52 protein-coding genes (2 of these 52 cut by a window edge) are annotated in these 57252 nt (G+C 60.2%); 25 read left to right on the top strand and 27 right to left on the bottom strand.

The features are described from left to right. From V9L13_RS18015 to rpsU, 4 genes are all read right to left on the bottom strand, one after another. Positions 1-1859, bottom strand: the start of a protein-coding gene (locus V9L13_RS18015) for an EAL domain-containing protein (protein WP_338800150.1). 1888 nt of this gene lie to the left of the window's left edge; 1859 of the gene's 3747 nt are visible here — the first part of the coding sequence; the start codon lies at positions 1857-1859; its stop codon lies beyond the left edge, outside the window. 125 nt (positions 1860-1984) lie between these two features. Next, positions 1985-3832, bottom strand: coding sequence for an RNA polymerase sigma factor RpoD (gene rpoD / locus V9L13_RS18010; protein ID WP_003228865.1), 1848 nt, complete (start codon positions 3830-3832; stop codon positions 1985-1987). 67 nt (positions 3833-3899) lie between these two features. Next, positions 3900-5864 (bottom strand): DNA primase, encoded by a 1965-nt coding sequence (gene dnaG, locus V9L13_RS18005; RefSeq protein ID WP_338800149.1) that lies wholly within the window; start codon positions 5862-5864, stop codon positions 3900-3902. A gap of 483 nt (positions 5865-6347) precedes the next feature. Further along, entirely contained in the window at positions 6348-6563 is a 216-nt protein-coding gene (rpsU, locus tag V9L13_RS18000; RefSeq protein ID WP_002551877.1) for a 30S ribosomal protein S21, read from the bottom strand. A 199-nt stretch (positions 6564-6762) separates the two neighbouring features. Between rpsU and tsaD the strand changes: the two genes are divergently transcribed. Continuing rightward, positions 6763-7788, top strand: coding sequence for a tRNA (adenosine(37)-N6)-threonylcarbamoyltransferase complex transferase subunit TsaD (gene tsaD, locus V9L13_RS17995; RefSeq protein ID WP_338800148.1), 1026 nt, complete (start codon positions 6763-6765; stop codon positions 7786-7788). Positions 7789-7823: 35 nt separating this feature from the next. Here tsaD and plsY read toward each other — a convergent pair whose 3' ends face one another. Further along, entirely contained in the window at positions 7824-8393 is a 570-nt protein-coding gene (gene plsY, locus V9L13_RS17990; RefSeq protein WP_338800147.1) for a glycerol-3-phosphate 1-O-acyltransferase PlsY, read from the bottom strand. A gap of 74 nt (positions 8394-8467) precedes the next feature. Here plsY and folB point away from each other — a divergent pair, with 74 nt between their 5' ends. Both folB and folK read left to right on the top strand, forming a co-directional pair. Beyond that, positions 8468-8824 (top strand): dihydroneopterin aldolase, encoded by a 357-nt coding sequence (folB, locus tag V9L13_RS17985; protein WP_103521083.1) that lies wholly within the window; start codon positions 8468-8470, stop codon positions 8822-8824. Beyond that, complete coding sequence (gene folK / locus V9L13_RS17980; protein ID WP_338800146.1) at positions 8815-9333, top strand: 2-amino-4-hydroxy-6-hydroxymethyldihydropteridine diphosphokinase; 519 nt, start codon at positions 8815-8817, stop codon at positions 9331-9333. Before folB ends, folK begins: the two co-directional genes overlap by 10 nt. An 84-nt stretch (positions 9334-9417) precedes the next feature. On the opposite strand, the gene V9L13_RS17975 is transcribed toward folK, so the two are convergent. The 11 genes from V9L13_RS17975 to V9L13_RS17925 all read right to left on the bottom strand — a co-directional run bounded on the left by V9L13_RS17975 (position 9418) and on the right by V9L13_RS17925 (position 23517). Further along, positions 9418-10647, bottom strand: a complete 1230-nt coding sequence (locus tag V9L13_RS17975) for a multifunctional CCA addition/repair protein (protein WP_338800145.1) — start codon at positions 10645-10647, stop codon at positions 9418-9420. A gap of 64 nt (positions 10648-10711) precedes the next feature. After that, the gene (locus V9L13_RS17970; protein WP_338800144.1) at positions 10712-12274 is read right to left on the bottom strand and encodes a SpoVR family protein; all 1563 of its coding nucleotides are present in this window, start codon (positions 12272-12274) and stop codon (positions 10712-10714) included. After that, positions 12271-13542, bottom strand: coding sequence for a YeaH/YhbH family protein (locus tag V9L13_RS17965; protein WP_003228849.1), 1272 nt, complete (start codon positions 13540-13542; stop codon positions 12271-12273). The genes V9L13_RS17970 and V9L13_RS17965 overlap by 4 nt, the downstream gene beginning before the upstream one ends. A 121-nt stretch (positions 13543-13663) precedes the next feature. Beyond that, complete coding sequence (locus V9L13_RS17960) at positions 13664-15586, bottom strand: PrkA family serine protein kinase (RefSeq protein WP_003228848.1); 1923 nt, start codon at positions 15584-15586, stop codon at positions 13664-13666. Between the two features lie 295 nt (positions 15587-15881). Then, positions 15882-16211, bottom strand: a complete 330-nt coding sequence (glpE, locus tag V9L13_RS17955) for a thiosulfate sulfurtransferase GlpE (RefSeq protein ID WP_338800143.1) — start codon at positions 16209-16211, stop codon at positions 15882-15884. Between the two features lie 33 nt (positions 16212-16244). Then, on the bottom strand, positions 16245-17126 hold the full coding sequence (locus V9L13_RS17950; protein WP_338800142.1) for a symmetrical bis(5'-nucleosyl)-tetraphosphatase: 882 nt from the start codon (positions 17124-17126) through the stop codon (positions 16245-16247). After that, positions 17126-17506, bottom strand: coding sequence for a Co2+/Mg2+ efflux protein ApaG (apaG, locus tag V9L13_RS17945; protein ID WP_003228843.1), 381 nt, complete (start codon positions 17504-17506; stop codon positions 17126-17128). Before apaG ends, V9L13_RS17950 begins: the two co-directional genes overlap by 1 nt. A 114-nt stretch (positions 17507-17620) precedes the next feature. After that, positions 17621-18439, bottom strand: coding sequence for a 16S rRNA (adenine(1518)-N(6)/adenine(1519)-N(6))-dimethyltransferase RsmA (rsmA, locus tag V9L13_RS17940; protein ID WP_338800141.1), 819 nt, complete (start codon positions 18437-18439; stop codon positions 17621-17623). After that, the gene (pdxA, locus tag V9L13_RS17935) at positions 18436-19425 is read right to left on the bottom strand and encodes a 4-hydroxythreonine-4-phosphate dehydrogenase PdxA (RefSeq protein ID WP_338800140.1); all 990 of its coding nucleotides are present in this window, start codon (positions 19423-19425) and stop codon (positions 18436-18438) included. The genes rsmA and pdxA overlap by 4 nt, the downstream gene beginning before the upstream one ends. Then, on the bottom strand, positions 19422-20738 hold the full coding sequence (gene surA / locus V9L13_RS17930) for a peptidylprolyl isomerase SurA (RefSeq protein WP_003228836.1): 1317 nt from the start codon (positions 20736-20738) through the stop codon (positions 19422-19424). The genes pdxA and surA overlap by 4 nt, the downstream gene beginning before the upstream one ends. After that, positions 20719-23517, bottom strand: coding sequence for an LPS-assembly protein LptD (locus V9L13_RS17925; RefSeq protein ID WP_338800139.1), 2799 nt, complete (start codon positions 23515-23517; stop codon positions 20719-20721). The genes surA and V9L13_RS17925 overlap by 20 nt, the downstream gene beginning before the upstream one ends. Positions 23518-23647: 130 nt before the next feature. Between V9L13_RS17925 and V9L13_RS17920 the strand changes: the two genes are divergently transcribed. From V9L13_RS17920 to V9L13_RS17910, 3 genes are read left to right on the top strand one after another with little or no spacing between them, the layout of a single operon-like run. Beyond that, positions 23648-24667, top strand: a complete 1020-nt coding sequence (locus V9L13_RS17920; RefSeq protein WP_338800138.1) for a phosphotransferase — start codon at positions 23648-23650, stop codon at positions 24665-24667. Continuing rightward, positions 24664-25335, top strand: a complete 672-nt coding sequence (murU, locus tag V9L13_RS17915) for an N-acetylmuramate alpha-1-phosphate uridylyltransferase MurU (RefSeq protein ID WP_338800137.1) — start codon at positions 24664-24666, stop codon at positions 25333-25335. The genes V9L13_RS17920 and murU overlap by 4 nt, the downstream gene beginning before the upstream one ends. A gap of 1 nt (position 25336) precedes the next feature. Continuing rightward, positions 25337-26104, top strand: coding sequence for a TerB family tellurite resistance protein (locus tag V9L13_RS17910; protein ID WP_338800136.1), 768 nt, complete (start codon positions 25337-25339; stop codon positions 26102-26104). A 129-nt stretch (positions 26105-26233) separates the two neighbouring features. On the opposite strand, the gene V9L13_RS17905 is transcribed toward V9L13_RS17910, so the two are convergent. Then, positions 26234-27223, bottom strand: coding sequence for an alpha/beta hydrolase family protein (locus V9L13_RS17905; protein ID WP_338800135.1), 990 nt, complete (start codon positions 27221-27223; stop codon positions 26234-26236). A 74-nt stretch (positions 27224-27297) separates the two neighbouring features. On the opposite strand from V9L13_RS17905, the gene V9L13_RS17900 reads away from it, so the two are divergent. The 10 genes from V9L13_RS17900 (at position 27298) to trpE (ending at position 39832) form a co-directional block, all read left to right on the top strand. Next, positions 27298-29694 (top strand): transporter substrate-binding domain-containing protein, encoded by a 2397-nt coding sequence (locus V9L13_RS17900; protein ID WP_338800134.1) that lies wholly within the window; start codon positions 27298-27300, stop codon positions 29692-29694. 84 nt (positions 29695-29778) lie between these two features. Beyond that, positions 29779-30408 (top strand): response regulator transcription factor, encoded by a 630-nt coding sequence (locus tag V9L13_RS17895; protein ID WP_003228820.1) that lies wholly within the window; start codon positions 29779-29781, stop codon positions 30406-30408. Between the two features lie 349 nt (positions 30409-30757). Continuing rightward, entirely contained in the window at positions 30758-31882 is a 1125-nt protein-coding gene (locus V9L13_RS17890; protein ID WP_108591995.1) for an ABC transporter ATP-binding protein, read from the top strand. A gap of 49 nt (positions 31883-31931) precedes the next feature. Next, positions 31932-32975, top strand: coding sequence for an ABC transporter substrate-binding protein (locus tag V9L13_RS17885; RefSeq protein ID WP_103485889.1), 1044 nt, complete (start codon positions 31932-31934; stop codon positions 32973-32975). 224 nt (positions 32976-33199) lie between these two features. After that, a complete protein-coding gene (locus tag V9L13_RS17880; protein ID WP_338800133.1) occupies positions 33200-34447 on the top strand; it encodes an ABC transporter permease in 1248 nt (415 codons plus the stop codon). A 12-nt stretch (positions 34448-34459) separates the two neighbouring features. Further along, entirely contained in the window at positions 34460-35284 is an 825-nt protein-coding gene (locus V9L13_RS17875; protein WP_041070101.1) for an ABC transporter permease, read from the top strand. A 277-nt stretch (positions 35285-35561) separates the two neighbouring features. Further along, positions 35562-36710 carry an iron-containing alcohol dehydrogenase gene (locus tag V9L13_RS17870; RefSeq protein ID WP_338800132.1) on the top strand — a complete coding sequence of 383 codons (1149 nt, stop codon included), beginning with the start codon at positions 35562-35564 and terminating at the stop codon, positions 36708-36710. 80 nt (positions 36711-36790) lie between these two features. After that, positions 36791-37465 carry a ribulose-phosphate 3-epimerase gene (gene rpe / locus V9L13_RS17865; protein ID WP_003228808.1) on the top strand — a complete coding sequence of 225 codons (675 nt, stop codon included), beginning with the start codon at positions 36791-36793 and terminating at the stop codon, positions 37463-37465. Next, positions 37462-38280 (top strand): phosphoglycolate phosphatase, encoded by an 819-nt coding sequence (locus V9L13_RS17860; protein ID WP_103484973.1) that lies wholly within the window; start codon positions 37462-37464, stop codon positions 38278-38280. Before rpe ends, V9L13_RS17860 begins: the two co-directional genes overlap by 4 nt. Positions 38281-38350: 70 nt before the next feature. Continuing rightward, positions 38351-39832 carry an anthranilate synthase component I gene (gene trpE, locus V9L13_RS17855; RefSeq protein ID WP_003228804.1) on the top strand — a complete coding sequence of 494 codons (1482 nt, stop codon included), beginning with the start codon at positions 38351-38353 and terminating at the stop codon, positions 39830-39832. A gap of 172 nt (positions 39833-40004) precedes the next feature. On the opposite strand, the gene estP is transcribed toward trpE, so the two are convergent. Beyond that, positions 40005-41915 (bottom strand): esterase EstP, encoded by a 1911-nt coding sequence (gene estP / locus V9L13_RS17850; protein WP_338800131.1) that lies wholly within the window; start codon positions 41913-41915, stop codon positions 40005-40007. 408 nt (positions 41916-42323) lie between these two features. Here estP and V9L13_RS17845 point away from each other — a divergent pair, with 408 nt between their 5' ends. From V9L13_RS17845 to V9L13_RS17830, 4 genes are all read left to right on the top strand, one after another. Further along, positions 42324-42917, top strand: a complete 594-nt coding sequence (locus tag V9L13_RS17845) for an aminodeoxychorismate/anthranilate synthase component II (RefSeq protein WP_003228801.1) — start codon at positions 42324-42326, stop codon at positions 42915-42917. 8 nt (positions 42918-42925) lie between these two features. Further along, the gene (trpD, locus tag V9L13_RS17840) at positions 42926-43975 is read left to right on the top strand and encodes an anthranilate phosphoribosyltransferase (protein WP_003228800.1); all 1050 of its coding nucleotides are present in this window, start codon (positions 42926-42928) and stop codon (positions 43973-43975) included. Beyond that, positions 43972-44808 (top strand): indole-3-glycerol phosphate synthase TrpC, encoded by an 837-nt coding sequence (gene trpC / locus V9L13_RS17835; protein ID WP_103520814.1) that lies wholly within the window; start codon positions 43972-43974, stop codon positions 44806-44808. Before trpD ends, trpC begins: the two co-directional genes overlap by 4 nt. Before the next feature lie 98 nt (positions 44809-44906). Continuing rightward, on the top strand, positions 44907-45608 hold the full coding sequence (locus tag V9L13_RS17830) for a lipoate--protein ligase family protein (protein ID WP_338800130.1): 702 nt from the start codon (positions 44907-44909) through the stop codon (positions 45606-45608). 9 nt (positions 45609-45617) lie between these two features. On the opposite strand, the gene crp is transcribed toward V9L13_RS17830, so the two are convergent. Beyond that, complete coding sequence (crp, locus tag V9L13_RS17825) at positions 45618-46262, bottom strand: cAMP-activated global transcriptional regulator CRP (RefSeq protein WP_003228797.1); 645 nt, start codon at positions 46260-46262, stop codon at positions 45618-45620. 238 nt (positions 46263-46500) lie between these two features. Here crp and V9L13_RS17820 point away from each other — a divergent pair, with 238 nt between their 5' ends. Together V9L13_RS17820 and speD are read left to right on the top strand one after the other, a co-directional pair. Then, positions 46501-46923: an OsmC family protein gene (locus V9L13_RS17820; protein ID WP_003228794.1), complete on the top strand. Its 423-nt coding sequence runs from the start codon at positions 46501-46503 to the stop codon at positions 46921-46923. Between the two features lie 237 nt (positions 46924-47160). Beyond that, positions 47161-47955: an adenosylmethionine decarboxylase gene (speD, locus tag V9L13_RS17815; RefSeq protein ID WP_003228791.1), complete on the top strand. Its 795-nt coding sequence runs from the start codon at positions 47161-47163 to the stop codon at positions 47953-47955. 118 nt (positions 47956-48073) lie between these two features. On the opposite strand, the gene coq7 is transcribed toward speD, so the two are convergent. From coq7 to hemJ, 6 genes are all read right to left on the bottom strand, one after another. Then, the gene (coq7, locus tag V9L13_RS17810; protein WP_045122655.1) at positions 48074-48721 is read right to left on the bottom strand and encodes a 2-polyprenyl-3-methyl-6-methoxy-1,4-benzoquinone monooxygenase; all 648 of its coding nucleotides are present in this window, start codon (positions 48719-48721) and stop codon (positions 48074-48076) included. Between the two features lie 205 nt (positions 48722-48926). Further along, positions 48927-49265 (bottom strand): histidine triad nucleotide-binding protein, encoded by a 339-nt coding sequence (locus tag V9L13_RS17805; protein WP_127647765.1) that lies wholly within the window; start codon positions 49263-49265, stop codon positions 48927-48929. A gap of 80 nt (positions 49266-49345) precedes the next feature. Further along, positions 49346-50134, bottom strand: coding sequence for an SDR family oxidoreductase (locus V9L13_RS17800; protein WP_045122654.1), 789 nt, complete (start codon positions 50132-50134; stop codon positions 49346-49348). 61 nt (positions 50135-50195) lie between these two features. Then, positions 50196-51143 carry a DUF805 domain-containing protein gene (locus V9L13_RS17795; RefSeq protein WP_338800129.1) on the bottom strand — a complete coding sequence of 316 codons (948 nt, stop codon included), beginning with the start codon at positions 51141-51143 and terminating at the stop codon, positions 50196-50198. Positions 51144-51222: 79 nt separating this feature from the next. Further along, positions 51223-52191, bottom strand: coding sequence for a nitronate monooxygenase family protein (locus V9L13_RS17790; RefSeq protein WP_338800128.1), 969 nt, complete (start codon positions 52189-52191; stop codon positions 51223-51225). A gap of 35 nt (positions 52192-52226) precedes the next feature. Beyond that, a complete protein-coding gene (gene hemJ, locus V9L13_RS17785) occupies positions 52227-52655 on the bottom strand; it encodes a protoporphyrinogen oxidase HemJ (RefSeq protein WP_338800127.1) in 429 nt (142 codons plus the stop codon). 135 nt (positions 52656-52790) lie between these two features. On the opposite strand from hemJ, the gene argC reads away from it, so the two are divergent. Together argC and erpA are read left to right on the top strand one after the other, a co-directional pair. Continuing rightward, positions 52791-53825, top strand: coding sequence for an N-acetyl-gamma-glutamyl-phosphate reductase (argC, locus tag V9L13_RS17780; protein ID WP_338800126.1), 1035 nt, complete (start codon positions 52791-52793; stop codon positions 53823-53825). Between the two features lie 168 nt (positions 53826-53993). After that, the gene (gene erpA / locus V9L13_RS17775) at positions 53994-54344 is read left to right on the top strand and encodes an iron-sulfur cluster insertion protein ErpA (RefSeq protein WP_003228776.1); all 351 of its coding nucleotides are present in this window, start codon (positions 53994-53996) and stop codon (positions 54342-54344) included. Positions 54345-54419: 75 nt separating this feature from the next. Here the strand turns inward: erpA and V9L13_RS17770 are convergent, their stop codons facing one another. Both V9L13_RS17770 and V9L13_RS17765 read right to left on the bottom strand, forming a co-directional pair. Then, positions 54420-55511, bottom strand: coding sequence for an anhydro-N-acetylmuramic acid kinase (locus V9L13_RS17770; RefSeq protein WP_338800125.1), 1092 nt, complete (start codon positions 55509-55511; stop codon positions 54420-54422). 3 nt (positions 55512-55514) lie between these two features. Then, the gene (locus tag V9L13_RS17765; RefSeq protein ID WP_003228772.1) at positions 55515-56939 is read right to left on the bottom strand and encodes a peptidoglycan DD-metalloendopeptidase family protein; all 1425 of its coding nucleotides are present in this window, start codon (positions 56937-56939) and stop codon (positions 55515-55517) included. Between the two features lie 212 nt (positions 56940-57151). Between V9L13_RS17765 and tyrS the strand changes: the two genes are divergently transcribed. Further along, a protein-coding gene (gene tyrS, locus V9L13_RS17760) for a tyrosine--tRNA ligase (RefSeq protein WP_338800124.1) crosses the window boundary here: on the top strand, positions 57152-57252 show its 5' end (the start). 1099 nt of this gene lie beyond the right edge of the window; the window shows 101 of its 1200 coding nt (coding positions 1-101); its start codon is at positions 57152-57154; its stop codon lies off the right edge, out of view.

The following is a 57252-nucleotide window of genomic DNA, read 5'->3' as shown; positions in this document are numbered from 1 at the left end:
CGTTCGTTGAGGTTGACCCAGATCCCCAGGTCCAGCGCCGAGCGATCCACCGACATCGCGCTGTTGAAGCCGGTGATGCGGCTGAAGCCCTCGTTGACCTCCAGTAACAGGCCATCGCTTTGCCGCGACAACAGTAATCCATCCGGCGAGGCGTGGAAGGCCTTGGCGAACTTCTCTTCGGAAGTTTGCAGTTGCTGTTGGGTTTCCTTGAGCTGGGTGATGTCGCGCACTACGACCACCAGCGCCGGAGTGGTGTCGAGATCGAACGGCTCGGCGGAAATCAGGCCGGTGAACACATGGCCATTGTTGCGGCGAAAAGGCATCTCCAGGTTGCGGATGCTGCCGGCCTGCAAGCGCTGCAACAGTCCCGGGCCGACCCCGGGAATGCCCCAGATGTTGAGTTCAGTGGCGGTCTGGCCGACGACTTCTTCCGCTTTCAGGCCTATCTGTTCTTCAAAGGCCTCGTTGACTTCCAGCAGGCAGCCATCGGACAGCCGCGCGATCACCAGAATGTCCGGGCATTGCTGGAACACCGAGGCGAACTTCTGTTCCGACAGGCGCAGCGCTTCTTCGGTCCGTTTGGTTTCGCTGATGTCGATCATCAAGCCACGCATCACCGGCTCATGGCCATGTTCAATCAGACTGACAATGTCGCGCACCCACAGACAGCGCCCGTCTGCGGTGATCACCCGATAGTCGAGGGTGTGATCGCGTCCTTCACGTACCGCGTCATCACAGAAGGCCTGGGCGCGGGTCAGGTCGGCGGGGTGAATGATGTTGCGCCAGAAGCCCGGAATCAGCCAGTGCGCCTGTGGATAACCGAGCAGATCCTCGGCATGGGGCGACACATAGCTGTAGGTGAAGTCGCTTATGCGCGCTTCCCAGGCGATGGCCGACAGGCTTTCCACCAGCCCGCGGTAGTGGTATTCGCTGCTGCGCAATTCCTGTTCGAGGTCGACACGTCGGGCAATTTCCGAACTCAAGCGGCGATTGATGCGAATGACCACCGCCAGAATGATCACCAGCAGCGACAGACCGGGTAGACCATAAATCAGCAGGTCCGACCAGAATGTCCGATGGTCGAGGACGTTGCCGACCCAATGTTCCTGAATGCTGCTGATCTCGTCCGGGGTCATGTCGGCGAGGACTTTGTCCAGAATCTCCACCAGCATTTTGTTGTCACGCGGTACAGCCATCGCCAACTGGTAGCGGTACGGTGTTTCGCCGCTGACGTACAAGCCTTCGAGCTTGAGTTGGCGCAGGCTCCAGACACTGGAAGCGAGATCGCCGACAACCGCGTCGACCTGGCCGGTGGCCAATGCCTGCAAGGTCGAGCTGACATTGGGCATGGCCACCAGATTCAGATCCGGGTGATGTGTACGCAGCAGTTCATGGGGGGCGTAGTTTTCCACGACCGCAATCTTCAAACCGTACAAATCCTCTATCTTGCGGGGCTGGGCGCCGCCGACGTGGGCGAGGATGACAATGGGGAAGTCGAGGTAGGGGCGAGTGAATGACAGATAGTTTTGCCGCTCCGGGGTGGACATGATGCCCGGCAGCAGATCGATCTTGCCGTGTTTGACCTGCTCCAGTACTTCGGTCCAGCTCGAGGGTTCGACGGGGGTGAGATTGATCGCCAGTCGCTGGCGGATCACGCCGATATAGTCGGCGGCCAGGCCCTGATAGCGGTTTTCATCATCGCGGAACTCGAAAGGCGGCCACGAAGCATCGACACCCAGGCGCAAGTCCGGGTGAGCCGCCAGCCAGCTACGTTCTTCATCGGTCAGAGTCAGCGCGTCAGCCGTTGCGGTCCAGATCATCAGTGACAGCAAGAAAAGCAAGGGCGCCAGTCTGGGCATAACCGTCTCGTTATGGCACGGGATTCATTGTTTTCGAGTGTAGACGGGGTATGCAGGGGAGGGGGGTGAGAGGGATTTAATCTGCCCATAAACAAAACCCCCGGCCTGGGCCGGGGGTTCTGGTATCACTCGTCGAGGAAGGAGCGCAGATGCTCGCTTCGCGTCGGGTGGCGCAGCTTGCGCAGCGCCTTGGCTTCGATCTGACGGATCCGCTCACGCGTTACGTCAAACTGTTTGCCCACTTCTTCGAGTGTGTGGTCGGTGTTCATGTCGATACCGAAGCGCATGCGCAGTACCTTGGCTTCACGGGCAGTGAGGCCGGACAGCACTTCGCGGGTCGCTTCTTTCAGGCTTTCAACGGTTGCAACATCGATTGGCGACTGCATGGTCGAGTCTTCGATGAAGTCACCCAGATGAGAGTCTTCGTCATCACCGATCGGGGTTTCCATGGAGATCGGCTCTTTAGCGATCTTCAATACCTTGCGGATCTTGTCCTCAGGCATTTCCATGCGTTCGCCCAGCTCTTCCGGGGTCGGTTCGCGACCCATTTCCTGCAGCATCTGGCGGGAAATGCGGTTGAGCTTGTTGATCGTCTCGATCATGTGCACCGGAATACGGATGGTGCGGGCCTGGTCGGCGATCGAGCGAGTGATCGCTTGACGGATCCACCAGGTGGCATAAGTCGAGAACTTGTAACCACGACGGTATTCGAACTTGTCCACCGCTTTCATCAGACCGATGTTGCCTTCCTGGATCAGATCGAGGAATTGCAGGCCGCGGTTGGTGTACTTCTTGGCGATCGAGATCACCAGACGCAAGTTGGCTTCAACCATCTCTTTCTTCGCGCGGCGGGCCTTGGCCTCACCGATCGACATGCGACGGTTGATGTCCTTGATTTCAGCGATGGTCAGACCGGTCTCGGTTTCCAGCGCGGTCAGCTTCTGCTGGCAACGAATGATATCCGGCTGTACGCGACCAATGGCTTCGGCGTATTTGCTCTTGCCTTTGGCCAGGGCATCGGACCAGCTTTCGTCGACTTCATTGCCCGGGAACTGACGCAGGAAATCGGCGCGTGGCATACGTGCATCACGTACGCACAGTTGCATGATCGCGCGCTCTTGCTGACGCAGACGATCCAGGGCACTGCGAACACGCTCGACCAGGGCTTCGAATTGCTTCGGCACCAGTTTGATCGGCATGAACAGCTCGGCCAGAACCAGCAACTCGGCAACCGCTGCCTTGTTGTGACGACCGTGCTTTTTCAGGGCCTTGCGGGTGATTTCCATCTGATCGGCCACAGCGCCGAAACGCTGGGCAGCGATGACCGGATCCGGACCGCTTTCGGCTTCTTCTTCGTCATCCGAAGCTTCGGCGTCATCGTCGTCGGTATCGTCGTCAGCCTTGGCGGCTTTCGCGTCGATCGGCGGTGGCACTTCGGCAGCCGGCGGCGCAATGCCGTCGTCCGGGTCGATGTAACCGCTCAGAACGTCGGACAGGCGACCACCTTCGGTGGTGACGCGAGTGTACTCGGAGAGAATGTGGTCAACCGTGCCAGGGAAGTGCGCAATAGCGCTCATCACTTCACGGATGCCTTCTTCGATACGTTTGGCGATTTCGATTTCGCCTTCACGAGTCAGAAGCTCGACCGTACCCATCTCACGCATATACATGCGCACAGGGTCAGTGGTGCGACCGATATCGGTCTCCACCGCTGCCAACGCGGCGGCTGCTTCTTCCGCAGCGGCCTCGTCGGTATCGGCGTCGGCCAACATAAGGGCGTCCGCATCCGGAGCACTCTCGTGTACGGGGATCCCCATGTCGTTAATCATGCGGATGATGTCTTCCACCTGCTCCGGATCTGAAATATCCTCGGGCAGATGGTCGTTGACCTCGGCGTAAGTCAGATACTTCTGCTCACGACCCAGTTTGATCAACTCAATAATACGAGACTGCTGTTGCGCTTTTCCGGACATAACACCCTATCCACTGAAGGTCTTGGCGGGCAAAAAACAAGCCGAGGATTATACCTGAGCTATGACCTCACGCGCCAGTTGAGGTCGGGTTTGATGCGGAAACATTGCGACTTAGAAGGTCGCGCAGTTGATTTTTCTCTTCGACGCTCAGTTCGCTTTGACGCGCTTTCCTGAGCAACTGTTCCAGATTTCGCTCGCGTTGGCGGGCTGACAAGCTAGTAATGGTGTCGAAAAACTGTTGTTCAAGGTTTTCTCCGTCAATCAGCCACTCCTTTTCCGCCAGTGCCTTGAGCAACCGACCTTGTTCAGTGCCGTGCCATCGCGCGATCAACTGAAATGAGTTTAGCTTGGGATTCTTCTGTACGGCCTCGAGCAGCGCCACAAGTAACTGTGCGTTGGTCTGATTTTCGTCCGCAATGTGTCCGGCGTCTTCAACGCGCTTGGCCAGTTGCGGGTGGTGCAGCAATGTACGAAGGGCGGTCAGGGTTGGCGACTCGACGCCAATCGGCGTGCGTGGGCGCTGTTGGTCGCGATCACCGCCGCGCTTGCCGTTCTTGTCCCAGGGTTTCTTGTCCCATTTCTTGCCGCCGGCGCCGGGTTTCTTTGGCGTCCACTCCTGCTGCGGCACGTACATATCCTGTGCCTGCGGCTGATGGTAGTCGCTGTAGTCCGGCATTGCGTCGTAATCGATGCCCGGATCGTAGGCGGGCGGCGCTTCCTGTGGTGCGCTTTGGGCCAGCTGACTGACGGTTTCGCTGCTCAGACCGGTGATTTCGGTCAGGCGCTGACGCATCAGGATGCGCAGGTTGGCGCCCGGCACTTTGTCGATCAACGGTGCGGCGAGGGTGGCCATGTGAGCCTTGCCTTCGAGCGAGCGCGGATCGGCTTCCTCGGTCAGTTGCTGGAAGAAATAGTCTGCCAGCGGCTGCGCATGCTGATTGATGCGAGCCTTGAAAGCGTCAGTGCCTTCGGCGCGAACCAGGGTGTCCGGGTCTTCGCCTTCCGGGAGAAACAGGAAGCGCGCGCGGCGTCCATCCTGCAGGCACGGCAGTGTTGCTTCCAGGGCGCGCCATGCGGCGTTGCGGCCGGCCTGGTCGCCGTCGAAACAGAACAGAACGTTCGGCACGACGCGAAACAGGCGCTTGAGGTGTTCTTCGCTGGTCGCTGTGCCCAGGGTCGCGACGGCATTGCGCAAGCCTTGCTGGGCAAGGGCGATGACGTCCATGTAGCCTTCGACGACGATGATTTCATCGAGATTGCGGTTGTTCTTGCGTGCTTCATAGAGGCCGTAGAGTTCCTGGCCTTTATGGAACACCGGGGTTTCCGGCGAGTTCAGGTATTTCGGCTTGTCGTCACCCAGTACCCTGCCACCGAAAGCGATGATCCGGCCACGGGTATCACGGATCGGGAACATGACGCGATCGCGAAAGCGGTCATAGCGTTTGCCGGTTTCAGCGTTCTCGATCAGCAGGCCGGCGTCGATCATGGCTTTCTGCTGCAACGTGTCGCTGCTCAAATGCTTGAACAGATTGTCCCAGCCAGGCGGTGCGAAACCCAGGCCGAAGTCCCGGGCGATCTCGCCAGTCAGGCCACGGCCCTTGAGGTAATCCACGGCGGCTTTGCGTGCGGGATGGCTCTTGAGCGCCTGCCGGTAAAAATCGGCGGCGGCGGTGAGCAGCGGATACAGTGGCGAATCGGTTGGTTGCCGCGGTTTGTGCGGGCGACCGCTTTCCTCGCGGGGGATTTCCATGCCGGCGGCTTTGGCCAGGTCCTCGACGGCCTGGGGGAAATCCAGGTTGTCGTGGTCCATGAGAAAGCCGAGGGCGTTGCCGCCGGCGCCGCAGCCGAAGCAGTAATAGAACTGCTTGTCGGGGCTGACGCTGAACGACGGGGTTTTCTCTTTATGAAACGGGCAGCAGGCGGTGTAGTTCTTGCCGGCCTTTTTCAGTTGCACGCGCGAGCTGACCACGTCGACGATGTCGGTGCGGTTCAGGAGGTCGTCAATAAAGCTCTGGGGAATCAGCCCGGCCATGGCGTTCTCGTCTGTGCTTGTAATGAGTCCGATGCGAAGGGCGGCCGGACGCAGGTCTTGAGTGAAGCGCACAAAATGGGCGGCTCGACCGGTGTCGTTTGCGTGATCGCTGTCGGGAAGTGTATCTGCCGAAAATCCACTGACGTTAGTGCCTATCAGTCTTCGACTATTTGAAAGTGTTGCGCTGAATCCGCTGACGGCCGATAAATGGCCTCGGATAGCTCAATAAAACGGGCACGCATGCAGGTGCCTTGGGCTGATCGTCGTGAGAGGAATCAGTGGGTGTGCTCGTCAGTAGCCTTGAAAGGCTCGTCAGAAAAGACGTGCACCGCTGGCAAAAGAGCCAGGCCTGACGCGGTGAAGCAGTTTTGTCTCGATCGCATGTGCGGCTTCGACGGTGAAGCATCAAGCGTTTTACGCAAATGCCATTAGCCCGGCTGAGGGCCGGGCTTAGGCAAGAAGCTTGCTACGATCGTCTGTGTATTAGTACAGACGAACGGCGCGGCGCTGTTCGCGCTGAACTTTCTTGGCGTGACGCTTAACAGCGGCTGCTGCTTTGCGCTTACGCTCAGAAGTTGGCTTCTCGTAAAATTCGCGGCTACGAACTTCAGCCAGTACACCGGCTTTTTCGCAGGAGCGCTTGAAACGACGCAGAGCTACGTCGAAGGGTTCGTTCTCTTTAACTTTGACGGCTGGCATCCAGAGCTACCTTCATTCATTACCGGGGTCAACATCCTCGCGGCAAAAGAGCACTTGAAGACGTCGGTTTTTAAGGGTTGCGGATGTTAACCCCTCATCGCTCGGAATGCAAAGCCTCTGATCGAAAACCGCTAGTCGGGGCATCGCATGGCGACTATTATGCGCGCCTTCGAATTCAGCCTAAACAAGGCGCAAACCCATGCTAGTACTGGGATTAGAAACGTCCTGCGACGAAACCGGCGTCGCTTTATACGACAGCGAACGCGGCCTGCTGGCCGACGCGCTGTTCAGTCAGATCGACCTGCACCGCATTTATGGCGGTGTGGTGCCGGAGCTGGCCTCGCGTGACCACGTCAAGCGCATGCTGCCCTTGATTCGTCAGGTGTTGGCCGAGGCTGACTGCGTGCCGACCGAGATCGACGCGATCGCTTACACCGCGGGCCCGGGCCTGGTCGGAGCGCTGCTGGTCGGTGCCTCTTGCGCGCAGGCGCTGGCGTTTGCCTGGGGTATTCCGGCACTCGGAGTGCACCACATGGAAGGCCACTTGCTGGCGCCAATGCTGGAGCCAAAACCGCCGGAATTCCCGTTCGTCGCTTTGTTGGTTTCCGGTGGTCATACGCAGCTGGTTCAGGTCGATGGCATTGGCCAATACAGCCTGCTCGGCGAGACGCTCGACGATGCTGCCGGCGAAGCGTTCGACAAAACCGCGAAAATGATGGGCCTCAATTATCCGGGCGGGCCGGAAATCGCCAAGCTGGCCGAGAAGGGCGTTGCAGGACGTTTCACTTTCCCGCGTCCAATGTGCGATCGCCCGGGCCTGGATTTCAGCTTCAGCGGCTTGAAAACCTTTGCCCTCAACACCTGGCAGCAATGCGTCAGCGCCGGGGACGACAGCGAGCAAGCCCGTTGCGACATCGCGCTGGCGTTCCAGCAGGCCGTGGTGGAGACTTTGACCATCAAGTGCAAGCGCGCGCTGAAACACGCGGGCATGAAGCGTTTGGTGATCGCTGGCGGCGTCAGCGCCAACAAAGCGTTGCGCGCATCGCTGGAAAAGATGCTCGGCGACATGCAGGGCGAGGTGTTCTATGCCCGTCCCGAGTTCTGCACCGACAATGGCGCGATGATCGCGTTTGCCGGTTGCCAGCGTTTGCAGGTCGGTCAGCAGGAAAGTCTGGCGATCAGCGTGCAGGCGCGCTGGCCGATGGAGCAGTTGTCGGCGCTGTGAAGGGCGGTGTGATTGGCGGTGTGGCTGAGCGGTATTTAAAAATGCCGTTCGCGCCCGGCAAACAGGTCGCGTAGATTGCCGCGGTGGCGCCAGACGATCAGCAGCGTCAACGCGCTCATCGGCAGTAGCGCCTCCGGTTCTTGCCACGCAAGCAAGGGCAGGGTCAGGGGCGTGGCAATCAGCGCCGCCAGCGAGCTGGTGCGGGTCAGGTAGAACGTCAGCAGCCAGGCGCACACCGCAAGCAGTGCGGCGGGCGGATACAGGCCCAGCAACATGCCGGCAGCCGTGGCGACGCCTTTGCCGCCGCGAAAACGGAAGTACAGCGGGAACAGGTGACCGATCACGGCGCACACGCCGATCCAGGCCTGATCCTGCAGCGAAAGGCCCATGGCCGCTGCGATCAGCACCGGTACCAGGCCTTTGCACAGATCACCCAGCAGGGTCAGGATCGCCAGTTTGCGACCGGCCAGGCGCAGCATGTTGGTGGCGCCGGCATTACCCGAGCCACTCATTCGCGGATCCGGATTTCCGGTCAGGCGGCTGAGCAAAATGGCGAAGGACAGAGAGCCGAGCAGGTAGGCGAGGATCGCCACTAACCAAAACATGCTAACTATTCCGGGCGAGGACGCCCTGATTCTAACGGCGCATTGCGCCCTTGTCGTGCAGCGGAGAAAAGTGCTTGGACAGAGTGTTTATCGAGGGCCTGGAAGTTGACACCGTGATCGGTGCCTACGACTGGGAGCGCGGCATCCGACAGTGCTTGCGTCTTGATCTGAGCTTCGCCTGGGACAATCGCCCGGCAGCGGCCGGTGACGACCTGACCCTGGCGCTCGATTACGCCAGCGTTTCCACGCGCATCCAGGCCTTTGCCGAGCAGGCGCAGTATCAACTGGTCGAGACCTTTGCCGAGCGTCTGGTCGAAGTGCTGATGGCTGAATTCAAGATCACCTGGGTTCGTCTGAAGCTGACCAAGCCTGGTGCCGTGCCGGCAGCCAAGGGTGGTGTGGGTGTGGAGATCGAGCGCGGATGTCGCTGACTCAGGTGTACCTCGGGCTCGGTAGCAATATCGAGCGCGAAACCCATTTGCGCGCCGGACTCGACGCATTGGCGACGTTTCTGGTGGATATGCGCTGTTCGGCGGTGTTCGAGAGTCAGCCGGTGGGGATCAAGAGCGGGCCGTTCTACAACTTCGTGGTCTCGGCGCTGACCGATCTGCCGTTGATGGAGCTGGATCGGCGCCTGAAATTCATCGAAGCCGATAACGGTCGCTATGCGCCGGATCGCAAGGGGCTGCCGCTGGATATCGACGTGCTGTTATACGGCGATCTGACCGGTAACTTCGACGGCTTGATTCTGCCGCGTGCCGAAATCCTGAAAAACGCCTTTGTGCTGTGGCCGCTGTCGCTGATTGCGCCGGATCGGGTACATCCTGGTGTGGGAAAAAGCTTCGCGACGTTGTGGGCCGAGGCGCAGATCGATCAGGTGTTGGCGCCGGTGGCCTTTGAGTGGCGTGGGCAGCAGCTGACGTCTTCGGATTTGCGTTGAATTAACTGCCGCTTTCGCGAGCAAGCCCGCTCCCACATTTGCAATGCATTCCCCTTGTGGGAGCGGGCTTGCTCGCGAAGCTTTTCAGGCTGACGCCTCGTCTTTGTAGGCTTTTAGCGCCTTCAGTCGTTCTCGCTTCAGCGCTTCGCCCAGTTCCGGGCCTTTGAATCCCTTCTCCAGCAACGGCTGCACCGCGACTTCCCGTGCAGCCTTGGCAGCGCCGCGCAGATAATCCGCCTGTGGGTAACTGCGTTGCTCCAGGCCCTTGCGTCCACGGGCATCCATCTCGCAGGCGACGATGAATTCCTCAAAACGCTGCGGGCGGCGATACACGTCAAAGCTCTGCAGCAGCTCCAGCAAGGTCGACGCCTTCAGCTCCAGGGCGCGGTGGCCATGGGTGTGGTACTCGCCGACTAGCAACGCCAGTTCCTGGCAGTCCTTCGGTGCCTTGAAGCGTTCGTTGACCGCTTTGATCAGCTTCAACCCGGTGTGTTCATGGGCGATATGTCGTGGCCACTCTTTTTCCGGCGTCAGGCCTTTGCCGAGGTCATGCAGCAGACAAGCCCAGCGTACCGTTAGCGGTTGTTCGTGCAGCGCTGATTGCTCCAGAACGCTGAGAGTGTGCAGGCCGGTGTCGATTTCCGGATGATGAGCCTCCGGTTGCGGTACGCCGAACAGCGCGTCGACTTCCGGCATCAATACTTTCAAGGCGCCACAGTCGCGCAGCACCTGGATGAATACCTGCGGCTGATCTTCCATCAGTGCGCGGGAGATTTCTTTCCAGCTGCGTTCGGCGGTCAGCGCCTGCAGTTCACCGGACTCACTGAGCTGGCGCATCAGTTCCAGTGTTTCTGGTGCGACAGCGAAGCCAAGACTGGCATATCGGGCAGCAAAGCGCGCAACGCGCAGCACACGGAGCGGATCTTCGGCGAATGCGGGGGAAACGTGGCGCAGGATGCGCGCTTCGAGATCGCGCTGGCCATGATACGGATCGGTCAGGTTTTGCTGGTCGTCTTCGGCGATCGCGTTGATCGTCAGATCACGGCGGATCAGGTCTTCTTCGAGGGTGACTTCGGGGCTGGCGTGAAAGGTGAAGCCGCCATAACCGCGACCGCTTTTGCGTTCGGTGCGGGCGAGGGCGTATTCCTCGCCGGTCTTGGGGTGAAGGAATACCGGAAAATCCGCTCCAACCGGGCGATAACCCTTGGCGAGCATCTCGTCTGCCGTGGCGCCAACCACCACCCAATCAATATCGGTTACCGGTAAGCCGAGCAAGCGATCGCGCACCGCGCCGCCAACCTTGAAAATCTGCATAAAAAACCTCCGTTAGCCCGACAGGATAACCCCTGCGCCGGACTTTCGGAGGTCAGAGCCGCATCTAAAGATGAATCACGGCCAAGTCGAGCCGACCGTAATCGCCTTCGCTGTGTTCACTTCGCGGCGGTACATGGTGGGTTTTCATGATCTGGTCACCCTGCAGGGTTTCCAGATGAATGTCGAAGCCCCACAACCGGTGCAGATGTTTCAGTACCTCGTCGGTGGAGTCGCCCAAGGGTTTGCGGTCATGTTGCTGGTGACGCAGGGTCAGCGAGCGGTCGCCGCGCCGGTCGATGCTGTAGATCTGCACGTTGGGCTCGCGGTTGCCGAGGTTGTACTGCGCGGCCAGGGTTTCACGGATGATCCGGTAGCCGGTTTCGTCATGGATCGCCGGTACCAGCAAATCGTCCTTCTGATCGTCATCGAGGATGCTGAACAGCTTCAGATCGCGGATCACCTTCGGTGACAGGTATTGCAGGATGAAACTCTCGTCCTTGAAGCTGCTCATGGCGAACTTGATCGTCGACAGCCAGTCAGAGCCGGCGATGTCCGGGAACCAGCGCCGGTCTTCCTCGGTGGGGTTTTCGCACATGCGGCGGATGTCGCGATACATCGCGAAACCCAGTGCGTAGGGGTTGATCCCGTTGTAGTAAGGACTGTCGAAGCCGGGCTGGAACACCACGCTGGTGTGCGAGGTGAGGAATTCCATCATGAAGCCGTCGGTCACCAGGCCCTCGTCGTACAGGTCGTTCATCAGCGTGTAGTGCCAGAACGTGGCCCAGCCTTCGTTCATCACCTGAGTCTGGCGCTGTGGATAAAAATACTGGGCGATCTTGCGTACGATCCGCACGATCTCCCGTTGCCACGGCTCAAGCAGAGGCGCGTGTTTCTCGATGAAGTACAGGATGTTTTCCTGCGGTTCGGCCGGGAAGCGCGCGTTGTCCTTGTCGCTGTATTTGTCCGCGCCTTTGGGGATGGTGCGCCACAGATCGTTGATCTGCTTCTGCATGTGCTCTTCGCGATCTTTCTGCCGCCGGCGTTCTTCCTCGGCGGAGATCGGATACGGGCGCTTGTAGCGGTCGACTCCGTAGTTCATCAGCGCATGGCAGGAGTCGAGCAGGTCCTCCACCGCGTCGATACCGTGGCGCTCTTCGCATTGCATGATGTACTGCTTGGCGAACACCAGGTAATCGATGATCGAGCTGGCGTCAGTCCAGGTGCGGAACAGGTAGTTGCCCTTGAAGAAACTGTTGTGCCCGTAGCACGCGTGAGCGACCACCAGCGCCTGCATGCAGATGGTGTTTTCCTCCATCAGGTAGGCGATGCACGGGTCCGAGTTGATCACGATTTCGTAGGCCAGCCCCATCTGGCCGCGGCTGTAGGATTTCTCGGTGCTGAGGAAGTGTTTGCCGTAGGACCAGTGGTGATAGCCCAGTGGCATGCCGACCGAGGCATAGGCATCCATCATCTGCTCGGCGGTGATCACTTCGATCTGGTTGGGATAGGTATCCAGCGCGTAGCCGGCCGCAATCCGGGCGATTTCGCGGTCGTAGGCCTGGATCAGCTCGAACGTCCATTCGGAGCCGGTGGAGATGGGTTGGCGTTTCTGCTCTTTGGCGGTCATGTCACTAACCTGCGCTGGAAGAGTTCACGGAAGACCGGATAGATATCCCCGGCCGAGACCAGCTGCTGCTGGGCAAACGTGTCGGAAAAGGCTTCGGCAATGCGTTCGTATTCGTACCAGAGGGCCTGGTGCTCGCGCGGGGTGATCTCCACATAAGTGTAGTACTGCACAAACGGCATGATCTGGTTGATCAGGATGTCGCGGCAGATCGGCGAGTCATCGTTCCAGTTGTCGCCGTCGGAAGCCTGCGCGGCATAGATGTTCCATTCGTTGCTCGGGTAACGCTCGGCCATGATCTCCTGCATCAGCTTCAGCGCGCTGGAGACGATGGTGCCGCCGGTTTCCCGTGAATAGAAGAACTCTTCCTCGTCCACTTCCCGGGCGCTGGTGTGGTGGCGGATGAACACGACGTCGATCTTGTCGTAATTGCGCTTGAGGAACAGGTACAGCAGGATGAAAAAGCGTTTGGCGATGTCTTTGGTCGCCTGGGTCATCGAGCCGGAAACGTCCATCAGGCAGAACATCACCGCTTTCGAGCTGGGGTTGGGTTGCTTGATCAGCAGGTTGTACTTGAGGTCGAAGGTGTCGAGAAACGGCACGCGATGAATGCGCGCGCTGAGTTTTTCGATTTCCGCTTCGAGTTCCTGAATATCGCCGAAGTTATCCGGCTCTTCACGCTTTAATCGCGCCAGTTCCTCTTTGGCCTCGCGCAGTTTGGCACGGCTGCTGCCGGACAGCGCAATGCGCCTGGCGTGAGCCGAGCGCAGGGTGCGGATGATGTTGATCCGCGACGGGTTACCCTCGTTGCTGATCCCTGCGCGCACAGTCTTGAACGTGTCGGTACCACTGAGGTTGCGTTTCACCAGATTCGGCAGTTCGAGGTCCTCGAACATGAATTCGAGGAATTCTTCCTGGGTGATCTGGAAGACGAACTCGTCCATGCCCTCGCCGGAATTGCCGGCCTTGCCCGGACCGCGTCCGCCGCCACCCCCCGGTGGACGGGCGATATGTTCGCCGGCAGTGAATTCCTTGTTGCCGGGATGAACCACGGTCTGCTTGCCGCCGCGACCGTGATGAAGCACCGGTTCGTCGATGTCGCGACCGGGAATGCTGATCTGTTCGCCGTGTTCCATATCGGTGATGGAACGCCGGCTGACCGCCTCTTCGACAGCCTTCTTGATGTGATCACGGTAACGCCGCAGGAAGCGCTGGCGATTCACCGTGCTCTTGTTCTTGCCATTGAGGCGTCGGTCGATCACATAACTCATAGGAAGCCCTCCGGGCAGCTTCAAGTTGTGAGCTTCAAGCTGCAAGTAAAAGCAGGTTCCCGGGCATCTGTGGGTTACGCGCTTTGTTCTTGCAGCTGATAGCTAGAAGCTTGCAACTGCTTCACTGCGACTTCCGGACCCGCAGGTACCACTCGGACAGCAGTCGTACCTGTTTGTCGGTGTAGCCGCGTTCGACCATTCGAGTAACGAAGTCGTTGTGTTTCTGTTGATCCTCTTTGCTGGCCTTGGCATTGAAGCTGATGACTGGCAGCAGGTCTTCGGTGTTCGAGAACATTTTTTTCTCGATGACCACCCGCAGTTTTTCGTAGCTGAGCCAGGTCGGATTCTTGCCGTTGTTGTTGGCTCGGGCGCGCAATACGAAGTTGACGATTTCGTTGCGGAAATCCTTCGGATTGCTGATGCCGGCCGGCTTCTCGATTTTCTCCAGTTCTTCGTTCAGGGCGACACGGTTGAGAATCTCGCCGGTTTCCGGGTCGCGGTATTCCTGATCCTGAATCCAGAAGTCTGCATACAGCACGTAGCGGTCGAAGATGTTTTGCCCGTATTCGCTGTAAGACTCCAGGTACGCGGTCTGGATCTCCTTGCCGATGAATTCGATATAACGCGGCGCCAGGTATTCCTTGAGGTAGCGCAGGTAGCGTTCGCGAGTCTCGGCCTGGAACTGTTCCTGTTCGATCTGCTGTTCCAGCACATACAGCAGGTGCACCGGGTTGGCGGCGATTTCATGCGGATCGAAGTTGAACACCTTGGACAGGATCTTGAACGCGAAGCGGGTCGACAGGCCGTTCATGCCCTCGTCGACGCCGGCCGAGTCGCGGTATTCCTGAATCGATTTGGCCTTCGGATCGGTGTCCTTGAGGTTTTCCCCGTCGTAGACGCGCATCTTCGAATAGATGTTGGAGTTTTCCGGCTCCTTGAGGCGAGATAACACGGTGAACTGCGCCAGCATCTTCAGAGTGTCCGGTGCGCAGTGGGCCTTCGCCAGCGAACTGTTGAACAGCAACTTGTCGTAGATCTTGACCTCGTCGCTGACGCGCAGGCAGTACGGCACTTTGACGATGTAGATCCGGTCGATGAAGGCTTCGTTGTTCTTGTTGTTGCGGAAAGTGTGCCACTCCGATTCGTTGGAGTGCGCGAGCAGGATCCCGGTGAACGGAATCGCGCCGAGGCCTTCGGTACTGTTGTAGTTGCCTTCCTGGGTGGCGGTCAGCAATGGGTGCAGCACCTTGATCGGTGCCTTGAACATTTCGACGAATTCCATCAGGCCCTGGTTGGCCCGGCACAGCGCACCGGAGTAGCTGTAGGCGTCGGCGTCGTTCTGTGGGTATTCCTCGAGTTTGCGAATGTCGACCTTACCGACCAGCGCCGAGATGTCCTGGTTGTTCTCGTCGCCCGGTTCGGTTTTGGCCACGGCGATCTGATTGAGGATCGACGGGTACAACTTGACCACGCGGAACTGGCTGATGTCGCCACCGAATTCGGCCAGGCGTTTGGTCGCCCAGGGCGACATGATGGTGTTCAGGTAGCGCCGTGGAATGCCGAAATCTTCCTCGAGGATCGCGCCATCTTCGGTGGCGTTGAACAGACCCAGGGGCGATTCGAATACCGGCGAACCCTTGATCGCGTAGAAGGGCACCTTTTCCATCAGCTGTTTCAGCTTCTCGGCCAGGGACGATTTACCGCCACCAACGGGGCCGAGCAGGTAGAGGATCTGTTTCTTCTCTTCCAGGCCTTGGGCGGCATGGCGGAAATACGAGACGATCTGGTCGATGCATTCTTCCATCCCGTGGAAGTCTTCAAAGGCCGGATAGCGACGGATCACCTTGTTGGAGAAGATGCGCGACAGCCTCGAATTGGTCGATGTGTCGAGCAGTTCCGGTTCGCCGATGGCCATCAATAGACGCTCGGCGGCGGAAACGTAGGCGCTCCGGTCTTTCTTGCACAGTTCCAGGTACTCTTGCAGCGAGAGTTCTTCCTGGCGTGTGGACTCGAAGCGTTGTTGGAAGTGGCTAAAGATACTCATGACGTCACCTCGCTCGATACGTGGAGCCGACGCCGGATCACTCAGTCGATGCTGGCAAGCAGCCGCTGTGGCCACTTGTTTACCCCCCAGAACACTTTCGCGGTCGACAACCTTGAAAGTCACTCCCGATGACCCGTGCGCCGGTGTACCGGCTCTCCCCTGTTTTGGATGGCCTGGGCTTAAGGATAGTTGGGAATTCGGGAGGTAAAGGGGAGATACGTAATTAGTTGTGGCAGACCGTTCGTCTGCCCTGCGCAGGCCCACGGCAGCCGGGGCCTGCGCGTGACAAAAAAAATTATTCGGGCGTGCCTTGCGCGGTTTCTGCAGGATAAGTCGTACGCCACAACTCGAAACCGCCGTCCATGCTGTAGACGTCGGAGAAGCCCTGGCTGATCAGGTAGGCGGCCGCACCCTGGCTGGAATTGCCGTGATAGCAAACGACGACAGTCGGTGCATCAAGATCGGCGCCTTGGATAAAAGCGTGCAAGGAATGGTTGTCCAAATGCTTCGAGCCACTGATATGCAGTGCGGCAAAGGTGGCGGGATCACGGACATCAACCACGACTGCGCCTCGTTCACGCAGGGCCTGGGCCTGTTCCGGGGGGATTCGTTTGAATTCGCTCATGGCGGGTTCCTGTAGCTCGGCAGAATACGCAGTCTAACGCGGGGCGCTGACTGGCGGAGTTTCGGGGATAAGTGGGGTGACGGTTGGTACAAGCCCGCCGTGCTCATCGCATTTGCACGACACGCGCTCGCCGCTGTCGACGTTCATCAGCGTCAGGCTGCCGCCCCAGACACAACCGGTGTCGAGCGCCGAGATGCCTGGTTCGTGAACATCGCCTTCCAGCGCAGCCCAGTGACCGAAGATGATCCGCAGACCGCGGGTCTTGCGCTCCTTGTGCTGGAACCAGGGCTTGTAGCCCGGCGGGGCGGTGTCGAGGCCTTCCTTGCTCTTGAGGTCGAGCTTGCCCTCGGCGGTGCAGAAGCGCATGCGGGTGAAATAGTTGGTGATGACGCGCAGGCGGGTCACGCCCGTGAGCTCGCTGTCCCATTTCGCCGGCTCATTGCCGTACATGCCGTCCAGGTAAAGCGGAAACAGGTTGTCGTCACGCAATGCCGCTTCGGCCTCGGCCGCGTACTTCAGGGCCTTGCGCAAGGACCACTGCGGAGGAATGCCCGCATGCACCATGGCAATTTCGCGTTGCTCGTCGTAGTGCATGAGCTTTTGCTGGCGCAGCCACTCGAGCAGATCGGCCGCGTCGGGGGCTTCAATGATCTCGCGCAGGGTATCGGATTTCTTCAGGCGCTCAATGTTGTTGGCCGCAGCGAGCAGGTGCAGGTCATGGTTACCCAGTACGCAAACCAGCGAGTCACGCATGCCGTAGAGAAAACGCAGGGTCTCCAGCGATTGCGGGCCGCGGTTGACCAGGTCGCCGACCAGCCACAGCCGATCGAGCTCCGGGTCGAAAGCCACTTGCTTGAGCAGACATTTGAGCGGTTCGAGGCAGCCTTGCAGGTCGCCGACGGCGTACGTCGTCATCAGTGCAAGGCTCCGGGTACGGCGAGGCGGAAGGGCTTGATGATCGCGTCGAAATGCTTGCCGTCGTCGGCGACCATTTCATAAGAGCCCTGCATGGTGCCGACCTTGGTGGTCATCACTGTGCCGCTGCTGTAAGTGTGGCTCTTGCCTGTGTCGATCAGAGGTTGCTGACCGACGACACCGGCGCCGCGCACTTCTTCGACATGCCCGTCACCATCGGTGATCACCCAATGCCGCGACAACAGCTTGGCCGGGAGCGCGCCATTGTTTTGCACGGTGATGGTGTAGGCGAAGGCGAAGCGGTTGTGCTCGGGTTGCGATTGGTCTGCCAGATAGTGGGTGACGACACTGACATCGACCTGATAGCGAGAATCGGACATGCAAAAGGGCCTTAAGCAAAGCGGAACGCGAGGCGTAGCTGATGGGGAATCAGTCTAGGCAAGTATCGGGCAGTAAACCAGAGTGGCGTCCTGCCCGATAGCGTTCATCGCCGGTCAGTCGGCGGCGGGGGCTTGCGGGGCTTGTTCGCTGAGCTTGTCGGCCAGGCGCACGAATGCGGCCAGGTCCAGTTGCTCGGGGCGCAGGCTGCCATCGACGCCGGCGGCTTCGATCTCGGCAGCGGTCATCAATTGCTTGAGGGTGTTGCGCAGGGTTTTGCGGCGCTGGTTGAACGCTTCGCGTACCACGCGCTCGAGCAGGCGATGATCCTTGGCCGGGTGCGGCAATACGGTGTGCGGCACCAGACGGACGATGGCCGAGTCGACCTTCGGCGGCGGGTTGAACGCGCCCGGGCCGACGTTGAACAGGTGTTCCACGCGGCAATGGTACTGAACCATGATCGACAGACGACCCCAGTCGCCACCACCGGGGCCCGCGGCCAGGCGCTCGACCACTTCCTTCTGCAGCATGAAGTGCATGTCGCGAATGATGCCGGCGTTATTCAGCAGGTGGAAAATCAGCGGCGTGGAGATGTTATACGGCAGGTTGCCGACCACGCGCAGGCTGTTCGGCGCGGCGTTCAGTGTATTGAAGTCGAACTTCAGCGCATCGCCCTGATGCAGATTGAAGTTGCTCTTGCCGGCGAACTGCTGGTTGAGGATCGGGATCAGGTCCTTGTCCAGTTCCACCACGTCGAGCTGCGCGCCGGAGTTGAGCAGGCCAGCCGTCAGTGCGCCCTGGCCCGGGCCGATTTCCAGCATGCGGTCGCCGGATTTGGCGCTGATGGAGCGCAGGATGCGGTCGATGACGCCGGCATCGTGCAGGAAGTTCTGGCCAAAGCGTTTGCGCGCCTTGTGTTGGTATTGCTCGGTCATAAACGGGTCTCGGCCATCTGGTAGGCGGTTTCCAGGGCGACCTGCAGGCTGCCGGTGTCGATCTTGCCGCTGCCGGCCAGATCCAGGGCGGTGCCATGATCGACCGAGGTGCGGATGATCGGCAGGCCAAGGGTAATGTTGACCGCGGCGCCGAAGCCTTTGTACTTCAGCACGGGCAGGCCCTGGTCGTGGTACATCGCCAGCACTGCATCGCAGTGCTCCAGATATTTGGGGGTAAACAGAGTGTCGGCAGGCAGCGGGCCACGAAGGTCCATGCCCTCGCCGCGCAGGCGCTCTAATGTAGGTTCGATGATGTCGATTTCTTCATGGCCCAGGTGTCCGCCTTCACCGGCGTGCGGGTTGAGTCCGCAGATCAGGATGCGTGGCTGGGCGATGCCGAATTTGTCTTGCAGGTCGGCGTGCAGAATCCGTGTGACCCGCTCCAGCCGATCAGGGGTGATTGCATCGGCAATCTCGCGCAGCGGCAGGTGAGTGGTGACCAGCGCCACGCGCAAACCGCGGGTGGCGAGCATCATCACCACCTGTGCGGTATGGGTCAGGTCGGCGAGGAATTCCGTATGCCCGGAGAACGGGATGCCTGATTCGTTGATCACGCCTTTGTGTACCGGAGCGGTGATCATCCCGGCGAAATCGCCGTTCAGACAGCCGTTGCCGGCGCGGGTCAGGGTTTCCAGAACGAATGCAGCGTTAGCCTTGTCCAGTTGCCCGGCAACCACGGGGGCGCTGAGCGGGGTATTCCAGACGTACAGGCTGCCGGCGGGTGCCGGTACATCCGGCCAGTGATCTGGCGCCACCTCCAGCAAAGTGACGGCCAGCCCCAGCTGCGCGGCCCGCTCGAGGAGCAGGTCGCGGCTGGTGATGGCAATCAGGGGGTGTGGCTGGGCTTGCGAGGCGAGCAGCAGGCACAGGTCGGGACCGATGCCGGCTGGTTCGCCGGGTGTCAGCGCGAAACGCTTGGGTTTCACTGCGCTGCCTGGTCTGCACCAGGGAGTTTGATTTCTACGTAGGCTTCTTCACGAATCTGACGCAGCCAGTTTTGCAGCTCTTCATCGTATTTTTTGTTACGCAGAACGGTCATTGCCTGTTGCTCGCGGGCCTGCTCGGTGCTGTCGGTGGCGCGGCGGCCAAGGACTTCCAGAACGTGCCAGCCGTACTGAGTCTGGAACGGCTTGGACAGCTGACCTTGTGGGGTCTTGGCCATCACTTCGCGGAATTCCGGTACCAGTGCGTTCGGGTCGATCCAGTTCAAGTCGCCGCCGTTGAGCGCCGAACCCGGGTCTTCGGAGTAGTTCTTCGCCAGTTCAGCGAAGTCTTCACCCGCCAGGATGCGCTCGTACAGCGACTGCACCAGCGCTTTGGTCTTGGCTTCGTCGCGGATCGGGCTTGGCTTGACCAGAATGTGGCGCACATGCACCTCATCACGCATCTGGGTTTCACCGCCACGCTTGCCGAGCACTTTCAGGATGATGAAGCCACCTGGTGTGCGTGCCGGTTGGGTGATATCACCCACCGCCATGTTGCTCAGCTCGCGATCGAACGGAGGTGGCAGTTGAGCGGCTTTACGCCAGCCCATGTCGCCGCCTTCCAGAGCGTTGTCGCTGCCGGACTTGGCAACGGCCAGTTGACCGAAGTCAGCGCCCTGCTTGAGTTGCTGGTAAACGTCCATGGCCTGACGGTAAGCGCTCTGAATCGCTTCAGAGTTGGCACTTTCCGGCGTTGGAATCAGGATGTTCGCCAGGTGCAGCTCCTCGGACAGTTGCATCTTGCCCAGATCGGAGGCGAGGAAGTTCTTCACTTCCTGCTCGGAGACCTGGATGCGTTCTGCCACGCGGCGCTGACGCACACGGCTGATGATCATCTCGCGCTTGATCTGGTCACGGGCGTCGTCGTAGGACAAGCCGTCGTGAGCCAGAGCAGCGCGGAATTGATCCACGGTCATGTTGTTGCGCTGAGCGATAGTGCCGACCGCCTGGTTCAGCTCTTCATCGGTAATGCGGATGCCGGAGCGTTCGCCGATCTGCAATTGCAGGTTTTCGACGATCAGACGCTCGAGCACCTGCTGATCCAGAACGCCGGGAGGCGGCATGCCGCCGCCACGCTTGGCGATGGTCTGCTGAACTTCGTGGACACGCTGGTCCAGTTGGCTCTGCATAACCACGTCGTTATCAACGATCGCGACCACTTTATCGATGGACTGAACTGCGGCATTGGCCGCAGTACCCAGGAACAGCGCGCCCAGCAGCAGCGGGCGCAGACAATCAGAAAGCTTGGTCTTCACGTTGACGATAACCTTGGATGCCTTTGTCGAGGAAGGTTTCAGTCTTGGCGCCGGTAAGGCCGCCGAGTCCCTTCAGAACAATTTGGAGGAAGACGCCGTGGTCGCCTTTTTCGTTTTGCGGAGCTTCCTGACTGAATTCGTCGTAGGAAACCCAGTAACGGTTGATCAGGCGAAGTTTCCAGCAGCAGTTGTCGTACTCGAAACCACCGAAGGCTTCCAGCGTACGGTTGCGGTTGTAGTCGTACTGCCAGCGGCTGATCGCGCTCCACTGTGGAACGATCGGCCAGATGACCGAGAAGTCATGCTGCTGGATCTTGTAGTAGTCCTTCACGTAGCCAGGCTGGCCCGGGGTGCCGTAGTCGCCACCGCCCACCGTCCATTTGCCGGTGGTCTGGTCGTAGCGAACCTGGTCGTTACGATAGCGATAGCCGACGTTGACGACCTTGTTCGGGTTGTCCTCAGGCTGGTAATGGAACATCGCACTGCCGGAACGTGGGCTGCGGCTGTCCGGGTCCCAGTTGTAGTCGGCAGTGGTGCGCCAGTCGCGGTTCCAGCGGTATTCGTATTCCAGTGCGTATGGCGATACGTCGGACTGGGCATCTTTGCGATCCTTGAACGCGATGCCTGGCAGTTGTACTTCACGATCCTTGAAGTAGTAAGCCTGGCCGACGCTGATGCGCTGACGCTCGAAACCGTTGTCTTCGATCCAGCGGCTGGTCACACCCAACGACAGCTTGTTCTCGTCGCCGACGCGGTCGGAGCCGGAGAAGCGGTTGTCGCGGAACAACGACGCGTAGTTGAAGGTGTATTCACTGGTGTCGAATACTGGAATGTCTTCCTGATCAACCTTGGGTACATAGAGGTAGAACAGACGCGGTTCCAGGGTCTGGCGATAGTTCGTGCCGAAGTACGACGTGTTGCGGTCGAAGTACAGGCCGCTGTCGACGCTGGCGATTGGTACGCCACGGTTCTGGTTGCTGTCGAACTTGCCATTGAGCTTCTGGTTTTCCGGCGACATTGCAGCAATCTGCGATTTGCCAGTGCCGTCCAGATCCAGTTGGTACTGGGTGTACTGGTACTTGAGCGACGGCTTCAGGAAACCGTAGGTCCAGTTCATCGGCAGGCTGACGCCAGGCTTCAGGTTCAGACGGTCGCCGTTGGCACGCGCCAGGCCCTGTACGTTGGTGTCCAGGCGCGGCGTAACGGTGCCATCTTCATCCGTGAAGTTGCCGTTTTGCAGGTCACGATCGAACCGGACAATTTCGGTCTCATAATCGAAATTCAGACCTTCCGGGTGATACGGCAGCTGACCATTGAAGGTGATCTGCGGCAGACGGCCGTAAGGCGTGATGTTCGAAACGGTTGCCAACTGGTACTGCTGCGCATTCAGGCGAGCGGTGTAGCTGTCGCCGCGGTAGGTCACCGAACCCTGCTGGTTCACATAGTCAGCGCTCTTCACACCGATCTGGTCGGTGGTCAGATCCTGGAAGTAGTACGGATCGCTGATCTTGGTGTAGTCAACCTGGGTATACACACGGGAGTCGAGACCACCCTTGTGTTGCCAGTTGTACATGTAGCGATTTTTTTCGTAATCAGACTGTTTGCTGCGATCGGTATCTTCATCGTTCAGATACGCCGCGCCGAACTGACCTTCGCTGGACTTGGTCAGGTAGCGGAACTCGCCTTCCATCAACAGGCCACGCTTGCTCATGTAGCGCGGATACAACGTGGCATCGTAGTTCGGTGCCAGGTTGAAGTAGTACGGGGTGACCAGCATGAAGCCGGTGTCGCTGCCGGTGCCGATGGTCGGCGGCAGGAAGCCCGACTGACGACGGTCATCGATCGGGAAGTAGATGTACGGCGTGTACAGGATCGGAATGTCCTTGACCCGCAGTGTCACGTTGGTCGCGGTACCGAAGCCGGTGGCAGGGTTCAGGGTGATGTTGTTGCCCTTGAGCTGCCAGGCGTTGCTGTTCGGTTCGCACGTGGTGTACGTGCCGTCCTTCAAGCGGATGATCGCGTTTTCGGCACGCTTGGCGTACAGCGCGTTACCGCGGATGCGCGATTTGTGCAGCACGTATTCGGCGTTGTCGACCTTGGCTTCACCGGTGTCGAGCTGCACATCGGCGTGGTCGCCGACGATCAACGCGCCGTTGTCGCGAATGCGCACGTCACCGTTGAGCTCGGCGCGGCTCTCGGCCTGGTACAGGCTCGCCTCGTCGGACTCGACCTGCATGCTGCCCTGACGCAGGACCACGTCGCCGGCCAGCGTACCCACCTGATCTTCGGTGTTGTAGCGCGAGGCTTTGGCGCCGATAAAGGTCGGTGCGTCACTTTTATTCGTCTTGTCATTCATGCCAGGACGAATCGGTTCGATATAGGAACCAGAGCAGTAAGGACCGGTCTCGGCCAATTGGGCGGCGGTGAGCTTCTCGCGCGGAACCCAGTCGAGGTGACTGTAGTCTTCGCTACGGGATTTCAGGCCGCGGCCTTTGGCTTCGGTGACCAGCACAGGCTTGGCGCCGCTGTCGGAAGTGGAACCGTTCTGGGCCGGGGCTTCGCCAGCGGCGCTGACGGCACTGCCGTCATGCACCGGACGCGGCGGCAATGCAGCTGCCGGCGTCTTGGGCGCACAAGCCCAGCCACCCGTTGCCGAGACGGCGCAGTCATACTGCTCGGCGGCAACAACGAATTGACTGGCCAGAGGTTGCATAGCCAGCAGACTGCCGGTTACCAACAACGGAAATTTTTTACGAAACGCGGGGGATTTCAATGCCATCTTATTAGTCCGGGCTTCCTGCGTGCCATCTGCCCGCGGTGTGGGCCGCACGCCTCTCGATGGTCTGAAAAAGATGCTGGATAATAAAGCATGACCCGCTTGACGGCTAGCGCCGTCGGAGACCCTTGCAATGCCTGACCAAGATGTACGCTTGCAACACCTGAAAGTTTGGCTCGATGAACAGTTGGCAATCCTTTTTGCAGATCAGGGCTGGGGCGCCGTACCCCCGGCCACGTTGACCGCGGCCAGCAGCGACGCGAGTTTCCGGCGGTATTTCCGCTGGGACGGAGCGGGTCGCAGCTTCGTCGTGATGGATGCTCCGCCACCCCAGGAAAACTGCAAACCGTTCGTGGATATCGCCTTTTTGCTGGCGAAATCCGGAATTAATGTGCCGAAAATTTATGCAGAAGACCTCGAACGCGGATTTCTTTTGCTCAATGACCTGGGCAACAAGACCTATCTCGACGTGATCGATAGCGAAAATGCCGACGCACTGTTCAGCGATGCCTTGCAATCTCTGCTGGCTTTTCAGCAATTGCCGATGGTCGCACCGCTGCCGAGCTACGACGTGGCACTGCTGCGCCGCGAGCTGGAACTGTTCCCCGAGTGGTACGTGAAGCGCGAACTCGGCATCGAGTTTGATGCAGCGCAGCAGCAACAGTGGCAAGCCGTCAGCGATCTGCTGATCGACAGCGCTCTGGCCCAGCCGAAAGTGTTGGTGCACCGCGACTACATGCCGCGCAATCTGATGCTCAGCGCACCGAATCCCGGTGTGCTCGACTTTCAGGACGCGGTCTACGGCCCGGTCACCTACGACGTCACCTGCCTGTTCAAGGACGCCTTCCTCAGCTGGCCTGAAGAGCGTGTGCGTGGCTGGCTGGAAAGTTACTGGCAGCAAGCCGCCGCGCTGAACATCCCGGTGCAGGCCGATTTCGAAGACTTCCTGCGCGCCAGCGACCTGATGGGGGTGCAGCGTCACCTGAAAGTCATCGGCATCTTCGCTCGCATTTGCCATCGCGATGGCAAACCGCGCTATCTGGCCGACGTGCCGCGTTTCTTCGCCTATATAGAAGCGGTGATCGCCCGTCGTCCGGAACTGGCGGATCTGCAGGCGTTGCTCGCCAGTCTGCGTGGCGGAGTGACTGCATGAAGGCCATGATTCTGGCGGCAGGCAAGGGCGAACGCATGCGCCCGCTGACCCTGACCACGCCCAAACCGCTGGTGCGTGCCGGCGGCGTGCCGTTGATCGAATATCACCTGCGCGCGCTGGCAGCGGCCGGTTTCAGCGAAATCGTGATCAACCATGCCTGGCTCGGTCAGCAGATCGAGGATTATCTGGGCGACGGTTCGCAGTTCGGCGTGAGCATCCAGTACTCGCCGGAAGGCGAGCCACTGGAAACCGGCGGCGGGATTTTCCGCGCCTTGCCGTTGCTCGGTGATGATGCGTTCCTGGTGGTCAACGGTGACATCTGGACCGATTACGACTTCAGCGTGCTGCATCAACCGATCAACGGTCTGGCGCATCTCGTTCTGGCGGACAACCCGGCCCATCATCCGACGGGCGATTTCACCCTGACTGACGGTCGGGTGAGCGATGGCCAGGCGGGTGCGCAAACCCTGACCTACAGCGGCATCGCCGTCCTGCATCCGCAGTTGTTCGATGGCTGCGCGGACGGCCCATTCAAGCTCGCACCATTGCTGCGCAAAGCCATGGCCGATGGACAGGTCACCGGCGAGCGTCTGAAAGGCCATTGGGTGGATGTCGGTACGCATGAGCGTCTGGCCGAAGCTGAAGCATTGATAGAAGCGAGTCGTTGATATGTTGTGGCCAGGGACTCTGATTGGAGCCGGAGCAGGTTTTGCGATCGCCAGCATTCCGGGGGCCATGCTTGGGGCATTGTTGGGACAGGCGCTGGATCGGCGTCTGCACTTGCAGAGCTGGGGGCACTTGCGGGAAAAACTCGGCGGCCGGCCGATGTTGCGCAACGACGAACTGCTGTTCGTGTTGCTCGGGCGTCTGGCCAAGAGTGACGGGCGGGTGACGGACGGTCATATCCAGCAGGCGCGCCATGAAATGAACGCCCTGGAAATGAGCGAACCGGCGCGGCGGCGAGCGATTGCCGCGTTCAATCGCGGCAAGTCCGGCGGCGACCGCCTGCGCGGTTATCTGCGGCGCCTGAGTGCTCAACCGCATGCCGCCGAAGGCGTGTTGCGCGCCTGCTGGCGGATGGTCTGGGCCGACGGTCGCGCGGGCGTCAGTGAGCGTGAATTATTGGCGCAGTGGGGCAAGTGGCTGGGGTGGACAACGCACCAGATCCAAGCGCTGGCCAATGATTACGAGCCGAACAAACGGCCGATTGTCAGTGCTGCGATGAGTTATCAGGACGCGATGCGCCTGCTCGGCGTGTCGGCGACCAGCGAGCCGGCGCAGATCAAGCGCGCCTATCGACGACTGCTCAGCCGTCATCACCCGGACAAGATCGCCGGCAGCGGCGCAACGCCGGAGCAGGTGCGTGACGCGACCGAGAAAACCCGCGAGCTGCACAACGCGTTTACGTTGATTCGAGCGCGACGGGATTTTCGCTGATCGTTAGAGGTTAATTGTTGATGAGGGCCTCTTCGCGAGCAAGCCCGCTCCCACTTTGATCGCATTTCAGCTGAAGGAATGCGATCAGGGTGGGAGCGGGCTTGTTCGCGAATGGGGCGACTCGGTCTATCAGTCAGTCTTCTGCGGATTCAACCAGCCACGCACCCGCCGGAACACCTGCTCCTGCTCAGCCTTTTTATCCGGCAGCGCCTTGAGCGCCACCTGGCTGAACGCTGAAGTCTTCAAGCGCTTGCTGGCCTGCATGCGTTCCAGCGCCGCGGTGCGATCCAGCGCCTTGTCCATGTAGAAAATATCCGCCGTCGGCAACTTCAGGGTCGGCGTCAGCTCGGCCAGTGGCGGCTTGGCCTTGTTTGGCGTTTGCACATCCACCATCACCAGCTTCTCGACCTGAGAACTCTGCCGCTCGCTGAGGAAGCGCGCCGCCCAGTAGGCGCCCGTGCCGTGACCGAGGACGACGACCCGGCGTGCGCTTTGTTGCTCGGCGTAGGCAATCGCCGCGTCGATCCGCGCAAAGATGCGCTCGGCATCCGCCTTGGATTGTTCTTCAGTCGTTTCGGCAACCACCTGATCCGCCACTTCCGCTTCACCGCCCGCCGCCTGTTCGATCGGTTGCGCGGTGGTGGAATCCTTGCTGCCACTTTCCGGGGCTTTTGGCGCGGCGGCGGGCGCAATCACGCGCGGGGCGATGACATCGCTTTGCAGATCCGGCAGGGTGATGCTCAGGCTGCTCCACTCGACGTCGGGCAATTTGTTGCGCAGCGGGCCGATCACTTGCGGCCAGTCAGCGGTTTCGCCGGCGCCCGGGACGATAATCACCGCACCTTTCGGGTCAGCGGTGTTGGCCGGTTTCCACAGGGCGAGGAAAGTGTCGGCGCCGGCCTGCAGTTGCTGCTGTTCTTGCGCCGGGACTTTGCGTTCGAGTGCCGCGGCTTCTTCCTGACTACGCTCAAGCAGTGGCTGGCGTTCGGCCGGTTTTTCGGTAGCCGGTTGTCCGGCGGTGGAGGCGGGCGCCGGATCGGCGGCTTCGACGGAAAACGCACAAGGCAGGATCAGCGACAGGCACAATGCTGGCATTGCCAGGCGGTAGACAGAGGGCATCGGTTATTCCAGGCCAGAAAAGTATCCCGGCAGCCTAATGGGTTGGTCAGAATTTGTCAGTGTACGAGACTTCAATGATGCGTTTTTGCTGCCTGTGGGTTATCGGCTGGTTGTGTTTTCCCTTGATGGGCTGGGCGGCGTCTGCGCCGGCGGCGCACGCGGCGCTGTTGACGCCCGGCGAGCAGCAATGGCTGGCGCAGCACCGAGAGCTGCGCGTCGGTCTGGTCTTGCAGGCACCGTACGCGCAGTACGACCGGCGTCTGCAGCGCTTGTCCGGGGCCAATGTCGAATTGATGAAGTCACTGGCCAAAACCCTGAATGTCGATCTGAGCTGGCGCAATTTTCAGGATCTGACGCAACTGGAGGAGGCCGCTCGCGAAGGTGAAATCGACATCGCCCCGGGCTTGACCCAGACCCCGGAGGCACTGCGCCTGTGGCTGTTTTCCGATCCTTACATGCGTGTGCCGCAACTGGTGGTCAGCGATCAGAAGAGCGGCGGCGTGGTCGAGCTGGAAAAGCTCGACAGCCTGTCCCGCGTCGCCGTGCGTATGCCCAGCGTCACCGCCGATTATTTGCGCAGCAATTATCCGCACCTGAATCTGCAAGGCGTGCCGCTGGAGCGTCAGGCGTTGCAACTGTTGTTGACTCAGCAAGCGTCCTACGCCGTGGTGGACGAAGCGCAACTCGGGCGATTGTCCGCCGAGCCGGAGTTCGCCGGGCTGGTGGTGGTCGGCGATATCGGCTTGCCGCAGCTGTTGCGAGTTGCCACGCGGAGGGACTGGCCACAGTTGGCCGGGATTATCGAAAGTGCCTTGCGGGCGATCCCGGCCAAGGATCTGGAGCGCCTGCACAACCAATGGCTGCAACCCAAGTACCCGCGGCTCACCGAATCGCCGGGGTTCTGGCAGAACCTCAGTCTGCTGTTTGCCGTGTTGCTGCTCAGTTGTGTGGCCATCGTGGTCTGGCAGCGACGCCAGCAACATAGCCTCGAACAGCGCCTGCTGGCGGCCCGGGAAGATATTGCCCTGCGCGCGGCCAGCGAAGAAGCCTTGCGCCTGACCCAGTTTTCCATCGATCAAAGCACCGTCGGCATTCTCTGGGTCAACTGGGACAGCCATGTGCGCTACGCGAACCGCGCGGCGGAACACATGCTCGGTTATCCACAGGGAGCGCTGATCGAGCGGCCGCTGATCGACTTTGAACCCGGTCTGCACATGGACCGCTGGCTCAACCTGTGGAAACGCGCGCGGGCCAGTGAGGAAGGGCCGCTGAGCTTTGAAACCAGTTGCGTGCGCGCTGATGGCAGCATCCTGCCGGCGGACGTCTCGCTGAGTTTTCTGCGCTTTCGCGACAGTGAGTATCTGGTGGTTTATCTCACCGACGTCACCGAACGGCGTCGCGCTCTGGCTGCGTTGCAGGAAAGTGAAGCGCGCTTGCAAGGCATCGCCGCCAACGTGCCGGGACTGGTGTTCCGTCTGGAGCGGGCGGCGGTAACCGGGCAGATCGATTTCGCCTACATCAGTGAGGGCAGCGAGAGTCTGGTCGGTTACGCGCCGGCCGCCATCGCGCACCGTGACATGGGCTTGCGCAGTCTGGTGCATCCCGACGACAGAGCCAGTTACCACCAGACCCAGGATCAGGCGCTGGACACCGACAGTGACTGGTCGTGGCAGGGCCGCATCCTCACTCGCCAGGGCGAACAGCGCTGGGCCGAGATCAAGGCGATCACCCGCCAACTGGAGGATGGCGCCTATGTCTGGGACGGCATCGTCTGGGACATCAGCGAAAGCAAGCGCATTGAACTGGAGCTGGCCGCGTCCCGCGAGCAACTGCGCGAATTGTCGGCGCACCTGGAAAGCGTGCGCGAAGAAGAGAAGGCGCGAATCGCCCGCGAAGTGCACGATGAGCTGGGGCAGATGCTCACGGTGCTGAAACTGGAAACCTCGATGTGCGAGCTGGCCTATGCGCAGCTCGACCCGGGGCTGAACGAGCGCTTGAACAGCATGAAACGCCTGATCGCCCAGTTGTTCCAGTTGGTGCGCGATGTGGCGACGGCGCTGCGACCGCCAATTCTCGATGCTGGGATTGCTTCAGCGATCGAGTGGCAGGCGCGGCGGTTCGAGGCGCGTACGCAGATTCCGTGTCTGGTGCAGGTGCCGGACAATCTGCCGGCGCTCAGCGATGCCAAGGCGATCGGCCTGTTCCGTATCCTGCAGGAGGCGCTGACCAACGTCATGCGCCATGCCCAGGCGCATACTGTGGAGCTGACACTGGTGCTGGAAGGCGATGAGTTGTGTCTGACGGTCAGCGATGATGGCGTAGGCTTTGTCGCTGCGGCAGATCGGCCGACTTCCTTTGGTTTGGTCGGTATGCGCGAGCGGGTGCTGATCATGGGCGGGCGGTTGCTGCTTGAGAGTGAACCGGGGGAGGGCACCAGTCTGCATGTGTGGGTGCCGGTGAGTGAGGTTTGAAGGTTTGTGGTGTTTGAGCTGACGCTATCGCGAGCAGGCTCGCTCCCACAGGGTTTGGTGTGTACCTGAAATCTGGAGAAGAAAGTGATCCGTGTATTGGTAGCCGAAGACCACACCATCGTCCGTGAAGGCATCAAGCAATTGATCGGCCTGGCCAAGGATCTGCAAGTGGTGGGGGAGGCGAGTAATGGCGAACAACTCCTCGAAACCCTGCGCAGCGTGCCATGTGAAGTGGTGTTGCTGGACATCTCGATGCCCGGGGTCAATGGACTGGAAGCGATCCCGCGGATTCGCGCGCTGAACAATCCGCCGGCGATTCTGGTGTTGTCGATGCACGACGAAGCACAAATGGCTGCCCGTGCGCTGAAGGTCGGCGCCGCTGGCTATGCGACCAAGGACAGTGATCCGGCGCTGTTGCTGACGGCAATTCGCAAGGTCGCGGCCGGCGGGCGTTACATCGACCCGGAGCTGGCCGACCGGATGGTCTTCGAGGTCGGCCTGACTGACACGCGTCCGTTGCATTCGCTGTTGTCCGAACGCGAGTTCTCGGTATTCGAGCGCCTGGCCCAAGGCGCCAACGTCAACGACATCGCCCAGCAACTGGCCCTGAGCAGCAAGACCATCAGCACCCATAAGGCGCGGCTGATGCAGAAGCTCAACATCACCTCGCTGGCCGAGCTGGTGAAATACGCGATGGAACATAAACTCCTCTAAGCACACCGTATTTCTACTGTGGGAGCGGGCTTGCTCGCGAATGCGGTGTGTCATCCAATCATTCAGTGACTGACACACCGCGTTCGCGAGCAAGCCCGCTCCCACAGGGAATCTCCATCTGGCCTGCAATTGCGGACATATCCATTAGCGACAGCCTCGTTTGCCTGTTCTTGCGGCTCGCCGCTTGTCGATTCCGCTGCGTTTGCCAAAACGCGCCATCCTTGTAGGGCAATCCCTACCCCCAACCTTCCATCCGGCTGAGGCGATTCTCTCCTGCGCCCCGATTTGCGTGGCTGGCGCCAGCCACTAGGCTTGTTCCACAGCAGTTACCAATAACAAAGGTGTGGGTATGAGCCAGGTCGATTCAAACGCAGGGGCCAGTGACGTGCTGGTCAGCTTTCGTGGAGTGCAGAAGAGCTACGACGGCGAGAACCTGATCGTCAAAGACCTCAACCTGGACATTCGCAAAGGCGAGTTCCTGACCCTGCTCGGGCCGTCCGGCTCGGGCAAGACCACCAGCCTGATGATGCTCGCCGGGTTCGAAACCCCGACCGCCGGCGAAATCCTCCTGGCCGGCCGTGCGATCAACAACGTGCCGCCGCACAAGCGCGACATCGGCATGGTGTTCCAGAACTACGCGCTGTTCCCGCACATGACCGTGGCCGAGAACCTGGCCTTCCCGCTGACCGTCCGTGGCTTGAACAAGAGTGACGTCAGCGACAAGGTCAAGAAAGTCCTGAGCATGGTCCAGCTCGACGCCTTCGCGTCGCGCTATCCGGCGCAACTGTCTGGCGGCCAGCAGCAGCGGGTAGCACTGGCCCGCGCGCTGGTGTTCGAACCGCAACTGGTACTCATGGACGAACCGTTGGGCGCGCTCGACAAACAACTGCGCGAACACATGCAGATGGAGATCAAGCACCTGCACCAGCGCCTCGGCGTGACCGTGGTCTACGTGACCCACGACCAGGGTGAAGCCCTGACCATGTCCGACCGCGTCGCCGTGTTTCATCAAGGCGAAATCCAGCAGATCGCCCCGCCGCGCACCCTCTACGAAGAGCCGAAAAACACCTTCGTCGCCAACTTCATCGGCGAGAACAACCGCCTCAACGGCCGTCTGCTCAGTCAGAGCGGCGAGCGCTGCGTGGTCGAGCTGGGCCGTGGCGAGAAGGTCGAGGCGCTGGCGGTCAACGTCGGCCAGACCGGCGAACCCGTGACCCTGTCGATTCGCCCGGAGCGCGTGAGCCTCAACGGTTCGAGCGACCAATGCGTCAACCGCTTCTCAGGGAGGGTGGCGGAATTCATCTATCTGGGCGACCACGTCCGGGTGCGCCTGGAAGTCTGCGGCAAGACCGACTTCTTCGTGAAACAGCCGATTGCCGAGCTCGATCCAGCGCTCGCGGTCGGCGACGTGGTACCGCTTGGCTGGCAGGTCGAGCACGTTCGTGCACTCGATCCGCTGTTAGAGGCGAACTGATCGCCCCCCGCAATACCAACACCAACCCTGCACGTGGAGAGAACAATAAATGTTGAGATCCCTGAAGTTGACAGCCCTGACCCTGGGCCTGATGGGTGCGGCACACGCGATGGCCGCCGGCCCTGATCTGACTGTGGTGTCGTTTGGCGGGGCGAACAAGGCCGCCCAGGAAAAAGCGTTCTACGCACCGTGGCAGGCGGCGGGCAACGGCAAGATCGTTGCTGGCGAGTACAACGGCGAAATGGCCAAAGTCAAAGCCATGGTCGATACCAAGAGTGTGTCTTGGGATCTGGTGGAAGTTGAATCCCCGGAGCTGGCCCGTGGTTGTGATGAAGACATGTTCGAACAACTCGACCCGGCGCTGTTCGGCAAGACCGAAGACTATGTAAAAGGCGCGATCCAGCCGTGCGGCGTGGGCTTCTTCGTCTGGTCGACCGTGCTGGCATACAACGCCGACAAGCTCAAAGCGCCACCCGCCAGTTGGGCAGATTTCTGGGACACCAAGAAATTCCCGGGTAAGCGCGGCCTGCGTAAAGGCGCCAAGTACACTCTGGAATTCGCGTTGATGGCTGACGGTGTTGCACCAAAAGACGTTTACAAAGTATTGGCCGGCAAGGACGGTCAGGATCGCGCCTTCAAGAAACTCGACGAACTCAAGCCTTACATCCAGTGGTGGGAGGCGGGCGCCCAACCGCCGCAATACCTCGCTTCCGGTGACGTGGTCATGAGCTCGGCCTACAACGGTCGCATCGCGGCCGTGCAGAAAGAATCCAACCTCAAGGTCGTCTGGAACGGCGGCATCTACGACTTCGACGCGTGGGCCATCCCGAAAGGTCTGGACAAGACCCGCGCCGATGCTGCGAAGAAGTTCATTGCCTACTCGGTTCAGCCGCAGCAACAGAAGACCTACTCGGAAAACATCGCCTACGGCCCGGCCAACACGCAAGCGGTACCGCTGCTGAGCAAGGACGTACTGAAAGACATGCCGACCACCCCGGAGAACATCGCCAACCAGGTGCAGATCGACGTCAGCTTCTGGGCTGACAACGGCGAGCAACTGGAGCAGCGCTTCAATTCCTGGGCTGCGAAGTAACCATCGCTCCCACTATGAGGGCTCCTGTGGCGAGGGAGCTTGCTCCCGCTTGAGTGCGCAGCACTCACAAAATTGGCACTGCCAACACAATTTTGGGGCCGCTTCGCAGCCCAGCGCGAGCAAGCTCGCTCGCCACAGGGAATCGCCATCATCAGGCATGGTGTTTCAACACAACAGAGGTGGTTCGCCACCTCTGTAACGATCAAAGATTTGCGGAGTACGTCATGGCCATCGCCGTTCCCCTGAACGAGGGCGCCAGCCCCACCTTGAAGCAGAAGCTCAAGCGCGCCGAGCGGGTCAACCGCTGGAAGGCTCAGGCGTTGATTGCGCCGCTGGTGCTGTTTCTGTTGCTGGTGTTCCTGGTGCCGATTGTGGCGCTGCTCTATAAAAGCGTCGGCAACCCGGAAGTGGTCGGTGGCATGCCGCGCACCGTGGCGGCCATCGCCAGTTGGGACGGCCGCGGCCTGCCCGCCGAACCGGTTTATAAAGCCGCCGGCGAAGACCTCGCCGAAGCCCGCAAAAACCAGACCTTGGGCGATCTGTCCAAGCGCTTGAACATGGAGTTGGCCGGCTATCGCAGCCTGCTGACCAAAACCGCCCGCGCGCTGCCTTTCGCCAGCGAGCCGGCCTCCTATAAAGAAGCCCTCGAAGCGCTCGACGAGCGTTGGGGCGATCCGGCCTACTGGCAAGCGGTGCGCCGCAACACCAGCAACATCACGCCTTACTACCTGCTGGCGGCAGTCGATCACCGCATCGACGACCTTGGTGAAGTGGCGCCGGCCACCCCGGATCAGGCGATCTACCTCGACATTTTTGCCCGGACTTTCTGGATGGGGCTGGTCATCACCGTGATCTGCCTGTTCCTCGCCTATCCACTGGCCTACCTGCTGGCAAACCTGCCCTCGCGGCAGAGCAACCTGCTGATGATTCTGGTGCTGCTGCCGTTCTGGACTTCGATTCTGGTGCGGGTCGCGGCGTGGATCGTGTTGCTGCAATCGGGCGGGCTGATCAACAGCGCGCTGATGGCCATGGGCATCATCGATAAGCCGCTGGAGCTGGTGTTCAACCGCACCGGGGTCTACATCTCGATGGTGCACATTCTGCTGCCGTTCATGATTCTGCCGATTTACAGCGTGATGAAAGGCATCTCGCCGACCTACATGCGCGCCGCGATCTCGCTGGGCTGCCATCCGTTCGCCAGTTTCTGGCGGGTGTATTTCCCGCAAACCTACGCCGGTGTCGGCGCCGGTTGCCTGTTGGTGTTCATCCTCGCCATCGGCTACTACATCACCCCGGCGCTGCTCGGCAGCCCAAACGATCAAATGGTCAGTTACTTCGTCGCGTTCTACACCAACACCAGCATCAACTGGGGCATGGCCACTGCGTTGGGCGGCCTGTTGCTGCTGGCGACCGTGGTGCTTTATCTGATCTACAGCTGGCTGGTGGGCGCCAGTCGCCTGCGCCTGAGCTAAGGGGAATTTGAAATGCTGAGTCCTTACATGTCGCCCATCGAACGGGTGTGGTTCTACAGCTTGCGGATTCTCTGCGGCCTGATCCTGCTGTTCCTGATTCTGCCGGTACTGGTCATCGTGCCGCTGTCGTTCAACTCCGGCAGTTTTCTGGTGTACCCACTGCAGGGCTTCTCCTTGCACTGGTATCAGGACTTCTTCGCTTCGGCGGAATGGATGCGTTCGCTGAAGAACAGCATCATCGTCGCTCCTGCGGCGACCGTGCTGGCGATGGTCTTCGGGACGCTGGCCGCGATCGGCCTGACCCGCGGTGATTTCCCCGGCAAGGCGCTGGTGATGGCGCTGGTGATTTCGCCGATGGTGGTGCCGGTGGTGATCATTGGTGTGGCCAGTTACCTGTTCTTCGCGCCGCTGGGGCTGGGCAACAGCTTCTTCTCGCTGATCGTGGTGCACGCGGTGCTCGGTGTGCCGTTCGTGATCATCACCGTGTCGGCGACGTTGCAGGGTTTCAACCACAATCTGGTGCGGGCGGCGGCCAGCCTCGGCGCATCGCCGTTGACCACGTTCCGCCGGGTGACCCTGCCGCTGATTGCGCCGGGAGTGATTTCCGGGGCGTTGTTTGCTTTCGCCACATCGTTCGATGAAGTGGTGGTGACGCTGTTCCTCGCCGGCCCCGAGCAGGCGACGCTGCCACGGCAGATGTTCAGCGGGATCCGCGAGAACCTCAGTCCGACGATTGCTGCTGCGGCAACCTTGCTGATTGCGTTCTCCGTCATCCTGTTGCTGACCCTGGAATGGCTGCGTGGCCGTAGCGAGAAACTGCGTACCGCGCAGGTCTGACGCCCAGATCAAAAGCCACCCCCTCACCCCAGCCCTCTCCCCCAAGGGGGCGAGGGGGAAAGGGAGCAGATCTTCATGCTGTTCAGAATCTGAGTTCGACTCGGTATTGCACGTCGATGGACTTCGAGAGTGCAGCTCGGTCAGTCCCCTCTCCCTCCGGGAGAGGGTTAGGGTGAGGGGCTTTTGCTCTTGATTATTCACCAACTGAATACCAGACAACCCCAAACCCTCAACTACGCTTGTGCTCAGCTCCCACATCTATAAGAGGCTGCGCACAATGAGTCTGTCCCAGTTCAAAATTGCTCACAAACTGATCACCGGCGCCGGGGCCATCGAGCAACTGGCGGCGGAACTCACGCGGCTGGATATCGACAACCCGCTGATCGTCACCGACGCCGCGCTGGTCAAGTCCGGCACCGTGGAGCTGGCGCTGTGCCAATTGGGCGGGCGCGAGTACGAGATTTTCGACCGGGTGCTGCCGGATCCGGAAATCGCCATCGTCGAAGATTGCATGCGCGTGTATCGCGAGGGCGGGCATGACGGCTTGATCGGCCTGGGCGGCGGCAGTGCCATCGACATCGCCAAGAGCGTTGCCGCGTACGCCGGCTATCACGGCGCGCTGGAAGACCTGTTCGGCGTCGAGCAGGTGCCGCGCAAAGGTCCGCCGCTGATCGCCATCCCGACCACCGCCGGCACCGGCTCGGAAGTGACCAACGTCGCCATCCTCTCCGACAAGGTTGCGCAACTGAAAAAAGGCATCGTCAGCGACTATCTGCTGCCGGATGTGGCGCTGGTCAGTCCACAAATGACCCTGACCTGCCCGCGCAGCGTCACTGCCGCCAGTGGCGTCGATGCGCTGGTGCATGCCATCGAATCCTATCTGTCGGTCAACGCTTCGCCGATCACCGACTCGCTGGCGCTCGGCGCAATCAAGTTGATCGCCAGGGCGCTGCCCAAGGCCTACGCCAATGGCGGCAATCTGCAAGCCCGGGAAGACATGGCCACCGCCAGCCTGATGGCCGGCATGGCGTTCGGCAATGCCGGGGTCGGCGCGGTGCATGCGTTGGCCTATCCGTTGGGCGGGCGTTTCAACATTGCCCATGGCGTCAGTAACGCCTTGTTGCTGCCGTACGTCATGACCTGGAACAAGATGGCCTGCGTCGAGCGCATGCAGGATATCGCCGAGGCCATGGGGGTGAAGACCGCTCATCTGAGCGCCACTGAGGCGGCGGACAAAACCGTGCAGGCGATGACCGAACTGTGTGCGGCGGTGGAAATTCCGGCCGGGCTGCGCAGTTTCGGTGTGCCGCAAGAGGCGATCCCGGCCATGGCTGTGGAGGCCGCGGGAATCGAGCGTTTGATGCGCAACAACCCGCGCAAGCTCAGCGCTGCGGATATCGAGAAGATCTACCGAGCGGCGTACTGATCATCGCGGTCACGGTGCGCGCACGGAAACTTGAGGTATACAATGCGCGCCATCGTGATTTAGCTCAGAAAAGGTGCGTCATGCAGCCCTTCGTAATTGCTCCGTCGATTCTCTCCGCCGACTTCGCCCGCCTCGGCGAAGAAGTGGACAATGTTCTGGCCGCCGGTGCCGACTTCGTCCACTTCGATGTCATGGACAACCACTACGTGCCGAACCTGACCATTGGCCCGATGGTCTGCGCGGCATTGCGCAAGTACGGCATCACCGCGCCGATCGACGCGCACCTGATGGTCAGCCCGGTGGATCGCATCGTCGGCGACTTCATCGAGGCCGGTGCGACGTACATCACTTTCCACCCGGAAGCCACGCTGCACGTCGATCGTTCGCTGCAACTGATCCGTGAAGGCGGCTGCAAATCCGGGCTGGTGTTCAACCCGGCGACCCCGCTGGACGTGCTCAAGTACGTGATCGACAAGGTCGACATGGTCTTGCTGATGAGCGTCAACCCGGGCTTCGGCGGGCAGAAGTTCATCCCCGGCACCCTCGACAAACTGCGCGAAGCGCGGGCGATCATCGATGCTTCGGGCCGCGACATCCGTCTGGAAATCGACGGCGGCGTCAACGTCAACAACATCCGCGAAATCGCGGCCGCTGGCGCCGATACCTTTGTGGCTGGCTCGGCGATCTTCAATGCGCCGAACTATCAGGAAGTCATCGACAAGATGCGTTCCGAACTGGCGCTGGCGCGCCCATGAGCGGTTTTGAGCAGCTGTTCCCGGGGCAACTGCCACGGTTGGTGATGTTCGATCTGGATGGCACGTTGATCGACTCGGTTCCCGACCTGGCGGCCGCGGTGGACACCATGCTGCTCTCCCTCGGCCGCAAGCCTGCCGGCATCGAGGCGGTGCGCGAGTGGGTCGGCAACGGCGCACCGGTGCTGGTGCGCCGGGCGCTGGCCGGTGGCATCGATCATTCGGCGGTGGACGACGTCGAGGCCGAGCACGCGCTGGAAGTGTTCATGGAAGCCTACGGCGCGAGTCATGAGCTGACCGTGGTCTATCCCGGCGTGCGCGACACCCTCAAGTGGTTGCACAAGCAGGGCGTGGCCATGGCGCTGATCACCAACAAGCCGGAGCGTTTCGTCGCACCGCTGCTGGATCAGATGAAGATCGGCCGCTACTTCAAATGGATCATCGGCGGCGACACCCTGCCGCAGAAGAAGCCTGATCCGGCCGCGCTGTTCTTCGTGATGAAAATGGCCAACATCCCGGCCTCGCAATCGCTGTTCGTCGGCGACTCGCGCAGTGACGTGCAGGCGGCGAAAGCGGCGGGGGTCAAGTGTGTGGCGCTGAGCTACGGCTATAACCACGGTCGACCGATTGCCGAGGAATCCCCGGCACTGGTGATCGACGATCTGCGCAAGCTAATTCCCGGTTGCCTCGGTACTGCCGCTGAGATAACGTTGCCCGACGCTTCTCAATCTCCTTCTGGAAACGCCATCGTGGTGGTCACCCGCAAACTCTGGATGAAAGTCATCAAGGCCCTGGCCCGCTGGCGTTGGCGCGCCTGACTGGTTCCTGGCCGGCTTGCCGGCGCGTTTGCATACCTGACTGTTAGCACCTCACACCACGAGGCACCTCATGATCCGCGAAGAATTCCTGCGCTTGGCCGCTGACGGCTACAACCGCATTCCGTTGGCCTGCGAAACCCTGGCCGACTTCGACACGCCGCTGTCGATCTACCTGAAACTGGCCGACCAGCCCAACTCCTATCTGCTCGAATCGGTGCAGGGTGGCGAGAAATGGGGCCGTTATTCGATCATCGGCCTGCCGTGCCGCACTGTGCTGCGGGTGCACGACCATCACGTGAGCATCACCGTCGATGGCGTCGAGACCGAAAGCCATGACGTCGAAGACCCGCTGGCCTTCGTCGAAACCTTCAAGGCCCGCTACAACGTGCCGACCATCGCCGGTCTGCCGCGTTTCAACGGTGGTCTGGTCGGCTACTTCGGTTACGACTGCGTGCGCTATGTCGAGAAACGTCTGGGCAAATGCCCGAACCCGGATCCACTGGGCGTGCCGGACATTCTGCTGATGGTCTCTGATGCGGTGGTGGTGTTCGACAACCTCGCCGGCAAGATGCACGCGATTGTCCTCGCTGACCCGGCGCAAGCCGATGCTTACGAGCAGGGGCAGGCGCAATTGCAGGAACTGCTGGAGAAACTGCGCCAGCCGATCACCCCGCGCCGTGGCCTGGATTTCAGCAAGCAACAAGCGGCTGATCCGGTGTTTCGCTCCAGTTTCACCCAGAGCGACTACGAAAAAGCCGTCGACACCATCAAGGAATACATCCTCGCGGGCGACTGCATGCAGGTCGTGCCGTCGCAGCGCATGTCGATCGACTTCAAGGCGGCGCCGATCGATCTGTATCGTGCGCTGCGTTGCTTCAACCCGACGCCGTACATGTACTTCTTCAACTTCGGCGACTTCCACGTCGTCGGCAGTTCGCCGGAAGTGCTGGTGCGGGTCGAAGACAACCTGATCACCGTGCGCCCGATTGCCGGCACTCGTCCACGCGGAGCCACCGAAGAGGCGGATCTGGCGCTGGAAGAAGATCTGCTGTCGGACGATAAGGAGATCGCCGAGCACCTGATGCTGATCGACCTCGGTCGTAACGACACTGGCCGGGTTTCGGAAATCGGTTCGGTGAAGCTCACCGAGAAAATGGTCATCGAGCGTTATTCCAACGTGATGCACATCGTCTCCAACGTCACCGGCCAGTTGAAGGCCGGGCTGACCGCGATGGACGCACTGCGGGCGATTCTGCCGGCGGGCACCTTGTCCGGCGCGCCGAAGATCCGTGCGATGGAAATCATCGACGAACTGGAGCCGGTCAAGCGTGGCGTGTATGGCGGTGCGGTCGGTTACTTCGCCTGGAACGGCAACATGGACACCGCGATTGCGATTCGTACCGCGGTGATCAAGAACGGCGAACTGCACGTGCAAGCCGGTGGCGGCATTGTGGCCGACTCGGTGCCGGCGCTGGAATGGGAAGAAACCCTGAACAAGCGCCGCGCAATGTTCCGTGCTGTGGCCCTGGCCGAGCAGACACCGGAAAGCTGAGTTCACACAGTCCCCCTGTGGGAGCGAGCTTGCTCGCGAATACGGCCTGACATTCAAAATGGATGTCGGCTGATACACCGCTTTCGCGAGCAAGCCCGCTCCCACATTGTGTTGTGATCAGCCATAAAAAACGCGGCGCCTGTGAGGGCGCCGCGTTTTTTATGCCTGCCAATCAGAAATCCAGACTGACCCCCACGTTCACCCCTTGCTGGGTGAAGTCATCATCCTTGCGCACGTTGTAGCTGGCGCGCAACGCCAAATCCTGCGTGAGCTTGTGGCTCACGCCCAGGTTCAGACGATTGAGGTTGGTCTGCGGCTCGTAGCCTTCGAGCGTGAAGCGATTGCCCGGCAGGCTGTTGAGGTTGATGGTCAGGTCTTGCCGGTCGTCGTTGTACTCACGCTCGTGAGCGAATTCGCCGAACACTTCGGTCTGCGCCGTGATCTGGTACTTGCCTTGAATACCCAGGCCCAGACGTCGCGAGTTGCGTGACTGGTCATCGAAGGTCAGCGCTGTGGCGTCCGCGCCTTTTTCCGAATAACCATCGACTTCAGTCTTGCCGAAGTCGGCGCTGACAAACGGCGACAGGTGCCACGGACTGCTGGCCTGCTGCGCAATGTCGTAGCCGATGCGGCCGCTGATCGCCAGTACATAGCCGTCGGTGTCGCCTTTCTCCCCGCGCTCGTTGACCCCGAGCTGGAATTTACGCTTGAGGCTGTCGTAGTCGAGTTTGCCGGCAGTCATCGCCAGGTCGCCCCACCACCGATCTTGCTGGTACTGGGCGAACGCGGTGCCCATGTAGGAGTTGAGTTTGTATTCGGAGTCAGCGTCGCCGGCTTCGAGTTTCTGGTGGTAGAGACCCGCGGCCAGACCGACCCGCCAGGCTTCGTTGACGCGATAGCTGCCGCCGATATTCAGGTTATAGCCATTGCCATCGGCACTGGCTGCGCTGTGCTGGCCGTCGAAATCCTGATGTTGGCCGCCACCGGCGACAATCGCCCGCCATTGGCCGATGCCCTGCCAGTTTTCCCAGTCGGCCAGCCATTGATTGCGCAGTTCATCCTGGTGCGCGCGCAAGGCGCCTTGAGCCATTTCCGGCAGCAGGGTCAGTTCCCACGGGGCGGCCAGCAGCGAGTAGGCGTAGTCGGCGATCAGGCGTTGGCCGGCTTCGGTCGGGTGCACCGAGTCGTTGTAGATCAATTTGTACGGATCCGGCGTGGCGCTGTTGATGCCGTATCGGGCGTTCTCGGTGCAGCTGTTGCCGCTGAAGCAGGTGGCGGTCAGGTTCTGGTCGGTGGCGAGACCGAACTGCGCCGGGTTGGCGAACACTTCCTTGAGCAGCACTGGAATGTTGAGCGGGATGATTTCAGTGTTGATGCCCTGCAGCTGGCTGACCAGTTCGGTGTTGAACTGCGCGCTGAGCTGCGAGGTGAAACCCTGCAGCGGCGAGCCGTTGATCGCCGGGGTCAGACCGATGTCCGGCAGTAGCCAGACCATGATGTATTTGGCCCCGGCGCCTTGCAGTGTGCGTACGCTGTCGGCCAGGCGATCGGCTGCTGAACTGGCCTGATCGAGGCTGAGCACGCGACCTTGCAGGAAGTCGTTGCCGCCCCCGGACAGGTAATACAGCGCGTTCGGATCGGCACGGAAGCCGTTCGAAGGCAGGTAGCCGGCGCGGGTGCGTTCACCGGTGGCCGACTCCGTGGTGATCGAGTCGAGAATCTGGTCAGTGCGATAGCCGCCGACCGCCCAGTTGTTGCCATCGGGCAGACCTTCGCTGGCGCGTACCGCCGAGGATGAAGAGGCGGTCTGGTTCGGATTGAAACCCAGCTTGCCGCCAATGATCTGGGTGGCATTAAGATCTCGGTTTTCCCCGGTTCCATCCTTGTACAGCGGGCCGGTGCGGTTGGTGTAGCGCTGGGTGGCGCCGGCAGGGCCGCCCGGGTCGCTGAAGGTCCCGGCATCGTTCAGACTGTCGCCGAACACGATGAAGTTGGAATAGGGCGCGGGTGCTGCGTAAGCCTGGGCGCAAGCCATGGCGAGCAGGCATCCGGCAAGCGGTACGAACAACGTCTGTTTGATCATGAGCAAGTCCGTTTATTTATTGTTGTAGTGAACAAAACGACAGTACCAAAAACTTCCGGCCTTTTGCCATCGGTCGCGAACACCCCTGTTGTTTTGCCCCCCGTCAGCCCCGCCATATTGCACGCTCTGCCCAGCTAAGTTACTGTGCCGGAACGTATGAACGAGACCTTCCCCGTGTTGATCGTCAGCAAACTTCTGGATCAAGTCATCAAGGCACACGCCCGTTGGCGTTGGCGCGCCTGAATCTTTTCTGCCGGCCCGGCCGGATCTGTATCGCTTTGCCTTCCTTGCCCGTTTGAAATACCGCTGTGCCGACGCCATCTGTGCGCGTCCGACATCGTGCAGCGCCCTGCGGGCAAGTCATTCGAAGGCTGTCTTCAAGTCAGAATTCAAGAGGTTCGAAACGCCATGTTGCTGATGATCGACAACTACGACTCCTTTACTTACAACGTTGTGCAATACCTGGGCGAGCTGGGGGCCGAGGTCAAGGTCGTGCGCAACGACGAACTGACCATCGCTGAAATCGAAGCGCTCAACCCGGAGCGCATCGTGGTCTCGCCAGGCCCGTGCACGCCGACTGAAGCCGGCATTTCCATCGAAGCCATCAAACATTTCGCCGGCAAACTGCCGATCCTCGGCGTCTGCCTCGGCCATCAGTCCATCGGTCAGGCCTTCGGCGGCGATGTCGTGCGTGCCCGTCAGGTAATGCACGGTAAGACTAGCCCGGTATTCCACGAGGACAAGGGCGTTTTTGCCGGTCTGAATCATCCGCTGACGGTTACCCGCTACCACTCGCTGATCGTCAAACACGATACTTTGCCCGAGTGCCTGGAGCTGACCGCGTGGACGCAGCACGACGACGGCTCGGTCGATGAAATCATGGGCCTGCGTCACAAGACCCTGAACATTGAGGGCGTACAGTTCCACCCTGAGTCGATCCTGACTGAACAGGGCCATGAACTGTTTGCCAACTTCCTCAAACAAACCGGCGGCACGCGCTAAGGACTCCCATGAACATCAAGACAGCCCTGAGCCGTATCGTCGAACACCTCGACCTCAGCACCGAAGAAATGCGCGACGTGATGCGCGAAATCATGACCGGTCAATGCACCGAGGCGCAGATTGGCGCGTTCATGATGGCGATGCGCATGAAGAGCGAGAGCATCGACGAAATCGTCGGCGCGGTTTCCGTGATGCGTGAGCTGGCCGATCAGGTCGAACTCAAGACCCTCGACGGCGTGGTCGATGTGGTCGGCACCGGCGGTGACGGTGCGAACATTTTCAACGTATCGACGGCGTCCGCGTTCGTCGTCGCGGCGGCGGGTTGCACCGTGGCCAAGCACGGTAACCGTGCAGTGTCGGGCAAAAGCGGCAGCGCCGACCTGCTGGAAGCAGCCGGCATCTACCTGAACCTGACGCCGGTACAGGTCGCCCGCTGCATCGATAACGTCGGCATCGGTTTCATGTTTGCCCAAACCCACCACAAAGCCATGAAGTACGCCGCCGGCCCGCGCCGCGATCTCGGCCTGCGTACGCTGTTCAACATGCTCGGCCCGCTTACGAATCCGGCCGGTGTGAAACATCAGGTGGTGGGCGTGTTTACTCCTGCGCTGTGCCGGCCATTGGCCGAAGTCTTGCAGCGCCTGGGCAGCAAGCACGTACTGGTGGTGCATTCGAAGGACGGTCTGGACGAGTTCAGTCTCGCCGCGCCGACCTTCGTCGCTGAACTGAAGAACAACGAAATCACCGAATATTGGGTCGAGCCGGAAGATCTGGGCATGAAGAGCCAGAGCCTGCACGGTCTGTCGGTCGAAGGCCCGGAGGCTTCGCTGGCGCTGATTCGCGATGCGCTGGGCAAGCGCAAGACCGAAAACGGCCAGAAGGCTGCCGAAATGATTGTGCTCAATGCCGGTGCGGCGCTGTACGCGGCTGACCTGGCGACCAGTCTCAAAGAAGGCGTGGCACTTGCGCACGATGCTCTGCACACCGGTCTTGCTCGGGAAAAACTCGAGGAGTTGGGTGCCTTTACCGCGGTATTCAAAGTGGAGAATGAGGGATGAGTGTACCGACGGTTCTGGAAAACATTCTGGCGCGCAAAGTCCAGGAAGTCGCCGAGCGCAGCGCTCGCGTCAGCCTGAGCGAGCTGGAAAGTCTGGCCAAGGCGGCCGATGCACCCCGTGGTTTTGCCCAGGCCCTGCTGGCGCAGGCCAAGACGAAGCAACCGGCGGTGATCGCCGAAATCAAAAAGGCTTCGCCGAGCAAAGGCGTGATCCGCGAAAACTTCGTGCCTGCCGATATCGCCAAGAGCTACGAGAAGGGCGGGGCGACCTGTCTTTCCGTGCTGACCGATATCGACTACTTCCAGGGCGCTGATCTCTACCTGCAACAGGCCCGCGCCGCGTGCAAATTGCCGGTGATCCGCAAGGACTTCATGATCGATCCGTACCAGATCGTCGAAGCCCGTGCGCTGGGCGCCGACTGCGTGCTGCTGATCGTCTCCGCACTGGACGACGTGAAAATGGCCGAGCTGGCCTCGGTTGCCAAAGGCGTCGGTCTCGATGTGCTGGTGGAAGTACATGATGGCGATGAGCTGGAACGCGCATTGAAAACCCTCGACACGCCACTGGTCGGGGTCAACAACCGTAACCTGCACACCTTCGACGTCAGCCTGGAAACCACCCTCGACCTGCTGCCGCGCATCCCGCGCGATCGCCTGGTGATCACCGAGAGCGGCATTCTCAACCGTGCCGATGTCGAGCTGATGGAAATCAGCGACGTCTACGCATTCCTGGTCGGCGAAGCGTTCATGCGCGCGGAAAGCCCGGGCACCGAACTGCAGCGCCTGTTCTTCCCGGAGCGTGGTGTACCGGTCAGTGGTTCGACCCTCGACTGATCACGTCTTTGCAGGCGCCCGCGTCCCCTGTGGGAGCGGGCTTGCCCGCGAAGAGGCCAGTCAATTCCCTACAGATTCCAGATCTGCCGGAGTTCGTCATGTCGCTGCCAGTCCCTCTCCCCATCGAAGCCGGCCTGCAAGCCGAACAAGACCTGTTGGCCTCGATCTGCGCCGGCGACGCCGAATTCGGCCTGCTGTTCTGGCAACCCAGTGATCGCGCCTTGGTCATGCCGCGTCGCCTCAATCGTCTGCCCGGTTTCGAGCATGCCTGCGAAGTCTCCGCTGCTGCCGGTTGGCCGGTATTGCTGCGGGAAACCGGTGGCGAACCGGTCCCGCAATCCGCCTCAACCGTCAACATCGCGTTGGTCTACGCCCCGCCCCGCAGCGAGGGTGATCTGAACCGCATCGAAACCGGCTACCGGCGTCTGTGCGATCCGATCTGCGAGTTGCTGGATGAGTTGGGCGGCACGTCGTCGTTGGGCGAAATCGCCGGCGCGTTCTGCGATGGTCGTTTCAATGTCAATCTCGACGGCCGCAAGATGGTCGGCACCGCTCAGCGCTGGCGCCAGAGTCAGGGCGGTCAGCGTCCGGTGGGGCTGGTGCATGGGGCGATGCTGATGGATAACGAGCGCGAGTCGATGGTCGCGGCGGTCAATCGCTTCAACGAGGCTTGCGGTCTGGAGCAGCGGGTACGGGCCGAAAGCCACATCGCCCTGCATGAGAAGTTCGTCGCGCCAACGGCTTTGGCGCGTCTTGATGAGCTGTTTCGACTGATGCTGGCGCAGGTCTACAGCGCCTGAGTAGCGCGCTTAGCGCGTGCCGAAGACCACCATGGTCTTGCCTTTCACATCGACCAGGTTGCGTTCTTCAAGATCCTTGAGCACGCGACCGACCATCTCCCGCGAACAACCGACAATCCGCCCGATTTCCTGACGCGTCACCTTGATCTGCATGCCGTCCGGGTGGGTCATTGCGTCAGGTTGCTTGCACAACTCCAGCAGGCAACGGGCCACGCGACCGGTGACATCGAAGAACGCCAGGTCGCCGACCTTGCGCGTGGTATTGCGCAGGCGTTGTGCGATTTGTCCGCTGAGAACGTAAAGAATGTCTGGATCCTGCTGCGACAATTCGCGGAACTTCACGTAGCTGATTTCGGCGATTTCACATTCAACCTTGGCCCGCACCCAGGCACTGCGCTCCTGCTCCTGACCCGCTTGTTCGAACAGGCCCAGCTCCCCGAAGAAGTCCCCGGCGTTGAGGTAGGCGATGATCATTTCGCGACCGTCGTCATCTTCGATGAGGATCGTCACCGAGCCCTTGATGATGAAGTACAGGGTGTCCGAGCGATCGCCGGCGCAGATGATGTTGCTCTTGGCCGCATGGCGACGGCGCTGACAATGCATCAACAGCTTGTCGAGGTTCTTGATTTTGGGTGTGGGGGTAATAGCAACCATGGTTGTATCCCGAAAAGACTGCACGGTGATGTTTGATTTTTTATGAGGCGCTGAAGGCGGTCGCTACACAGGCTGACAATTGGCGCCAGCGAATTGGCGCCAGCTTACCAGACACTTCGTCGAAAATTCGAGAAATTACCTACACCGCAGAGGCATCCGTCCTAGGAACACCAAGCGCTGTCAGAGCAAGGGCCTGTGCTAAGCTGGCGACCCTTTTTTCTACAGTGGAGTCTTGGCGATGAAGGCACGCATCCAATGGGCTGGCGAAGCCATGTTCCTCGGCGAATCCGGTAGCGGTCATGTCGTGGTCATGGACGGTCCGCCGGACGCCGGTGGTCGTAATCTGGGTGTTCGCCCGATGGAAATGCTCCTGCTGGGCGTTGGCGGTTGCAGCAACTTCGACGTGGTCAGCATCCTGAAGAAGTCGCGTCAGGCGGTTGAAAGCTGCGAAGCGTTCCTCGAAGCCGAACGCGCGACCGAAGATCCGAAGGTGTTCACCAAGATCCACATGCACTTCGTGGTCAAGGGGCGGGGCCTGAAAGAAGCCCAGGTCAAGCGCGCCATCGAACTGTCTGCCGAGAAGTATTGCTCGGCTTCGATCATGCTCGGCGCGGCCGGCGTGGCGATCACTCACGATTATGAAATCGTCGAACTCGGCTGAGCCGACATTCAACTATCATAAAAGCAGTGCAGACTCTGGCGATCCCTCGCTGACGTCTGCATAATGCGCCACTTTTTTCAGGGCAGTGATCGGTCAGCCGACGGGTCATCCGCCTGAACAGATAACCAAAATCGCCATCGCGAAGAGGTGTTAACCGTCCTACGCAGGTGCGTTGTTCGCACTTGACGGGCATGCTTGATCACGCGGCCGGGCCGCATACATAGAGAGTTTTTAACGGTGAAAAGCAAACTCAAGCTCCACGGGTTCAATAACCTGACAAAGACCTTGAGCTTCAACATCTATGACATCTGCTACGCGGAAACCCCGCAAGACCAGCAGGCTTACGTCGAGTACATCAATCAAGAGTACAACGCCGAACGCCTGACGCAGATTCTCACGGAAGTTGTCGAAATCATTGGTGCCAACATTCTGAACATTGCCAGTCAGAATTATGAGCCTCAGGGTGCCAGCGTCACGATTCTGATCTCGGAAGAGCCGGTGACCCCGACTGACAGCCAGATCGAAGAGTCCCCGGGTCCATTGCCCGAAATCATCCTTGCCCACCTCGACAAGAGTCACATCACGGTGCATACCTATCCGGAAATCCATCCGGACGCCGGTATCGCGACGTTCCGTGTGGACATCGACGTGTCGACCTGTGGTGTCATTTCACCGCTTAAAGCGCTCAACTTCCTCATTCACCAGTTCGATTCGGACATCGTGACCGTGGATTACCGTGTGCGCGGCTTTACCCGTGACGTTGAAGGCAACAAGCACTTCATCGACCACGAGATCAACTCGATCCAGAACTACCTTTCCGAAGACACTCGCGACGCGTACCAGATGACCGACGTGAACGTGTACCAGGAAAACCTGTTCCACACGAAAATGCTGCTGAAGAACTTCGAACTGGACAACTACCTGTTCGGCGACGCCACCAGCAATCTGTCGTCCGAGCAGCGCGCTCAGGTGACCGAGCGTGTGAAACACGAAATGCTGGAAATCTTCTACGCGCGCAACATGCCGACGTAAGATTCCCGGGCACAAAAAAGGCGACTACCGTGCGGTAGTCGCCTTTTTTATTACCGAAAAACAGAACCCTGTGGGAGCGGGCTTGCTCGCGAAGAGGCCCTTTGTGGCAATACAGATCTCAAATCCGATAAGTACTCTTGGTCATCACCTTCGCCAGCAGGCTCATTCCGAACTTCACCGGTGCCGGAAAGCGGAAACCACCCGCATCCAGTGCACTCTCCGCATGATGTTCTTCATCAATGCGCATCTGCTGCAGAATCGCCCGGGACTTCTCGTCCTCGGCCGGTAATTGCTCCAGGTGTTCGTTCAAGTGCTTGCACACCTGATGCTCAGTGGCCGCGACGAAACCGAGGCTGACCTTGTCACTGATCAGGCCGGCCACAGCGCCAATGCCGAACGACATCCCGTAGAACAACGGATTGAGCACGCTGGTATGGCTGCCCAGTTGATGGATGCGCTGTTCGCACCACACCAGATGGTCGATTTCTTCTTCGGCGGCGTGTTCCATGGCCGCACGTACCTGCGGCAACTTGGCGGTCAGCGCCTGCCCCTGGTACAGCGCCTGGGCGCAGACTTCACCGGTGTGGTTGATGCGCATCAGGCCGGCGACATGGCGGGTGTCTTCGTCGCTCATCTGCACATCCGGCTGCACGATGGCGGGTGACGGGCGGTACGGCTGGCCACTGAAGGGCAGCAGGGTGCGCATCGCGGCATCGGCTTGCAGCAGAAGACGGTCAATCGGCGAGTAGTGACGTTGGGTAGTCATGCTGACCTCCGGGAAAAATCTCGACGGCCAGTTTAACCGAATCGGCCGGGGAAGGTTTGCGCTGGGTCATTTGCCATGCGGAGAGCACGGTGGTGTTTTTGTGGGAGCGGGCTTGCTCGCGAAGACGTCAGCACATTCAAAGTATCAGTGCCAGACAATCCGCTTTCGCGAGCAAGCCCGCTCCCACAGGGTCTGATGCAGTGAATCAGCCCGGTGGCCAGTTCATCTGACGCTGACCGAGTACGTGCATATGAATGTGATAGACGGTTTGCCCACCTTGTTCATTGCAGTTCATCACTACCCGGAAGCCTTCCTCGCAGCCCAGCTCCAGTGCCAGACGCTGGGCAGTGAACAGGATGTGCCCGGCCAGTGCCTTGTCGTCTTCGGTCAGGTCGTTGAGGGTACGCACCGGTTTCTTCGGGATCACCAGAAAATGCACCGGTGCCTGAGGAGCGATGTCGTGGAACGCCAGAACCTGGTCGTCCTCGTAAATGATCTTGGCCGGGATCTCCCGGTTGATGATCTTGGTGAACAGAGTATCCACTGCTGTTTTCTCCGTTGTGTGGGCTGGCCTGAGTGTACGCATGGGGAATGCCCCCGCCCAGTGTTTTGCCGTAGGACAGTTCAGCGCGGGCAGTAAGCCTTGTTGACCATGCCGACGAGGGTGCGATTGAGCCAGCGCGAGCCGAGGCGTGGCAGGAAGGCGAACCAGCGATTGCGCCTCCCGGGAATGATGATGGCGCGGTTTTTCTCCAGCGCACGCACGGTGTACAGCGCGACTTCCTCGGGACTCATCAGCAGTTTGCTGTCCTTGAGTTTGTCGCTGTTGAGCTGCGCCGTGCGGAAAAATGCAGTGCGGGTCGGGCCGGGGCAAAGCACCGAAACCTTGACCGCGCTCTGTTTGAGCTCCACTCGCAGGGCTTCGGAGAAGTGCAATACATAGGCTTTGCTGGCGTAATAAGTGCTCATCCACGGACCGGGATTGAACGCCGCCACCGAGGCGACGTTGAGAATCTGCCCGCCGCCCTGCAGCGCCATGCTGTTGCCGATGGCGTGGCACAGGCGGGTGAGGGCGAGGATGTTGACTTCGATCAGGTCCTGCTCGGTCATCCAGTCCTGGGCGAGGAATGGGCCGCAGGTGCCGATGCCAGCGCAATTGACCAGCAGATCGATCTGCCGGTCGCCTTCTTCCAGTTCCAGCAGGAACCCGGACAAGCGCAATGGCTCGCCCAGGTCGCAGGCGCGGAACAACACCTCCACGCCAAAACGCTGGGTCAGTTCGATCGCGATACTTTCCAGCTGATCACGCTGGCGAGCCACCAGAATCAGGCTGCGGCCGCGCCGGGCCAGAGCTTCAGCCAGGGCCAGGCCGATGCCGCTGGAGGCGCCAGTGATCAGAGCGTAACGGGTCATGCAATTCTCCATCGCAACAGCTCCGCGCCAGCGACGCAGGTGTCACGGCGGGGAGCGCTGTTCATTCTTTCGCAGAGTCTACAGGGGCCGGGGCCGCTTCGGCTGCATCGTCCACGGAATTCGCCGGTTCAGTCTCGACATCGACTTCATCGGTGGTGACCGAGCCGCTTTCGTAGCTGCTCTCAAGGTTGCTTTCGTATTCCTGCTGAATGGCCGAGATGCCGCCGAGCATGCCGCCGGCAAATACCAGGGCGAAGAACACGATCCACAACGAGCACAACACTTTGACCGCGGTACTGTTGGGTGGCGGTGGCGGGCCGTAGCGGTTCGCCCCGGTATTGCCCGGCACGACCATGATCACCAGCGGGAAGAAGCTGCCCACGAACGGCACCAGGTTCAGCAGCCACAGCCAGCCAGACCATCCGATATCGTGCAGGCGCTGCACGCTGAACAGGATGCTGACAATGATGAAGCCGAGGAACAGGAAGAACGCGAATATCCCGCCGATGATCAGACCGGTGGTGGAGTCGCCGCTGACCAGTCCGAGCGCGAGCAGAGCGAATATGCCAACGATCGGCAGGGTTACCAGGCTCAGTACCATCGTCCAGGCCAAAAACCGCAGGCGACCGATCCGGCCTTCAACGCTGAAGGGCTTGAGCACAGCGAAGGCCGGCAGGTTCTCGCCAACCTCGGCGCGTGGTGGTGCGTAGGGGGAGGCTGGTTCTGCAATGACGGGCTGATGTTCGTGCACATCCGCCAGATTCAGCTCGATTGCCGTTTCCGCCTCAATCCGCGCGTCGATCCCGGTTTTGCTCAGTGCTTGCAGATAAGTCTGCGCATCACTGTGAGTCAGGTCGCGCTTGAGGGCGACGGTGCTGCCGTTGAACAGGCGCTCGATGGCAGCGACATCGCTTTTGAACAGGGCCGCCAGATTGAGCTTGGCGGTGGTGAGATCGACGCCGGGCTGCAGAGCACCGTCGAAAACGATCTTGTAACGAGGTTCGCTCATGGTCGGGGCATCCTTGTCGCGAATCAATTGAAAGTCAGCAAGTGTAAGGCCAGTCGGTCGATCACTGGCCTGATTTTTCTCAGCGCGGCCAGCGTTTGGGCAATTGCGCCGCGCGTTCCAGCGCCTGACGATATTCCGCGTCGAGCCGGGCGATCAACTGATCCACACTCGGCAAGTCATCAATCTGGCCCACGCCCTGGCCGGCGGACCATACGGTCTTCCAAGCCTTGGCTTCGTCGTTGATCGGTTTGAGCTTGTCGCCGAAATTGACCTCACCCTTGCCTTGCAGCGCGGCCATGTCGAAACCTGCCGCCTCCAGGCTTTGGCGCATGAAGCTGGCCGGTACGCCAGAGACGGCAGGAGTATGAATGATGTCCGCCGCTTTGGCCGTCAGCAGCATGTCCTTGTAGGCGTCAGGCGCATGACTTTCGGTGGTGCCGATAAATCGCGTTCCGAAGTAGGCCAGATCCGCGCCGAGCAGTTGTGCGGCCAGGATCTCATGGCCGTGGTTCAGACATCCTGCAAGCAGCAGGGTTTTATCGAAGAACTCGCGGATCTCGGCGATCAGTGCAAACGGGCTCCAGGTGCCGGCATGGCCCCCGGCGCCCGCCGCAACGGCGATCAATCCGTCGACTCCGGCTTCGGCGGCCTTCTCGGCATGCCGGCGCGTGGTCACATCGTGGAACACCAGACCGCCGTAGCTGTGCACGGCATCGACCAGCTCCTTCACCGCACCGAGGCTGGTGATGACAATCGGCACCTTGTGTTCAACGCAGATGTCCAGGTCCGCCTGCAGGCGCGGGTTGCTGTTGTGCACGATCAGGTTCACTGCATACGGCGCTGGGTTGTCCAGTGTCGCCAGGCCCGCTTCAATCTCCTCCAGCCAGGCCTTGAAACCGCTGCTTTCACGCTGGTTCAGCGCCGGGAAACTGCCGACCACGCCGTTACGGCAGCAGGCGAGCACCAGCTCCGGGTTGGAGATCAGGAACATCGGCGCCGCCACTACCGGCAAGCGCAGACGTTGTTCGAGCAGAGCGGGCAGCGACATTGGAAATCCCCCGAAGTGTGATGCCTGTTATGAAATTAGAACGGCTTGACCACGACCAGAATTACGATAGCCAGCAATATCAGAACCGGCACTTCATTGAACCAGCGATAAAAGACATGGCTGCGGGTGTTCTCGCCACGGGCGAAGCGTTTTACCTGCGCACCGCACATGTGGTGGTAACCGATAAGCAAGACCACCAGGGTCAGCTTGGCGTGAATCCAGCCGCCCATGCTGAAGATGCCCGGATTGAGGTAGATCAGCCAGCCGCCGAAGATCAGCGTGGCGATCATCGCCGGGCCCATGATGCCGCGATACAGCTTGCGCTCCATGACGCTGAAGCGCTCCTTGCTGAGCGTGTCTTCACTTTGTGCGTGATAAACGAACAGTCGCGGCAGGTAGAACAGCCCGGCAAACCAGCACACGACGCTGACGATGTGAAAGGCTTTGATCCATAGATAGAGCATTTTTGGTTATTTCCAGGTTCACGGTAGCCGGGATAGTAGAGGCTTGAGCGTCCGCACGTCACCTTGACGGTTGTCGCAGGGGCGCGCGGCCCCTATTATCGACGGCTTTCCAGTGGGTTCGTTGAGGGCAGGTTTATGGTCAAGGTCGGTATCGTCGGCGGCACGGGTTACACCGGTGTCGAACTGCTGCGTCTGTTGGCACAGCATCCGCAGGCAGAAGTGGTGGTGATCACTTCCCGATCCGAGGCCGGTCTGGCCGTGGCTGACATGTACCCGAACCTGCGCGGCCACTATGACGGTCTGGCGTTCAGCGTTCCCGATATCAAGACCCTTGGCGCTTGTGATGTGGTGTTCTTCGCCACTCCGCACGGCGTTGCCCATGCGTTGGCCGGTGAACTGCTGGCGGCGGGCACCAAGGTCATCGACCTGTCAGCGGACTTCCGTCTGCAGGACGCTGAAGAATGGGCCAAGTGGTACGGCCAGCCACACGGTGCGCCGGAATTGCTGGACGAGGCGGTCTACGGTCTGCCGGAAGTCAATCGCGAGCAGATCAAGAAGGCTCGTCTGATCGCCGTTCCCGGCTGCTATCCAACCGCTACGCAGTTGGGTTTCCTGCCGCTGCTTGAGGCGGGTCTGGCTGACACTTCGCGTCTGATCGCTGACTGCAAATCCGGCGTCAGCGGTGCCGGTCGCGGCGCGTCTGTAGGCTCGCTGTACTCCGAGACGTCGGAAAGCATGAAGGCTTACGCGGTGAAAGGTCACCGTCATCTGCCGGAAATTCGCCAGGGCCTGCGTCGCGCTGCCGGTAAGGACGTTGGTCTGACCTTCGTGCCGCACCTGACGCCGATGATCCGTGGCATTCACTCCACGCTCTATGCGACCGTGGTCGATCGTTCGGTGGATCTGCAGGCGCTGTTTGAAAAGCGTTATGCCAACGAGCCGTTTGTCGATGTGATGCCCTCCGGCAGCCATCCGGAAACCCGCAGCGTGCGTGGCGCCAATGTCTGCCGCATTGCAGTGCATCGTCCGCAGGATGGTGATCTGGTGGTGGTGCTGTCGGTGATCGACAACCTGGTCAAAGGCGCGTCGGGTCAGGCGGTGCAGAACATGAATATCCTGTTCGGCCTGGATGAGCGCTTCGGCCTGTCCCACGCCGGCATGCTGCCGTAACACTTTCGGCAACACAGCAAAAAGGCCCGTCAAACGGGCCTTTTTGCATTCTGGGCAGTTGGTCGGGTTTATTGATATACCGTAACAATAGTTGACCGATTTTCTAGGACAAGCGGATAATGCGCGTCATCACGCATTATGGCGGCGTAACGCCGGGAGATAGTCAGCATGAGCGTCGAATCCTTCACCCCCACGGCTTTGCAATTCACCCAAGGTGCTGCGCACAAGGTGAAGAGCCTGGTCGATGAAGAGGGGAATGATCGCTTGAAGCTGCGCGTATTCGTTACGGGCGGCGGTTGTTCGGGGTTTCAGTACGGCTTCACCTTCGATGAGGATGTGGCCGAGGACGACACCATCGTCGAGCGCGAAGGCGTGAGTCTGGTGGTCGATCCGATGAGTTTCCAGTACCTGGCGGGTGCCGAAGTGGACTACCAGGAAGGTCTGGAAGGTTCGCGCTTTGTGATCAAGAACCCGAACGCCACCACGACCTGTGGTTGCGGCTCTTCGTTCTCGATCTGATCGCACCTCGCTACACACAACAAAACGCCGCAGAGCCTTACGGTTCTGCGGCGTTTTTTGTTGTCGGCGTTTTGTTCAGTTGGGGTAAATGGCGCCGAGTATCCGCAGGCCTTTGGCGCCGGTGACGCTCGGACGGTTGGCGGCAATGCCATCGAGGCAGCAATGGGCCAGCCAGGCGAAGGCCATTGCCTCGACCCAGTCCGGATCGACGCCGTGAGTGGCGGTGCTGGCCACGGTAGCGTTTGGCAACAGGTCGGCCAGACGCTTCATCAGCGTGACGTTGTGAGCGCCGCCGCCGCAGACCAGCATTTCCCGGGTATCGGCTTGAGCGGTTTGCAGCGACTCGACAATGGTCAGCGCCGTCAGTTCGAGCAGCGTTGCCTGGACGTTTTCAGGGGCGAAGCTCGGTAGCTCTGAGAGATGGTGTTCCAGCCAAGGCAGGTTGAACACTTCCCGGCCAGTACTCTTTGGACCTTTGGTCACGAAGAACGGATCGCTGAGCAGCGCTTTCAGCAAGACTGGCTCGACGGTGCCGGTGGCTGCCCACTGACCGTTGCGATCATAGTTCTCGCCGCGTTGCTGATGAATCCAGGCATCCATCAGCACATTCCCAGGGCCGCAGTCGAAACCGGCTACAGGCCTGGTCGGCTCAATCAGACTCAGATTGCTGAAACCGCCGACATTCAAGACCGCACGGTTACCGCTACGCTCCTCGAACAAAGCTTCATGGAAGGCAGGCACCAGCGGCGCACCCTGGCCACCAGCAGCCACATCACGGCTGCGGAAGTCACTGATCACGGTGATGCCGGTCAGCTCGGTCAGTAGTGCGGGATTGCCGATCTGCACGGTGAAGCCGCGAGCGGGCTCATGGCGAATGGTCTGACCGTGGCTGCCGATTGCGCGAATGGCTTCAGGTTTGAGTTGCTGCTGATCGAGGAGGGTGTTGATGCCCTGTGCGGCGAGTTTTACCCAGTGCTGCTGGGCGAGCGCCGAGCGGGCGATCTCGTCAGGGCCGCTGGCGCACAGGCCAAGCAGCTCGGTGCGCAGGGATTCGGGCATGGGGATGTAGTGCGTGGCAATCAGTCTGATCGCCGAGGTCTGCTCGATCAGGGCGATGTCCAGCCCGTCGAGACTGGTGCCGGACATCACGCCGATATAAAGAGCCATGGCTTAGCGCTTGCTCGAAGCCAGCATGGTGGCCTTCTCTTGGTCCATGCGGGCCATCAATGGCTGGCTCTGTGCAAGGAAGCGTGCGCGCTCGGATTTGGCGATCGGATCAGCCATCGGCAGCTTCTGGCCCAGTGGGTCGACGTGAACGCCGTTGACCTGGAACTCATAGTGCAAGTGCGGTCCGGTGGACAGGCCGGTGGTACCGATATAGCCGATTACCTGGCCCTGCTTGACAGTGCCGCCGGTTTTCACGCCCTTGGCGAAGCCTTGCATGTGGCCATACAACGTGCGGTAGGTGTTGCCATGCTGGATGATCACCGTGTTGCCGTAGCCACCGCGGCGACCAGCCAGCAGCACTTTACCGTCGCCGGCAGCCTTGATTGGCGTACCGCGTGGAGCTGCGTAATCGACGCCTTTGTGGGCGCGGATCTTGTTGAGGATCGGGTGTTTGCGGCCCATGGAGAATTTAGAACTGATGCGGGCGAAGTCCACCGGGGTACGGATGAATGCCTTGCGCATGCTGTTGCCATCGGCGGTGTAATAGCTGCTGTTGCCTTGTTTATTGGTGTAACGCACGGCAGTGTAGGTCTTGCCGCGGTTGGTGAAGCGCGCAGACAGGATCGGGCCGGTGCCCACTGCCTTGCCGTTGACCACTTTCTGCTCGTAGATCACGTCGAATTCGTCACCCTGGCGGATGTCCTGTGCAAAGTCGACGTCGTAGCCGAATACGCTGGCCATATCCATGGTCAGGCTATGGGACAGGCCTGCGCGGGCAGCGGATTGTGACAGTGAGCTATTGATCACGCCGTGCACGTAAGCCGTGCGAACGGTAGGTTTAGCGGTGACGCGGTTGAATGCATAGCCCTTGTCGTTCTTGGTCAGGGTGATGGTTTCAACGTCGCTGACCTTGCTGTGCAGGCTGGTCAGTTGGCCTTGCGGATTCAGTTCGAACTCGAGCTTCTGGCCGTGCTTGAGCTGGCTGAACTGTTTGGCTTGTTTATCACTGGCCAGGACTTCATGCACGGCGGCGGCTGGCAGGCCGACTTTCTCGAATAATGTAGAGAGCGTATCGCCCTTTGAGACGATGACTTCGCGATGTCCCGGGGCTTTGGGTTTTTCCGCAGCCGGAGCAGGCGCAGGTGCGGCCTCAGCGGTTTTCGGGGTGTCTTCGGTGCTGTTTTCGATTTGGGCGAAAGGTGAGGCTACTGGCTCATTTGTGGCTTGAACCGCGTCAGCAGCGTCTTGATCTTGTGTCAGTTGTTCAGCAGGACTTTCCAGTTCAAGGCTCAGGGTCGTCTTCTTGGCTTCAACATCACTGGAAGGGAATACCAGGAGCGCCAGGCTGAGAAGAGCGGCGATTCCACTTGCGGCAAGCAGGTGGGTCTTCGGGTAAAGCGGTGGCGCTTTAGACGGTTCAGTGGTCATAAGTAATTTTGACTTTGAAAAAAGATGAATTGGAAAAGATGAATGACATGATGAAGATGAAATAACTGTATAAAATATAACCAAATCATCCCCGAAGCAAGTCTACAGACAGCCTGTCTGCAGATTGGTGTCCGTGCGCCGGGCAAAACTTGTAATTGGTGCACGATCTTGTATGGTTGGTTCCCTTTGAATCTGAGCCTTGCGGGTCTGTTATGAAGTCGGTTGAAGAGCAGCTAGCGCTGATTAAACGTGGTGCGGAAGAACTATTGGTCGAGTCCGAGCTGATCGAGAAGCTCAAGCGCGGCCAGCCGCT

The sequence above is a fragment of the Pseudomonas sp. RSB 5.4 genome, from assembly GCF_037126175.1.
Classification (GTDB): domain Bacteria; phylum Pseudomonadota; class Gammaproteobacteria; order Pseudomonadales; family Pseudomonadaceae; genus Aquipseudomonas; species Aquipseudomonas fluorescens_H.
Note: the sequence above shows the minus strand (reverse complement) of the source record. Positions and strands in the feature narration are given on the sequence as shown.

Coding starts and splice junctions, on each gene's coding strand:
- rpoD (WP_003228865.1), bottom strand. CDS start 3,832: ATGTCCGGAAAAGCGCAACAGCAGTCTCGTATTATTGAGTTGATCAAA.
- dnaG (WP_338800149.1), bottom strand. CDS start 5,864: ATGGCCGGGCTGATTCCCCAGAGCTTTATTGACGACCTCCTGAACCGC.
- rpsU (WP_002551877.1), bottom strand. CDS start 6,563: ATGCCAGCCGTCAAAGTTAAAGAGAACGAACCCTTCGACGTAGCTCTG.
- tsaD (WP_338800148.1), top strand. CDS start 6,763: ATGCTAGTACTGGGATTAGAAACGTCCTGCGACGAAACCGGCGTCGCT.
- plsY (WP_338800147.1), bottom strand. CDS start 8,393: ATGTTTTGGTTAGTGGCGATCCTCGCCTACCTGCTCGGCTCTCTGTCC.
- folK (WP_338800146.1), top strand. CDS start 8,815: ATGTCGCTGACTCAGGTGTACCTCGGGCTCGGTAGCAATATCGAGCGC.
- V9L13_RS17975 (WP_338800145.1), bottom strand. CDS start 10,647: ATGCAGATTTTCAAGGTTGGCGGCGCGGTGCGCGATCGCTTGCTCGGC.
- V9L13_RS17970 (WP_338800144.1), bottom strand. CDS start 12,274: ATGACCGCCAAAGAGCAGAAACGCCAACCCATCTCCACCGGCTCCGAA.
- V9L13_RS17965 (WP_003228849.1), bottom strand. CDS start 13,542: ATGAGTTATGTGATCGACCGACGCCTCAATGGCAAGAACAAGAGCACG.
- V9L13_RS17960 (WP_003228848.1), bottom strand. CDS start 15,586: ATGAGTATCTTTAGCCACTTCCAACAACGCTTCGAGTCCACACGCCAG.
- glpE (WP_338800143.1), bottom strand. CDS start 16,211: ATGAGCGAATTCAAACGAATCCCCCCGGAACAGGCCCAGGCCCTGCGT.
- V9L13_RS17950 (WP_338800142.1), bottom strand. CDS start 17,126: ATGACGACGTACGCCGTCGGCGACCTGCAAGGCTGCCTCGAACCGCTC.
- apaG (WP_003228843.1), bottom strand. CDS start 17,506: ATGTCCGATTCTCGCTATCAGGTCGATGTCAGTGTCGTCACCCACTAT.
- rsmA (WP_338800141.1), bottom strand. CDS start 18,439: ATGACCGAGCAATACCAACACAAGGCGCGCAAACGCTTTGGCCAGAAC.
- V9L13_RS17925 (WP_338800139.1), bottom strand. CDS start 23,517: ATGGCATTGAAATCCCCCGCGTTTCGTAAAAAATTTCCGTTGTTGGTA.
- V9L13_RS17920 (WP_338800138.1), top strand. CDS start 23,648: ATGCCTGACCAAGATGTACGCTTGCAACACCTGAAAGTTTGGCTCGAT.
- murU (WP_338800137.1), top strand. CDS start 24,664: ATGAAGGCCATGATTCTGGCGGCAGGCAAGGGCGAACGCATGCGCCCG.
- V9L13_RS17910 (WP_338800136.1), top strand. CDS start 25,337: ATGTTGTGGCCAGGGACTCTGATTGGAGCCGGAGCAGGTTTTGCGATC.
- V9L13_RS17905 (WP_338800135.1), bottom strand. CDS start 27,223: ATGCCCTCTGTCTACCGCCTGGCAATGCCAGCATTGTGCCTGTCGCTG.
- V9L13_RS17900 (WP_338800134.1), top strand. CDS start 27,298: ATGATGCGTTTTTGCTGCCTGTGGGTTATCGGCTGGTTGTGTTTTCCC.
- V9L13_RS17890 (WP_108591995.1), top strand. CDS start 30,758: ATGAGCCAGGTCGATTCAAACGCAGGGGCCAGTGACGTGCTGGTCAGC.
- V9L13_RS17885 (WP_103485889.1), top strand. CDS start 31,932: ATGTTGAGATCCCTGAAGTTGACAGCCCTGACCCTGGGCCTGATGGGT.
- V9L13_RS17880 (WP_338800133.1), top strand. CDS start 33,200: ATGGCCATCGCCGTTCCCCTGAACGAGGGCGCCAGCCCCACCTTGAAG.
- V9L13_RS17875 (WP_041070101.1), top strand. CDS start 34,460: ATGCTGAGTCCTTACATGTCGCCCATCGAACGGGTGTGGTTCTACAGC.
- V9L13_RS17870 (WP_338800132.1), top strand. CDS start 35,562: ATGAGTCTGTCCCAGTTCAAAATTGCTCACAAACTGATCACCGGCGCC.
- rpe (WP_003228808.1), top strand. CDS start 36,791: ATGCAGCCCTTCGTAATTGCTCCGTCGATTCTCTCCGCCGACTTCGCC.
- V9L13_RS17860 (WP_103484973.1), top strand. CDS start 37,462: ATGAGCGGTTTTGAGCAGCTGTTCCCGGGGCAACTGCCACGGTTGGTG.
- trpE (WP_003228804.1), top strand. CDS start 38,351: ATGATCCGCGAAGAATTCCTGCGCTTGGCCGCTGACGGCTACAACCGC.
- estP (WP_338800131.1), bottom strand. CDS start 41,915: ATGATCAAACAGACGTTGTTCGTACCGCTTGCCGGATGCCTGCTCGCC.
- V9L13_RS17845 (WP_003228801.1), top strand. CDS start 42,324: ATGTTGCTGATGATCGACAACTACGACTCCTTTACTTACAACGTTGTG.
- trpD (WP_003228800.1), top strand. CDS start 42,926: ATGAACATCAAGACAGCCCTGAGCCGTATCGTCGAACACCTCGACCTC.
- trpC (WP_103520814.1), top strand. CDS start 43,972: ATGAGTGTACCGACGGTTCTGGAAAACATTCTGGCGCGCAAAGTCCAG.
- V9L13_RS17830 (WP_338800130.1), top strand. CDS start 44,907: ATGTCGCTGCCAGTCCCTCTCCCCATCGAAGCCGGCCTGCAAGCCGAA.
- crp (WP_003228797.1), bottom strand. CDS start 46,262: ATGGTTGCTATTACCCCCACACCCAAAATCAAGAACCTCGACAAGCTG.
- V9L13_RS17820 (WP_003228794.1), top strand. CDS start 46,501: ATGAAGGCACGCATCCAATGGGCTGGCGAAGCCATGTTCCTCGGCGAA.
- coq7 (WP_045122655.1), bottom strand. CDS start 48,721: ATGACTACCCAACGTCACTACTCGCCGATTGACCGTCTTCTGCTGCAA.
- V9L13_RS17800 (WP_045122654.1), bottom strand. CDS start 50,134: ATGACCCGTTACGCTCTGATCACTGGCGCCTCCAGCGGCATCGGCCTG.
- V9L13_RS17795 (WP_338800129.1), bottom strand. CDS start 51,143: ATGAGCGAACCTCGTTACAAGATCGTTTTCGACGGTGCTCTGCAGCCC.
- V9L13_RS17790 (WP_338800128.1), bottom strand. CDS start 52,191: ATGTCGCTGCCCGCTCTGCTCGAACAACGTCTGCGCTTGCCGGTAGTG.
- hemJ (WP_338800127.1), bottom strand. CDS start 52,655: ATGCTCTATCTATGGATCAAAGCCTTTCACATCGTCAGCGTCGTGTGC.
- argC (WP_338800126.1), top strand. CDS start 52,791: ATGGTCAAGGTCGGTATCGTCGGCGGCACGGGTTACACCGGTGTCGAA.
- erpA (WP_003228776.1), top strand. CDS start 53,994: ATGAGCGTCGAATCCTTCACCCCCACGGCTTTGCAATTCACCCAAGGT.
- V9L13_RS17770 (WP_338800125.1), bottom strand. CDS start 55,511: ATGGCTCTTTATATCGGCGTGATGTCCGGCACCAGTCTCGACGGGCTG.
- V9L13_RS17765 (WP_003228772.1), bottom strand. CDS start 56,939: ATGACCACTGAACCGTCTAAAGCGCCACCGCTTTACCCGAAGACCCAC.